General features: G+C 61.0%; 59 protein-coding genes, 1 tRNA gene and 1 other RNA gene (2 of these 61 cut by a window edge). 34 read left to right on the forward strand and 27 right to left on the reverse strand.

Annotated elements, in window-relative coordinates; all coding sequences use genetic code 11:
- Positions 1-618, reverse strand: partial view of a ParA family protein gene (locus KYK83_RS05570; protein WP_103022487.1) — the 5' portion only. Its footprint begins 99 nt before the window's first position; only the first 618 of its 717 coding nucleotides appear in the window; the start codon lies at positions 616-618; its stop codon lies beyond the left edge, outside the window.
- A 239-nt stretch (positions 619-857) separates the two neighbouring features.
- Between KYK83_RS05570 and KYK83_RS05575 the strand changes: the two genes are divergently transcribed.
- From KYK83_RS05575 to bfr, 3 genes are all read left to right on the forward strand, one after another.
- Complete coding sequence (locus KYK83_RS05575; RefSeq protein WP_222827522.1) at positions 858-1,904, forward strand: SPOR domain-containing protein; 1,047 nt, start codon at positions 858-860, stop codon at positions 1,902-1,904.
- A gap of 59 nt (positions 1,905-1,963) precedes the next feature.
- On the forward strand, positions 1,964-3,253 hold the full coding sequence (locus KYK83_RS05580; RefSeq protein WP_248284285.1) for a DUF418 domain-containing protein: 1,290 nt from the start codon (positions 1,964-1,966) through the stop codon (positions 3,251-3,253).
- A gap of 380 nt (positions 3,254-3,633) precedes the next feature.
- Positions 3,634-4,125 (forward strand): bacterioferritin, encoded by a 492-nt coding sequence (gene bfr / locus KYK83_RS05585; protein WP_103022490.1) that lies wholly within the window; start codon positions 3,634-3,636, stop codon positions 4,123-4,125.
- A 17-nt stretch (positions 4,126-4,142) separates the two neighbouring features.
- Here bfr and KYK83_RS05590 read toward each other — a convergent pair whose 3' ends face one another.
- The 3 genes from KYK83_RS05590 to der form a co-directional block, all read right to left on the reverse strand.
- Positions 4,143-4,349: a hypothetical protein gene (locus KYK83_RS05590; RefSeq protein ID WP_196846772.1), complete on the reverse strand. Its 207-nt coding sequence runs from the start codon at positions 4,347-4,349 to the stop codon at positions 4,143-4,145.
- A 118-nt stretch (positions 4,350-4,467) separates the two neighbouring features.
- On the reverse strand, positions 4,468-4,965 hold the full coding sequence (locus KYK83_RS05595; protein WP_234003040.1) for a DUF2721 domain-containing protein: 498 nt from the start codon (positions 4,963-4,965) through the stop codon (positions 4,468-4,470).
- Positions 4,966-4,970: 5 nt separating this feature from the next.
- Positions 4,971-6,371 (reverse strand): ribosome biogenesis GTPase Der, encoded by a 1,401-nt coding sequence (der, locus tag KYK83_RS05600; protein WP_222827523.1) that lies wholly within the window; start codon positions 6,369-6,371, stop codon positions 4,971-4,973.
- A gap of 113 nt (positions 6,372-6,484) precedes the next feature.
- On the opposite strand from der, the gene KYK83_RS05605 reads away from it, so the two are divergent.
- On the forward strand, positions 6,485-7,063 hold the full coding sequence (locus KYK83_RS05605) for a CHAP domain-containing protein (RefSeq protein ID WP_222827524.1): 579 nt from the start codon (positions 6,485-6,487) through the stop codon (positions 7,061-7,063).
- A gap of 1 nt (position 7,064) precedes the next feature.
- Here the strand turns inward: KYK83_RS05605 and KYK83_RS05610 are convergent, their stop codons facing one another.
- From KYK83_RS05610 to KYK83_RS05620, 3 genes are read right to left on the reverse strand one after another with little or no spacing between them, the layout of a single operon-like run.
- The gene (locus tag KYK83_RS05610) at positions 7,065-7,349 is read right to left on the reverse strand and encodes a DUF3297 family protein (RefSeq protein ID WP_103022494.1); all 285 of its coding nucleotides are present in this window, start codon (positions 7,347-7,349) and stop codon (positions 7,065-7,067) included.
- A gap of 39 nt (positions 7,350-7,388) precedes the next feature.
- Entirely contained in the window at positions 7,389-7,568 is a 180-nt protein-coding gene (locus tag KYK83_RS05615) for a hypothetical protein (RefSeq protein ID WP_222827525.1), read from the reverse strand.
- A 23-nt stretch (positions 7,569-7,591) separates the two neighbouring features.
- Positions 7,592-7,825, reverse strand: coding sequence for a hypothetical protein (locus KYK83_RS05620; protein WP_222827526.1), 234 nt, complete (start codon positions 7,823-7,825; stop codon positions 7,592-7,594).
- A gap of 94 nt (positions 7,826-7,919) precedes the next feature.
- Here KYK83_RS05620 and KYK83_RS05625 point away from each other — a divergent pair.
- Together KYK83_RS05625 and tig are read left to right on the forward strand one after the other, a co-directional pair.
- A tRNA-Leu gene (locus KYK83_RS05625) sits at positions 7,920-8,004 on the forward strand.
- A 60-nt stretch (positions 8,005-8,064) separates the two neighbouring features.
- Positions 8,065-9,630 (forward strand): trigger factor, encoded by a 1,566-nt coding sequence (tig, locus tag KYK83_RS05630; protein WP_222827527.1) that lies wholly within the window; start codon positions 8,065-8,067, stop codon positions 9,628-9,630.
- A 74-nt stretch (positions 9,631-9,704) separates the two neighbouring features.
- Here the strand turns inward: tig and KYK83_RS05635 are convergent, their stop codons facing one another.
- Both KYK83_RS05635 and KYK83_RS05640 read right to left on the reverse strand, forming a co-directional pair.
- Positions 9,705-11,195 carry an amidase gene (locus KYK83_RS05635; RefSeq protein WP_222827528.1) on the reverse strand — a complete coding sequence of 497 codons (1,491 nt, stop codon included), beginning with the start codon at positions 11,193-11,195 and terminating at the stop codon, positions 9,705-9,707.
- A 42-nt stretch (positions 11,196-11,237) separates the two neighbouring features.
- Positions 11,238-13,334 carry a TonB-dependent receptor plug domain-containing protein gene (locus KYK83_RS05640; RefSeq protein WP_248284286.1) on the reverse strand — a complete coding sequence of 699 codons (2,097 nt, stop codon included), beginning with the start codon at positions 13,332-13,334 and terminating at the stop codon, positions 11,238-11,240.
- 233 nt (positions 13,335-13,567) lie between these two features.
- Here KYK83_RS05640 and KYK83_RS05645 point away from each other — a divergent pair, with 233 nt between their 5' ends.
- The gene (locus tag KYK83_RS05645; protein WP_222827529.1) at positions 13,568-14,275 is read left to right on the forward strand and encodes an ATP-dependent Clp protease proteolytic subunit; all 708 of its coding nucleotides are present in this window, start codon (positions 13,568-13,570) and stop codon (positions 14,273-14,275) included.
- A 190-nt stretch (positions 14,276-14,465) separates the two neighbouring features.
- Positions 14,466-15,737, forward strand: coding sequence for an ATP-dependent Clp protease ATP-binding subunit ClpX (gene clpX / locus KYK83_RS05650; RefSeq protein ID WP_103022500.1), 1,272 nt, complete (start codon positions 14,466-14,468; stop codon positions 15,735-15,737).
- A 71-nt stretch (positions 15,738-15,808) separates the two neighbouring features.
- Here the strand turns inward: clpX and KYK83_RS05655 are convergent, their stop codons facing one another.
- The 3 genes from KYK83_RS05655 to KYK83_RS05665 all read right to left on the reverse strand — a co-directional run bounded on the left by KYK83_RS05655 (position 15,809) and on the right by KYK83_RS05665 (position 17,992).
- Positions 15,809-16,720 carry a cation diffusion facilitator family transporter gene (locus tag KYK83_RS05655; protein ID WP_222827530.1) on the reverse strand — a complete coding sequence of 304 codons (912 nt, stop codon included), beginning with the start codon at positions 16,718-16,720 and terminating at the stop codon, positions 15,809-15,811.
- 183 nt (positions 16,721-16,903) lie between these two features.
- On the reverse strand, positions 16,904-17,566 hold the full coding sequence (mtgA, locus tag KYK83_RS05660; RefSeq protein WP_222827531.1) for a monofunctional biosynthetic peptidoglycan transglycosylase: 663 nt from the start codon (positions 17,564-17,566) through the stop codon (positions 16,904-16,906).
- A gap of 45 nt (positions 17,567-17,611) precedes the next feature.
- Complete coding sequence (locus KYK83_RS05665; protein ID WP_222827532.1) at positions 17,612-17,992, reverse strand: winged helix-turn-helix transcriptional regulator; 381 nt, start codon at positions 17,990-17,992, stop codon at positions 17,612-17,614.
- A gap of 99 nt (positions 17,993-18,091) precedes the next feature.
- Here KYK83_RS05665 and KYK83_RS05670 point away from each other — a divergent pair, with 99 nt between their 5' ends.
- Positions 18,092-18,835 carry an SDR family oxidoreductase gene (locus tag KYK83_RS05670; protein ID WP_222827533.1) on the forward strand — a complete coding sequence of 248 codons (744 nt, stop codon included), beginning with the start codon at positions 18,092-18,094 and terminating at the stop codon, positions 18,833-18,835.
- A 73-nt stretch (positions 18,836-18,908) separates the two neighbouring features.
- Here the strand turns inward: KYK83_RS05670 and rpoH are convergent, their stop codons facing one another.
- Positions 18,909-19,814, reverse strand: a complete 906-nt coding sequence (gene rpoH / locus KYK83_RS05675) for an RNA polymerase sigma factor RpoH (protein WP_222827534.1) — start codon at positions 19,812-19,814, stop codon at positions 18,909-18,911.
- Between the two features lie 122 nt (positions 19,815-19,936).
- On the reverse strand, positions 19,937-20,881 hold the full coding sequence (locus tag KYK83_RS05680) for an RluA family pseudouridine synthase (RefSeq protein WP_222827535.1): 945 nt from the start codon (positions 20,879-20,881) through the stop codon (positions 19,937-19,939).
- Between the two features lie 16 nt (positions 20,882-20,897).
- Between KYK83_RS05680 and KYK83_RS05685 the strand changes: the two genes are divergently transcribed.
- From KYK83_RS05685 to KYK83_RS05720, 8 genes are all read left to right on the forward strand, one after another.
- Positions 20,898-21,293 carry a M67 family metallopeptidase gene (locus KYK83_RS05685; protein WP_222827536.1) on the forward strand — a complete coding sequence of 132 codons (396 nt, stop codon included), beginning with the start codon at positions 20,898-20,900 and terminating at the stop codon, positions 21,291-21,293.
- A gap of 34 nt (positions 21,294-21,327) precedes the next feature.
- Positions 21,328-21,987 carry a histidine phosphotransferase family protein gene (locus KYK83_RS05690; RefSeq protein WP_103022507.1) on the forward strand — a complete coding sequence of 220 codons (660 nt, stop codon included), beginning with the start codon at positions 21,328-21,330 and terminating at the stop codon, positions 21,985-21,987.
- Positions 21,988-22,094: 107 nt separating this feature from the next.
- Positions 22,095-22,733: an N-acetylmuramoyl-L-alanine amidase gene (locus tag KYK83_RS05695; protein ID WP_103022718.1), complete on the forward strand. Its 639-nt coding sequence runs from the start codon at positions 22,095-22,097 to the stop codon at positions 22,731-22,733.
- A gap of 118 nt (positions 22,734-22,851) precedes the next feature.
- The gene (locus tag KYK83_RS05700; RefSeq protein ID WP_196846757.1) at positions 22,852-23,355 is read left to right on the forward strand and encodes a helix-turn-helix domain-containing protein; all 504 of its coding nucleotides are present in this window, start codon (positions 22,852-22,854) and stop codon (positions 23,353-23,355) included.
- Between the two features lie 41 nt (positions 23,356-23,396).
- A complete protein-coding gene (locus tag KYK83_RS05705; protein WP_196846756.1) occupies positions 23,397-23,732 on the forward strand; it encodes a hypothetical protein in 336 nt (111 codons plus the stop codon).
- Positions 23,733-23,770: 38 nt separating this feature from the next.
- Positions 23,771-24,205 carry a hypothetical protein gene (locus KYK83_RS05710; protein WP_222827537.1) on the forward strand — a complete coding sequence of 145 codons (435 nt, stop codon included), beginning with the start codon at positions 23,771-23,773 and terminating at the stop codon, positions 24,203-24,205.
- 8 nt (positions 24,206-24,213) lie between these two features.
- Positions 24,214-24,783, forward strand: a complete 570-nt coding sequence (locus KYK83_RS05715) for a JAB domain-containing protein (protein WP_222827538.1) — start codon at positions 24,214-24,216, stop codon at positions 24,781-24,783.
- The gene (locus KYK83_RS05720) at positions 24,780-25,313 is read left to right on the forward strand and encodes a hypothetical protein (protein WP_222827539.1); all 534 of its coding nucleotides are present in this window, start codon (positions 24,780-24,782) and stop codon (positions 25,311-25,313) included. The genes KYK83_RS05715 and KYK83_RS05720 overlap by 4 nt, the downstream gene beginning before the upstream one ends.
- A 31-nt stretch (positions 25,314-25,344) precedes the next feature.
- Here the strand turns inward: KYK83_RS05720 and KYK83_RS05725 are convergent, their stop codons facing one another.
- Positions 25,345-25,773 carry a hypothetical protein gene (locus KYK83_RS05725; RefSeq protein ID WP_146029785.1) on the reverse strand — a complete coding sequence of 143 codons (429 nt, stop codon included), beginning with the start codon at positions 25,771-25,773 and terminating at the stop codon, positions 25,345-25,347.
- A gap of 177 nt (positions 25,774-25,950) precedes the next feature.
- Here KYK83_RS05725 and rnpB point away from each other — a divergent pair.
- Positions 25,951-26,361: RNase P RNA component class A (gene rnpB, locus KYK83_RS05730), an RNA gene on the forward strand.
- A gap of 559 nt (positions 26,362-26,920) precedes the next feature.
- Here rnpB and KYK83_RS05735 read toward each other — a convergent pair.
- Positions 26,921-27,682, reverse strand: a complete 762-nt coding sequence (locus KYK83_RS05735) for a metallophosphoesterase family protein (RefSeq protein WP_248284288.1) — start codon at positions 27,680-27,682, stop codon at positions 26,921-26,923.
- A 311-nt stretch (positions 27,683-27,993) separates the two neighbouring features.
- On the opposite strand from KYK83_RS05735, the gene KYK83_RS05740 reads away from it, so the two are divergent.
- On the forward strand, positions 27,994-28,749 hold the full coding sequence (locus KYK83_RS05740; RefSeq protein WP_222827541.1) for a TorF family putative porin: 756 nt from the start codon (positions 27,994-27,996) through the stop codon (positions 28,747-28,749).
- A gap of 55 nt (positions 28,750-28,804) precedes the next feature.
- Here the strand turns inward: KYK83_RS05740 and KYK83_RS05745 are convergent, their stop codons facing one another.
- Entirely contained in the window at positions 28,805-29,557 is a 753-nt protein-coding gene (locus tag KYK83_RS05745) for an SIMPL domain-containing protein (RefSeq protein WP_222827542.1), read from the reverse strand.
- An 89-nt stretch (positions 29,558-29,646) separates the two neighbouring features.
- Here KYK83_RS05745 and KYK83_RS05750 point away from each other — a divergent pair, with 89 nt between their 5' ends.
- Positions 29,647-30,084 (forward strand): VOC family protein, encoded by a 438-nt coding sequence (locus KYK83_RS05750; protein WP_222827543.1) that lies wholly within the window; start codon positions 29,647-29,649, stop codon positions 30,082-30,084.
- Between the two features lie 6 nt (positions 30,085-30,090).
- Here the strand turns inward: KYK83_RS05750 and nhaA are convergent, their stop codons facing one another.
- Positions 30,091-31,302, reverse strand: coding sequence for a Na+/H+ antiporter NhaA (nhaA, locus tag KYK83_RS05755; protein WP_103022721.1), 1,212 nt, complete (start codon positions 31,300-31,302; stop codon positions 30,091-30,093).
- A gap of 82 nt (positions 31,303-31,384) precedes the next feature.
- Between nhaA and KYK83_RS05760 the strand changes: the two genes are divergently transcribed.
- The 5 genes from KYK83_RS05760 to KYK83_RS05780 all read left to right on the forward strand — a co-directional run bounded on the left by KYK83_RS05760 (position 31,385) and on the right by KYK83_RS05780 (position 37,636).
- Positions 31,385-32,791 carry a glycosyl transferase family protein gene (locus KYK83_RS05760; protein WP_222827544.1) on the forward strand — a complete coding sequence of 469 codons (1,407 nt, stop codon included), beginning with the start codon at positions 31,385-31,387 and terminating at the stop codon, positions 32,789-32,791.
- A complete protein-coding gene (locus tag KYK83_RS05765; protein WP_222827545.1) occupies positions 32,784-33,905 on the forward strand; it encodes a hypothetical protein in 1,122 nt (373 codons plus the stop codon). The genes KYK83_RS05760 and KYK83_RS05765 overlap by 8 nt, the downstream gene beginning before the upstream one ends.
- A 46-nt stretch (positions 33,906-33,951) precedes the next feature.
- Positions 33,952-34,857 carry a sulfite exporter TauE/SafE family protein gene (locus KYK83_RS05770; RefSeq protein WP_103022516.1) on the forward strand — a complete coding sequence of 302 codons (906 nt, stop codon included), beginning with the start codon at positions 33,952-33,954 and terminating at the stop codon, positions 34,855-34,857.
- A gap of 35 nt (positions 34,858-34,892) precedes the next feature.
- Complete coding sequence (locus tag KYK83_RS05775; RefSeq protein ID WP_103022722.1) at positions 34,893-35,606, forward strand: TIGR02186 family protein; 714 nt, start codon at positions 34,893-34,895, stop codon at positions 35,604-35,606.
- Between the two features lie 98 nt (positions 35,607-35,704).
- On the forward strand, positions 35,705-37,636 hold the full coding sequence (locus KYK83_RS05780; RefSeq protein WP_248284289.1) for an ATP-binding protein: 1,932 nt from the start codon (positions 35,705-35,707) through the stop codon (positions 37,634-37,636).
- Between the two features lie 15 nt (positions 37,637-37,651).
- Here the strand turns inward: KYK83_RS05780 and KYK83_RS05785 are convergent, their stop codons facing one another.
- The 3 genes from KYK83_RS05785 to KYK83_RS05795 all read right to left on the reverse strand — a co-directional run bounded on the left by KYK83_RS05785 (position 37,652) and on the right by KYK83_RS05795 (position 42,787).
- Positions 37,652-39,100: an MATE family efflux transporter gene (locus tag KYK83_RS05785; protein WP_248284290.1), complete on the reverse strand. Its 1,449-nt coding sequence runs from the start codon at positions 39,098-39,100 to the stop codon at positions 37,652-37,654.
- Entirely contained in the window at positions 39,097-39,831 is a 735-nt protein-coding gene (locus tag KYK83_RS05790) for a 7-carboxy-7-deazaguanine synthase QueE (RefSeq protein WP_222827547.1), read from the reverse strand. The genes KYK83_RS05785 and KYK83_RS05790 overlap by 4 nt, the downstream gene beginning before the upstream one ends.
- A gap of 238 nt (positions 39,832-40,069) precedes the next feature.
- Positions 40,070-42,787: a valine--tRNA ligase gene (locus KYK83_RS05795; RefSeq protein ID WP_222827726.1), complete on the reverse strand. Its 2,718-nt coding sequence runs from the start codon at positions 42,785-42,787 to the stop codon at positions 40,070-40,072.
- A 102-nt stretch (positions 42,788-42,889) separates the two neighbouring features.
- Here KYK83_RS05795 and KYK83_RS05800 point away from each other — a divergent pair, with 102 nt between their 5' ends.
- Genes KYK83_RS05800 through KYK83_RS05815 form a run of 4 tightly spaced genes read left to right on the forward strand, consistent with a single transcriptional unit; the run spans position 42,890 to position 46,470 of the window.
- Positions 42,890-44,002, forward strand: coding sequence for an MlaE family ABC transporter permease (locus tag KYK83_RS05800; protein ID WP_103022519.1), 1,113 nt, complete (start codon positions 42,890-42,892; stop codon positions 44,000-44,002).
- Positions 44,002-44,904, forward strand: a complete 903-nt coding sequence (locus KYK83_RS05805; RefSeq protein ID WP_103022725.1) for an ABC transporter ATP-binding protein — start codon at positions 44,002-44,004, stop codon at positions 44,902-44,904. The genes KYK83_RS05800 and KYK83_RS05805 overlap by 1 nt, the downstream gene beginning before the upstream one ends.
- A 10-nt stretch (positions 44,905-44,914) precedes the next feature.
- Entirely contained in the window at positions 44,915-45,865 is a 951-nt protein-coding gene (locus KYK83_RS05810) for an MlaD family protein (protein WP_103022520.1), read from the forward strand.
- Between the two features lie 11 nt (positions 45,866-45,876).
- Entirely contained in the window at positions 45,877-46,470 is a 594-nt protein-coding gene (locus tag KYK83_RS05815; protein ID WP_222827548.1) for an ABC-type transport auxiliary lipoprotein family protein, read from the forward strand.
- Here the strand turns inward: KYK83_RS05815 and KYK83_RS05820 are convergent.
- From KYK83_RS05820 to crcB, 6 genes are read right to left on the reverse strand one after another with little or no spacing between them, the layout of a single operon-like run.
- Positions 46,467-47,171, reverse strand: coding sequence for an ATP12 family chaperone protein (locus tag KYK83_RS05820; RefSeq protein ID WP_222827549.1), 705 nt, complete (start codon positions 47,169-47,171; stop codon positions 46,467-46,469). The two genes, KYK83_RS05815 and KYK83_RS05820, sit on opposite strands and share 4 nt — an antisense overlap.
- Positions 47,168-47,377: a hypothetical protein gene (locus KYK83_RS05825; RefSeq protein ID WP_103022523.1), complete on the reverse strand. Its 210-nt coding sequence runs from the start codon at positions 47,375-47,377 to the stop codon at positions 47,168-47,170. The genes KYK83_RS05820 and KYK83_RS05825 overlap by 4 nt, the downstream gene beginning before the upstream one ends.
- Positions 47,364-48,023 (reverse strand): HAD-IA family hydrolase, encoded by a 660-nt coding sequence (locus tag KYK83_RS05830; protein ID WP_221597884.1) that lies wholly within the window; start codon positions 48,021-48,023, stop codon positions 47,364-47,366. Before KYK83_RS05830 ends, KYK83_RS05825 begins: the two co-directional genes overlap by 14 nt.
- A complete protein-coding gene (locus KYK83_RS05835; RefSeq protein WP_222827550.1) occupies positions 48,020-48,619 on the reverse strand; it encodes an FMN-binding negative transcriptional regulator in 600 nt (199 codons plus the stop codon). Before KYK83_RS05835 ends, KYK83_RS05830 begins: the two co-directional genes overlap by 4 nt.
- Complete coding sequence (locus KYK83_RS05840) at positions 48,619-49,740, reverse strand: RluA family pseudouridine synthase (protein ID WP_103022526.1); 1,122 nt, start codon at positions 49,738-49,740, stop codon at positions 48,619-48,621. Before KYK83_RS05840 ends, KYK83_RS05835 begins: the two co-directional genes overlap by 1 nt.
- Entirely contained in the window at positions 49,737-50,147 is a 411-nt protein-coding gene (gene crcB, locus KYK83_RS05845) for a fluoride efflux transporter CrcB (RefSeq protein ID WP_103022527.1), read from the reverse strand. The genes KYK83_RS05840 and crcB overlap by 4 nt, the downstream gene beginning before the upstream one ends.
- Before the next feature lie 227 nt (positions 50,148-50,374).
- Between crcB and rpsU the strand changes: the two genes are divergently transcribed.
- The 5 genes from rpsU to gatA all read left to right on the forward strand — a co-directional run.
- Complete coding sequence (gene rpsU, locus KYK83_RS05850; protein WP_011413239.1) at positions 50,375-50,581, forward strand: 30S ribosomal protein S21; 207 nt, start codon at positions 50,375-50,377, stop codon at positions 50,579-50,581.
- Between the two features lie 80 nt (positions 50,582-50,661).
- Complete coding sequence (locus tag KYK83_RS05855; protein ID WP_222827551.1) at positions 50,662-51,237, forward strand: FKBP-type peptidyl-prolyl cis-trans isomerase; 576 nt, start codon at positions 50,662-50,664, stop codon at positions 51,235-51,237.
- Positions 51,238-51,256: 19 nt separating this feature from the next.
- Positions 51,257-52,927 (forward strand): DUF4153 domain-containing protein, encoded by a 1,671-nt coding sequence (locus KYK83_RS05860; protein WP_222827552.1) that lies wholly within the window; start codon positions 51,257-51,259, stop codon positions 52,925-52,927.
- 49 nt (positions 52,928-52,976) lie between these two features.
- Positions 52,977-53,279: an Asp-tRNA(Asn)/Glu-tRNA(Gln) amidotransferase subunit GatC gene (gene gatC / locus KYK83_RS05865; RefSeq protein WP_196846737.1), complete on the forward strand. Its 303-nt coding sequence runs from the start codon at positions 52,977-52,979 to the stop codon at positions 53,277-53,279.
- Positions 53,279-54,706, forward strand: the 5' portion of a protein-coding gene (gene gatA, locus KYK83_RS05870) for an Asp-tRNA(Asn)/Glu-tRNA(Gln) amidotransferase subunit GatA (protein ID WP_222827553.1). 54 nt of this gene lie beyond the right edge of the window; the window shows 1,428 of its 1,482 coding nt (coding positions 1-1,428); its start codon is at positions 53,279-53,281; its stop codon lies off the right edge, out of view. The genes gatC and gatA overlap by 1 nt, the downstream gene beginning before the upstream one ends.

A 54,706-nucleotide genomic window follows, 5' to 3' on the forward strand; every position in this document is an offset into this window, starting at 1 on the left:
CTTTTCCAGACGGTCGGCGATATACTTCCACAGGGCGGTAACTTCGGCCGCCGAACGGCTTTCCGGATCGACTTCCATCACTGTACGGCCGTCGATCATCGAGGCGGCGAAATCCGTGCGATGGTGCAAGGTTATCGGCGCGACCGTGCCGTGCTGCGACAAGGCGACAGCGGCTTCGGAAGTGATCTTGGCCTTGGGCGTCGCGGCGTTGACGACGAATACCAGAGGCTTTCCGGCCCGTTCGCACAGATCGACCGTGGCGCCAACGGCGCGTAGATCGTGCGGGCTGGGGCGGGTCGGCACGACGATAAGTTCGGCAACGGATATGACCGACTGGATAGCCATGGTGATGGCTGGCGGCGTATCGAGCACGGCCAGTTTGAAGCCCTGCTGCCGCAAGATGGCAAGATCAGTGGCAAGCCGTGCAACCGTGGTCTGGGCGAAAGCGGGATATTCATCCTCACGCTCGTTCCACCAGTCTGCCAGCGAACCCTGGGGGTCGATATCGATCAGAACGACCGGCCCTGCTCCGGCGCGTTGGGCCTGAACGGCCAGATGTCCCGAGAGTGTGGTCTTCCCCGATCCACCCTTCTGCGATGCCAATGCCAGTACACGCAAGACTTGGTCCCCCTGGTTTGCGCCTGTATCCAATTTACCTTTGCCGCAAACATCTGCAGCGGCCTTGGCATGGCAATCGCAGACCAGCCCTAATTTTAAGTTAACCGGGCGACATCAATGCCGGCTGGGAACTGGATGTTTGCCTGGCAACACTTTGCTAATAGGTGATTTACTATAGGATGCCTCGGATAAGGTGTGCTCCGGCGCGCCGACGACTATCGAGAGGCTTCATAGTGCATATGGCAAAGACGATATGGTTCGCCGGCGTGGCAGCCGCTGCAATCGGATTTTCCGTAGCAGCAAACGCCGATGTCAAAGCGGGCGTCGATGCCTGGACCGATGGCAATTTCGCCAATGCCGTACGCGAATGGGCGGGACCTGCCAAACAAGGTGATCCCGACGCACAGTTCAACATGGCACAGGCCTATCGGCTGGGACGCGGTGTGGATCAGGATGTCGTGCAGGCAGAGGCACTCTACGCAAAGGCGGCGGCGCAAGGACACGTGAGAGCTGCCGATAATTACGGGCTGCTTCTGTTCCAGCGGGGCGCACGCGAGGAAGCAATGCCATATGTGACGGCAGCGGCGCGGCGGGGTGATCCGCGCGCTCAATATCTACTCGGCATTGCACATTTCAACGGCGATCTGGCCGAAAAGGACTGGCGCCGGGCCTATGCCCTGCTGACGCTGGCCAACTCTACCGGCCTGCCACAAGCGCGCGCCGCAATTGCACAGATGGATGAATATATTTCGCTGGAAGAAAGGCAGGAAGCACAGTCGCTTGCCTCCACTCTGAAGGCGGAGGCTGAAGCTGCCCGGGCCCGCGAACTGGCGGCGGTCGATCTCGCGTTGGGAACCGACAATCCGTCGGTAGCGAGCACACCGTCCCGACCCTCAAAGCCCGGCGCGGATTACACCGTAGCGGCGTTGCCGCCTGCAAGTGTACCGGGGCCATCCAAAGATGCGCCTTCTCGTGGAGCAGCGGCGGCATCGGGCAGTACAACTGCCCCCGCTGCTGCTGGACCAGCATCGGCTACGCCCGCTTCGGTAAAGCCGCAGGACGGACCATGGAAGGTGCAATTGGGTGCCTTCGGTGTGCCTGGAAATGCAGAGCGACTGTGGGAAAAACTCTCTGACCGAGCGGAAATCAAGGGCCGATCCCGTCTGCTGGTCAAATCCGGCAGACTTACGGTCCTGACGGCTGGAGGATATCAATCCCGAAGCGAAGCTGAGGCAGCTTGTAGCGCTCTCAAGCGTGCCGGACAGGATTGCCTCGTTGCGCGCTAAGCCGCGCAGCTTGGCAACGAAACTGGCACTGTTAATGCGGTCCTGAACAGGGAGCCGTGATGCAGGATAATCAGGAATTGGCGCCGGATATGGGCGGAGATGCGCGCGCGGCGCCGGCGGCAGATGGCGGATCGGGCAGGATCGCCAGTCTGGATTTCATTCGCGGCATCGCGGTCATGGGAATTCTCGCAGCGAATATCGTGGCTTTCGGCCAGCCGATGACTGCCTACATGTTCCCCGGCGCGTTCACCGTTCCGCATAGCGAGGCGGAAAACTGGATGTGGGTGGCGCAGTTCGTTCTGATCGACGGGAAGATGCGCGGCCTGTTTTCCCTGCTATTCGGGGCGGGAATATATCTGTTCCTGGAAAAGGCCTGGGCGCGCGGGGCGGGCATCTGGCTGCAGATACAAAGGCTTTTCTGGCTCGGCCTTTTCGGGCTGATCCATTTCTTCTTCATATGGCGCGGGGACATCCTGTTCCTCTACGCCTGTGCGGGGCTGGCTGCGTTGCTGTTTGTCGGCCTTTCGCGCCGCAAGCAATTGGTCTTCGGTCTGCTCGGTTATCTCGGCGGCGCGCTACTGTATACAGCTTCGGTGGGGTTTCTGCCGCTTGTCGCCGACACGGACATGGGCGCTCAAGCAGGGTACGCCCAATTGGCGAATGAACTCGAACAATCCAAGCAGGACGAGCTTGCCGATGGCCGACTTGAGACAGACCTCATCTCAGGTGGCCGTTACGCAGAATGGGTGCATCATAATCTGACTGCCCACGCCGACGGGCTACCTTCTTCCCTCTTTCTGTTCTGGTTTGAAACGTTGCCGCTGATGCTGATCGGTATGGCGGCGTACCGCTACGGACTTTTCGATGGTCGGATTGCAAGTCGACAGCAGCGCAGATGGGGATGGGGGCTGCTGTTGACCGGCGCTGTATTCACCTTTCCAGTAGCGTTGTGGGCGAAAAGCGCCGGACTGACGTATTACGGGACGTTGGCGGCTATGGTTGGCTGGTCCATGGGCCCGCGCCTGCTGTGCGTACTGGGCCTGGTCGCCTTGCTCGCACTCTGGGGCCGGAGCGCCGGAGGCTGGCTGGCAGCACGTGTTTCGGCTGCCGGGCGCGCCGCTTTTAGCAATTATCTCGGCACTTCGATCGTGATGCTGTTTGTGTTTCACGGGTGGGCCGGCGGTTTGTTCGGAAGACTGGGCCGCAGCGAACTTTATCTGGTCATGTTTGCAGGCTGGGTGCTGATGCTCTTGTGGTCGAAGCCGTGGCTCGATCGCTATCGGTTCGGCCCGCTCGAGTGGTTATGGCGATGCTTAACCTATCGGCGGCTTTTTCCGATGAGACGATGAATGCCCTTGCTAATGCGAACGACTCTCACTAGAGATGAGTTTGCGAGTCAGTCGCAGGAGCCTTCTAGTGTACATTTGCATCTGCAATGCCATCCGGGAAAGCGAACTAAGACGCGCCGCTCGTCATGTGTCTGGCGACGCCGAAGCCTGTTATGCTGCCATGGGAAAGTCACCATGCTGCGGCTGCTGCCTCGATGAGGCGGACTGCATTCTCGAAGATGAGCGCGAACTCGGCTACGTGCCGGCAGCAGCCTGAATCTCCGCTAACGCAAATCGCTCGCAAGTGGCAGAATTCTGCCATTTTTTTGGCTTTTCACTTGCTAATCGGCTGTTGGCGTGGGCATAGGCCCGCAACACGTTAATGCAATGGAGCCACCGCGATGAAGGGCGATGAAAAGGTCATCGAGTTCCTGAACAAGGCACTCACTAACGAATTGACCGCGATCAATCAGTATTGGCTCCATTATCGCGTCCTGGCAGATTGGGGCGTGAGCAAACTTGCCGAGTATGAGCGGCACGAATCAATCGACGAGATGAAGCACGCGGATGTGCTGGCGGAACGGATCCTGTTTCTTAACGGCCTTCCCAACTTTCAGGCGATCCACAAGCTGAAGGTCGGCGAAACGGTCGAGGAAATCCTCAAGGCCGATCTGGCGGTCGAAATGGAAGCCATCCCGCTTCTCAAGGACGCCATCGCGCACTGCGAGGAAGTTCGCGATTTTACGACGCGCGAAATTTTCGAACGCATCCTCGAAAGCGAAGAAGAGCACGTCGACTTCCTGGAAACCCAGTTCGACATGATTGCGCGGATGGGCCTCGAAAACTACGTCCAGCTCAACAGCAAGCCGGCAGGGGAAGGCGAAGAAGGCTGAGTGGAAGCCCCGGTGGGTTAGTTCACGCGCCAGAAGGTTGCGTAGACGCCGCCATGTTTGGACAGCTTCGCAAGACGCTGCTCTCCATCCCAGATTTCGGCGTCCCCATTTCCGACATTGATATCGGCGATCGTGAGAGCGGTCGCGATATCAGGAGCTTCGAGGGCAAAGTCCTCGTTACGGAAATCAGTCTTCGCATGGATAGCTACACGGAGCTTGGTCATATCTTGTCTCCTGCCCACCAAGGGCAGCTATGCCATACGCATATGAACACTGGCAGACGGTTTTCTACCGATTGTCGCAGAATCGGCTTCGGTTGGTCGCAACCTCAAGAAAAAAGCGTCAGGACGCTACGGAATCGCGCCGTTCCCGCATGCGCTCCAGGTTGCGACGGGCGGCCGTGCGCGTCTCCATCAGAAAAGATCCAAGGCCGGCGACCAGCAACCCCATTGAAATAATCCAGGTCATCGCAACGAGTGTACCGAGCGGCGCATAAACGAAGGCACTGATGAACAGCAAGACGATGACGACGCTGATTGCCAGCGCCGATGCCGTGCTGAACATCACGGCGCGCTGGGCGAATACACGCCGTTTTTCCAGTGCGGGCAGTTCCCTGCGCATTGCGGTGACATCTCCATCCTCGCCTGCATCGAGGATGCGTTCAATCTTGTTCGCGACCCAGATCAGTCGATTGGTCATGACATTCATGACGGCGCCGATGCCTGCAAGCAGGAAGGCCGGTGCCAAGCTGAGCTGGACGACCTGCTGGACGCGCAGGCTCGAACTGGTCCGTTCGAGCAGTTCGCTACCAGGAAGAGTAATCAAGACGTCCAGCAGCACTGCATTCAGTCCTTTTGATACGGATTCTTGGGACTTTTCAGCACCACACGCACAGGCACGGCATCGAAACCGAGCTTGTCACGAATTCCGTTCACCAGATACCGCTCATAACTTTTGGGAAGCATGTCGAGCCGCGTGCCGAACACGACGAAACGCGGAGGGCGGATGCTTGCCTGAGTAATGTAGCGCAGTTTGATGCGCTTGCCCTTGGGGGCTGGAGGCGGATTGGCTTCAAGCGCGTCGTCGAACCAACGGTTGAGCGCTGCTGTTGGAACCCGGCGGCTCCATATCTCCCGCAACTCGAATGCCGCGCCGATCATCTGGTCAAGGCCCTTGCCGGTCTTGGCGCTCACTGCGATCAGCGGCACCCCGCGGACCTGTGCAAGACCTTCGTTCAACGCAGCCCGAATGCCGTTGAAAAGCGCGCTGGCATCTTCCGCAACATCCCATTTGTTGATGGCGATCATCAGCGCACGCCCTTCCTCGAGCACCATACTGGCAATCTTGAGATCCTGTGCCTCAAGCCCGCGCGTCGCGTCCAACAGCAGCACGACGACTTCCGCAAAATCCACGGCGCGACGGGCATCTGCCACCGACAGCCGTTCGAGCTTGTCGACGACTTGCGCCTTCTTGCGCATGCCGGCGGTATCGATCAGCCGTATCTCGCGGCTCTCACCGTCCCGGGGATCGGTCCAGTCCCAGTCGATCGCAATGGAATCGCGAGTAATGCCCGCTTCGGGACCGGTAAGCAGGCGGTCCTCGCCAAGCAGGCGATTTATCAGCGTCGATTTGCCGGCGTTTGGGCGCCCGACGATTGCCAACTTCAGCGGACCGGCGAGCAGAGCCTCTTCGTCTTTTTCATTGATCTCGGCCTCAATCTCGTTCGCTTCGGACTTTGCTCCTATGATTGGCCACAGCCGATCAAATAGGTCCGCAATGCCCTCGCCGTGTTCGGCGCTGATTCCGGCCGGTTCACCAAAACCGAGGGAGAAGCTTTCATAGATCCCGGCATCGCCTTGGCTGCCTTCAGCCTTGTTGGCGACCAACACAACAGGCACTCTCTGTCCGCGCAACCAGCGCGCGATTTCTTCGTCCAGCGGCGTCAGCCCGACACGCGAATCGAATACGAAAAGCGCTGCATCCGCACCTTCCAGGCTCACTTCGGTTTGCTTGCGCATGCGACCGGGCAAGGTGTCGGGATCATCATCTTCCCACCCGGCTGTATCGACGATCTGGAAATCCAGTCCCGCAATCGTCGCATCGCCGAACCGGCGATCGCGCGTAACGCCGGGTTGATCGTCGACCAGCGCCAGCCGCTTACCTACAAGGCGGTTGAACAGCGTCGACTTACCGACATTGGGCCGGCCAATGATGATCACTGTCGGTTTGGAAGATGAGGGGTGCATGATGGCTCGGCAAGTGGCGCTTTGCGCGTCGCATTGCAAGCGGATGCGGTTTGCCGCGTAAGCAGGCATGCGCGTTTGTAAAAAATTAACCCTCTCTTTTTAGCGTGGAACGTATGAAGACAGCACTCGCCATGCTGATACTTGCAGCGTCCGTTCCGGCGGCAGCCGATAGTGGCCAAGCCCTTGATCGTCCCGGAAACGAAGAACTCGCACCATATATTCAGTGTGCGCCTTATGCGCGGCAGGTTTCCGGTATTCAGTTATTCGGGGAAGCGCGCACATGGTGGGAGCAGGCCCAGGGCCGCTATGCGACCGGTTCGCGGCCCAAACCGGGCGCGGTCATGGCCTTTCACCCACATAGGGGAATGCAATCCGGTCACGTAGCCACTGTCAGTCGAGTGCTCGATTCGCGGCGAGTGTTGTTAGACCATGCCAATTGGTCGCCGGTTGATGGACGCCGCGGACAGGTCGAGCGACACGTGCTTGCTATCGATGCATCGCCGTCGAACGATTGGAGCGAAGTGCAGGTCTGGTATGCCCCCTTGGGCAAGGTGGGCACCACCCGCTGGCCCATCGACGGTTTCATTTACGCGGACGGATCACCTCAGATAGCGGCGCAAACAGCCGTTGCTCCGCAGCGCGCAAAGGCATCGAAGCGCTTCGCACGTGCATTTGCGGATCTTGCGGAATAGCTCAGTCAGCTTTGGCAATGGGCGGATTGTCGCCAAGGTCCTCAAACCAGGCTTCGACTGGCCCGTTAAGCTTGAGCGTTAGCGGGTTGCCGCGGCGATCCACGGTTTTGCCTGCCTGCACACGCACCCAGCCTTCCGAAATCGAATACTCTTCGATGTCTGTACGCTGCTTCCCCTTGAAACGGATGCCGACCCCGCGCTGAAGCACCTCCATCTGGAAATGCTCGCTCTTCGGGTTGACCGAGAGGTGATCGGGCGGCGTCTGACTTTTTGTTTCTTCGCTCATGCCGCGCGCCGATAATGCGGTGGATGGGCGCGGGCAAGTTCAATCGGGCGGTGGGGGAGTTTCCATGGGCCCGCGATCGGGCTCGTCATAATCCGGCTGGGGCGGTTCGAACCCTGGCGGCTCCTGCATCGGCGCTTCGTCCGGCAGGCTGTCGGGCGGCATTTCATCGGGTGACCCGGGATTGATGGTGTCGGGATTGATATCTGGTTGAGTGGCCATGTTGTGAATTCCTCTTGGTTCGATCAGGATTTATCCAGCGCTGCTTCGCCGGCACCTTGTTCGCCGCCGTCCTGAGCGGCGCTCAATGATTGTTCGACCTTCTCGTCGTCCTCATCCGAAGGACGGTTCTGGCCTTTCTTAACGCCCTTTGCCGTCGCCTTCGGATCGATGACGGGCGGGGTGTCGGCCGGAGTGGCTGGTTCATCATAATCACGCATGGCAAAAGAACGGTTCGCACCGCGAAGCTGTTCCTTCACCTGTCGCCGCGCTTGCGCATTTGATCGCATCCTACTAGAGGCACGCGCCTACACGCGGAGGACTAGCGCCTTTCGCGCAGCTTCGTTCGGGTTTGCGGGCGTGGCGGAACTGGTAGACGCGCTGGTTTTAGGTACCAGTATCGCAAGATGTGGGGGTTCGAGTCCCTTCGCCCGCACCAGTTTCGCCCGGCGTAAGGCCCAATCGCATATATCGCTTTTGGAAAGTCACGAGTTCATCCATGCAGATCAAAGAGACCACCAACGAGGGCCTCAAGCGCGCCTACACCGTCACCATTCCGGCCAAGGAAATTGACGAGCGCGTCAACAGCGAAGTCAAGAAGATCGCACCGCAGGTGAAGATGCCGGGCTTCCGCCCTGGCAAGGTTCCTGCCAACCTCGTCCGCAAGATGCATGGCGAACAGCTGCATGCGCAGACCCTGAACGACATGATCCGCGAATCGGTCGACAAGGTGATGGCCGACAACAAGCTGCGCCCTGCAATGCAGCCCAGCGTCGAGCTCGATGAGGGATATGAGGAAGGCAAGGACGCAGCACTGTCCGTCGAACTCGAAATCCTGCCGGAAATCGATGCACCGGAAGTAGACGGTCTGGCACTTGAACGGCTGACCGTTCCTGTGACCGACGAGCAGGTCGACGAAGCTGTTGAGCGCATTGCGTCGAACAACAAGAGCTACAAGGATGCCGCCAAGACCAAGAAGGCTGCCGATGGTGATCAGCTGATCATCGATTTCGTGGGCCGGGTCGATGGAACCGAATTCGAGGGCGGCAAAGCGGAAAACACTCCGCTTACGATCGGTTCGGGCCAGTTCATCCCAGGGTTCGAAGAACAGCTTACCGGCGTGAAGACGGGCGACAAGAAGACGATCACCGTCACATTCCCCGAAGATTATCCCGCTGAAAACCTCAAGGGGAAGGAAGCGGAGTTCGACGTCACTGTTCAGCAGGTCAAGGTCCCGACCGACACCAAGATCGACGACGAGTTCGCGAAGAACCTCGGCCTCGAAGGCCTCGACAAGCTGAAGGAACTCCTGCGCGGACAGCTTGAACAGGAAACGTCGGGCCTTACCCGTACGCAGATGAAGCGTCAGCTTCTCGACACGCTCGCCGCCGGACACGATTTCGCAGTGCCGCAGGGTATGGTCGATGCCGAATTCGAACAGATCTGGGCCCAGCTCCAGCAGGAAGCAGCGCGTTCGGACGATGCCGAAACCATGCTCAAGGAAATGGAAGACGAAAAGGACGATTATCGCAAGATCGCCGAACGTCGCGTTCGCCTTGGACTGCTGCTGTCGGAAATCGGACAGAAGAACGGTGTCGAAGTGAATGCCAATGAGATGAACATGCTCATCCAGCAGGCTGCACAGCAATATCGCGCCGAAGACCGTGAGCGGTTCATTCAGTACGTGCAGCAGGAACCGATGGCCGCTGCCCAGCTGCGCGCACCGCTGTACGAAGACAAGGTTGTCGATTTCCTCTTCGACAAGGCCGAAATTACCGACCGCGAAGTAACGCGCGAGGAACTCGAAGCTGCAATCGAGGCGGAAGAGACGACCGAGGAGAAGCCGAAGAAGAAGGCCGCGGCCAAGAAAAAGCCTGCTGCCAAGAAAGCTCCGGCGAAGAAGACCGACGATAAGGACATTGACGAAAAGCCGGCTGCGAAAAAGGCTCCCGCCAAAAAGACGGCTGCGAAGAAGCCTGCTGCGGAGAAGGCCGACGACAAGCCGGCCGCTAAAAAGCCCGCCGCCAAGAAGGCTCCGGCCAAGAAAGCCGCACCGAAAAAGTAACGCTCGCTGGACGAGTAGCGAAAAGGGGCGGCGAACTCAGGTTCGCCGCCCCTTTTTCGATTTCGGCAGACGCATCAGTCGCCAGGTGACCATGGTTGGAGCGACGGCTCTGGGATCGTCGCAGTACGAGCGCTTTCGTATGCTGCCCCTGCTTTCAGCACTAGGTGGTCCGACCATTTCGGTCCCATAAAGCTTATCCCCACAGGCAGGCGCTCCACCGAGCCCATTGGCACGGTCAGGTGAGGGTAACCAGCGATGGCAGCGAGCGAGCCCGCGCCAATGCTGCCGTCGAAGTTATCGCCGTTCACAAGGTCGCTTGTCCATGCCGGCCCACGGGTAGGGACCACCAATAGAGCGACCTGGTTTTCTTCTAGCAGGCGATCGATGCCGCGATCTGCGGCGAGATGCAGCGCGTTGTCGCGCGCTGCGCGGTAAGCCTGCTCGTCGGTACGCTCGACTGCCATTTCAAACAGGCCCTGGTCGAACCAGCGCATTTCTTCAGCCGCGTTCGCTTTGTTGAAGGCGATAAGATCAGCCAGGCTGCGCGGCATATCCTTTCCCGGAAGTGTGGCGAGATAGGCATTCATGTCGGTGCGCAATTCGTAAAGCAGCGTAGCGAACTCGTCGCGACCCATCTCGTCGTTCGGCTCGAATGCGATTTCGACCAAATCGGCTCCTGCACGGCGCAGATCGTCAAGCGCGGTCTCGAAAATCGCGCGCACATCTTCGCGATCGCCAACCTGGTTGACGAGCACGCCTATACGTACGCCCTCAAGAGATGCATCCGCCAAGCCCGTAGTGAAATCCGTGATATGAGCATCGGCGTCGGCCGTGGCGGGATCGGCAGGATCGCTGCCGGCTATCGCGTTGAGCAACAAGGCCGCATCGGCCACGCTTCGCGCCATGGGGCCCGCGGTATCCTGCGAATGGCTGATCGGGACGACATGCGTTCGGCTTATCAAGCCGACCGTGGGCTTGAACCCGACGACACCATTGATGCTGGCGGGACACGTGATCGATCCGTCGGTTTCGGTGCCGATGGCCGCCCAGGCGAGGTGCGCTGCGACAGCTGCACCACTGCCGGCGGATGACCCACAGCTATTGCGGTCGGTGGCGTGCGGATTGCGGGTCAACCCGCCGACCGCGCTCCACCCGCTGGTCGAATTGTTCGAGCGGATATTGGCCCATTCGGAAAGGTTGGCCTTACCCAGCACCACGCCGCCTGCCGCGCGAAGATTGGCGATCAGCGGAGCGTCCCTCCCGGTGTTATTGCCGGCCAGTGCGAGGCTACCTGCCGTGGTAGGCAATTCGCGGGTTTCGATATTGTCCTTCACCAGGACGGTCCGGCCCGCCAGTGGCAGTCCGGCCGCTTCCGCCACTCTCGCTTCGTCCGGCGCATTGCGATTGACCGCAATGACTGCATTCAGTTCGGGCCCTGCATCGTCGATCGCGGCTATCCGGTCGAGATAGGTGCGCGCGTCGTTCTGCGCTTCCTGTGCCGAAAGCGTCGTTGCGGGGGTTGCCCCCAAGGCGATGGCCGCGAAGGCGAGGCTGGGCTTGTTCATCGACGCAGCGTGCCAGCTTCAGGCCGCATTACAAGTCCCCGTTCAGAAATCTCCGCTGATCGTCAGGCGAAAGATCGGTCCGATGCGGCGGTCCGCAAACTCGTGGAACGACACCTCGCCATCCGGGCGCGGACCGTCGTATACCGTTCTTCGAAAGTAATTACGTGCGCCCAGCAATGTGTTGACGGCCTGTGCCCTGACAGTGAGACCGAAGATATCCTTGTGTTCGATGAAGAAGGCATCGAAGAACGGTCCTTCCCATTCACGCCCCTCCTCGTAGCGCCGGGCGTAGGGCGCATTGTCGAAATGCTCCACGGTTGCGCCCCAGGCCCAATCGGTCGAGGGAATATCGTGGCGAAAGTCGATTTGCAGGGCGCCCTCCTGATCGTAGGAAAAGCCGCGCGTGATACCGGTGAAGGGATCATCGACATACATGTAACGCTTGACCGCGACGATGTCGAAACGTGCGCCCTTCCATCCAATCGGGTCCATTTTCAATGTGGCGTTGGCTTCCAGATGAAGGCGCCGTGCATCGCCGATATTTCCGCGGGCTTCTCCGCCGTCAGGTAGCGGGAAGAAATCGATGAAATCCTCGAACCATGCCTGTCTGGCTTCCAGCTTCAGCGACCCCCAGGGCCCGAACGTCTTGTTCGCTTCCAGCTCGACGTTCCAGCTCTGATAGGGCACCAGTTCATTGTTGCCGCCATTTTCGTTATCGTTGTTGAGCGAGACGCTGGCGAGAAAATCGCCGAACGACAACTGGCTGACGCGCCGGGCCACAGTCAGCGAGACATCGAAGTCGCTCGTGGGTTTCCACGTCGCCGCCAACGATCCCTTGGGGCGCTTGAAGCTTCGCGAATTGGGCATCGCACCGGTTTGCTCGATCTTCGAAAATTCCATCGTCCCGATGGCCTGGACCGATAAGGTGGGCGATACGGCACGCGAAAAGCTCAGACTCGTTTCATAGCGATCTTCGCGCACCCCGCCCGTTCCTCCCGGAAAAGGCAGCGAGACAAATTCCCCGTCGGGTGCAAGATCGAACAGGGCCGAACTGCGATCCAGCCGGTTGAACGCAGCTTCCCCGGACAATTGCCAGTCGGCCTGCCACAGTTTCCAGCTATACTCCGCTCTCCCGATGCGTTCGCCGTAGCCGTTGGTTTGGTCAAAACGAACTCCGGTGGCGGCGCTGCCGTCGTCGAAGCGATCGATCAGCGTCTGGGTGAAATTGTCCCGTTCGTAATTTTCCAGGCCGATCAGCTTCAGCGTTCCGGGGCCAAGCGGAAACTCAATATCGCCCCCAATTTCGTATTGCGGGCCGTCTTCATGGGTGCGCACCTGGCGTGTGCGGATAGGACCAACGACGGGAATGCCGATTTCCGGCTCCCTGCGATAATAGAAATCTTCTGCATAATTCAGGTTGAGGTTGGCCTGTACGCCGCCGAAATCATAGGCGAGGGTGGTAGCGAGCTTGGGTTCGTCCGATTTGCCGGAGAAGACCGAATATTGCGTTTCGATCAGTTCTCCAGCGCCATCGGTGATCGTTATGGGGCCGTCGGCTCCGAAGCGATTGTTGGGATTGGACAGCGCGACGGTGTAATTCAGCTTGCCGGTCTTCCCGGTGACCGAGATTTCGCCGCCGAAGAGTTCAGCTGCCGTGTTGTGAGGCCTGAAGCCGGTCGTCCAGCGGAACTGGCCGGAAGCGGCATCGCTTTCGTAAACGACATTGGCGACCACCCCGGTCAACCCGGGAATATCGAGCGTGTTGCCGTCGACCAGCTCGATACGCACGACGTCGCTTGCCGGGATGCGACGAAGCTGGTCCGCTACGCTGTCAGATTTGCTGGAGAGGCGCTCGCCGTTCACAACGACGTTCTGCGTTGCCTGGCCGAGACCTCGCTGGCCCTGATCATTGCCGCCCGATATTATGAAGCCCGGAATACGCGTAACCATGTCCAGGGCATTGCGCGGGGCGAACTGTGCGAAATATGCAGGATCGAAGGTCCGCGCGGAGCCGCCAGGAGCGTTCGCGACAGGCGTCGCATCCTCTGCCGTAGCCGCATCCTGGGCGAGGGCGGGCGATGCGATGCTGCCGGCGATGACGATGGTGGCAGTAGTAAGCAGCAGTCCGTGCAAACGCATGAAGATTGTCCAATCCCTCTAAAGTTGGACTTTGCGTTTACATCTGTAGGCGAAACGGCCTACGCCGGTTCGACAGACGTCGTTTAACTGCCGATCAACGAATTTCATCGACAACCCGACCGGACGAACGACTGTTGCCGAAAGTATCCCCCGCATTACCGAGCGATGCCTCTTGAACATCGCTCGTTCCATGGCGACATAGGCGGCCAACCGATCCGACGAGAGGACTTTTCATGATCGACCTGTTCGGCAGCGATGCGCCAGAGACCCGCTTTGGTGCCCAGGGCCAGTTCACCACCGATCCCATAACCGGCGCGCTCGTGCCGGTGGTCGTAGAACAGACCAGCCGCGGTGAGCGTAGCTTCGACATCTTCAGCCGCTTGCTGCGTGAACGCATTGTGTTCGTCACCGGTCAGGTGGAAGATGGCATGGCTTCGCTTATCACTGCGCAGCTGCTGTTTCTGGAAAGCGAAAATCCCAGCAAGCCGATCAGTATGTACATCAATTCGCCCGGTGGCGTGGTGACAGCCGGTATGGCGATCCACGATACGATGCAGTACATCAAGCCGCGCGTTTCGACCGTCTGCATGGGCCAGGCTGCAAGCATGGGTTCCTTCCTGCTCGCAGCGGGCGAGCCCGGAATGCGTATTGCTCTGCCCAACGCTCGCATCATGGTTCACCAACCATCCGGCGGTGCGCGCGGCATGGCCAGCGACATCGAAATCCAGGCGCGTGAAATCCTGCGGATCAAGAAGCGGATGAACGATCTGTATGTGAAATATACCGGTCAGAGCCTCGATGAGATCGAGAAGGCGATGGACCGCGACACATTCCTTGAAGCGGACGAAGCGATGAAATTCGGTATCGTCGACAAGGTTTTCGAGACGCGTCCCGAAGCCGATGGCAGTGAGGCCGAAGGCAGCGGTGGTGCGCCAGAGTAAGTAGAACGGCAGCTGCCCGCGCCGGAAAGTGTTCCTGCGCGGGACTGTTGCAAGAATGTCGTAGGATTTGAGCAACCTTGCCGCTTCAGCTTATGGCAAGGGCAGCTCGCTACCTAGGATATTGACCCAAACCACGTGTCCCCTAGAGTCGGAATTCTCCCAAGGGGCGCGCGGGGAAGACGTTTAGGATATGACCAAGTTGAGCGGAACCGACAGCAAATCGACCCTATATTGCAGTTTCTGTGGCAAGTCGCAGCACGAGGTGAGGAAGCTCATCGCGGGCCCCACCGTGTTCATCTGCGACGAATGTGTCGAGCTGTGCAATGACATCATTCGGGAAGAAACTAAGGCGGGTCTGACCGGCAAGAAGGAAGGCGACGTCCCGACGCCGGCCGAGATTTGCGCCACTCTTGCGGATTATGTCATCGGCCAGGAGCGTGCCAAGCGCGTTCTTTCCGTTGCGGTTCACAACCACTACAAACGGCTCAAGCACGGGGCGAAGGCCGGCGATGTCGAACTCGCCAAGTCGAACATCCTGCTTGTCGGGCCCACCGGCTCGGGCAAGACGCTGCTGGCTCAGACGCTCGCCCGCACCTTCGATGTTCCTTTCACCATGGCCGATGCGACCACGCTGACCGAAGCCGGTTATGTGGGCGAGGACGTTGAGAACATCATTCTCAAGCTGCTTCAGGCTTCCGACTACAATGTCGAGAAGGCGCAGCACGGCATCGTCTACATCGACGAGATCGACAAGATCACGCGCAAGGCGGAAAACCCGTCGATCACGCGCGATGTGAGCGGCGAAGGTGTGCAACAGGCTCTCCTCAAGCTCATGGAAGGCACCACTGCCAGCGTCCCGCCCCAGGGCGGCCGCAAGCATCCGCAACAGGAATTCCTCCAGGTCGATACGACCAATATCCTGTTTATCTGCGGCGGCGCCTTTGCCGGCCTCGACAAGATCATTGCCGATCGTTTGCAAAAGCGCTCCATCGGCTTTGGCGCGCATGTCGCCGATCCGGACAAGCGCCGCGTTGGCGAACTGCTGGAAAAGAGCGAACCGGAAGATCTTCTGAAATTCGGCCTCATTCCGGAATTCGTTGGCCGATTGCCGGTCATAGCCACGTTGCACGATCTCGATGTCGATGCACTCGTGACAATCCTGCAGGAACCGAAGAACGCGATCGCCAAACAGTACCATAAGCTGTTCGAGCTCGAAGACGTTGAGCTGACCTTCACCGACGAAGCGCTGCGGGCGATTGCCGAGCGCGCGATCAAGCGCAAGACCGGTGCACGTGGTCTGCGTTCGATCGTCGAAGCGATCCTGCTCGACACGATGTTCGACCTGCCCGACATGGACGGGGTGACGGAAATCGTGATCGACAAGGATGTGGTCGAAGGTAAGAAAGAACCCATCCAGGTCCACGGCGGGAAGAAGGCCGAGGACAAGGAAGAAGCTGCCTGATGCGCGAGTTTCTTCGGTAACGGATTAAGAGATCAAGCCCGCCGTCACCGGCGGGCTTTTTCGTTCCGCGATCAGCAGCCTGCAGCGCATGCCGAAAAGGTGAGTTCTATCTGCAGTGTCGTGTGACCGATGCGATGATGGTGTTCAAGATCGTGAGCGACATCGCGCAGGAACTGGTCGCCGGGATGACCGGTGGGGATTATCAGGTGCGCAGTAAGCGCCGTTTCGGTGGTGCTCATCGGCCAGATGTGAAGGTCGTGGACCGCTTCGACGCCGGACAGGCTTTCGAGATATTCGCGAACGCCGCTTTCAGAAATCCCCTTGGGCACCGCGAGCATGCTCATTGCCACGCTGTCTTTCAAAAGGCCCCACGTCCCCCAAGCGATGACCAAAACGATGGCGAAGCTGACAGCCGGGTCGATCCAGCTTTCCCCAGTCCACATGATTGCCAATCCGGCAATAACCACTCCGGCACTGACAAGCGCGTCTGCAGCCATGTGCAGGAAAGCGCCACGGATGTTGATATCGTGCTGCCCCCGCATGAACAGCGCGGCGGTCCCCGCGTTAATGACGATGCCGATCCCTGCGACGATGGCCATCGTTTCGCCCTGCACCGCGGGGGGCTCGGCCATACGATTAAGCGTTTCGAACAGGATCGCGCCGATGGCTATCAACAGGAGGCCGGCATTGAGCAGGGCTGCAAGAATCGTTGAGCTCTTAAAGCCATAGGTGAAGCGTACCGATGCCGGGCGCTTGGCAGCAACGCTCGCCCCCCAGGCCAAAAGCAGAGCAAGGATATCGGAAAGATTGTGGCCTGCATCCGCGATCAGCGCCATCGATCCGGACATCCAGCCATAGACCGCCTCGACAACCACGAACCCGGTATTGAGCAAGATGCCGATCAGAAACGCATTGCCGAAATCGGCTGGAGCATGGCTGTGCCCATGACCGCCATCATGACTGTGCTTGTGACTTATGCTCATGTCTTCGCTCGTTGCCCTGAGTCAGGTCCCTATGCGAAGCAGAGTACCGTACAGATCTGCCAAAACACAAGAAAAACGATGAAAAACAGCGGGATATGCAATATCATAGCGTGCATCGTTCACCTGCCGGATCGTCAGTGGTCGGCGCCTCGTTGCAGGATATGTAGCGCCAGGCGCTGCGGGTCAGATACAGCTATCTAGCCCATCGCGACGGACGGCGCCGATACGCGCCGCGATCGTATTGCCGTGCCGGGCCAGCCACCCGCGAGGATTCTTGACTGATCTTTCTTTGGGTAAAGGAAGAGCCGCCGCCATGCGCGCGGCTTCGATCGGGCTGAGGGATGCCGCCGACGTGCCGAAATAGCGCTGCACTCCGGCTTCCACGCCATACGTGCCAATGCCCGTTTCGGCGACATTGAGGTAGACTTCCATGATCCGCCGCTTGCCCCAGATCTTTTCGATCAGGAAAGTGAACCAGGCTTCAAAGCCTTTCCGGACGTAACCGCCGCCTTGCCACAGAAAAACGTTCTTGGCGGTCTGCTGGCTTATGGTCGAACCACCACGAATACGTCCGCCGCGGGCGTTGCTTTCGATCGCCTTCTCGATGGCTTCCCGGTCGAAGCCATCGTGTGTGCAGAATTTTCCATCCTCCGCGGCAATAACTGCACGAACCATGCTGCGATCGATGTTCGAAAGCGAAGTCCAGTCCTTGGTGATTCCATTGGCATCCATCACCATGGTCGCCGTCACCGGAACCGGCACGAACTTGAACAGCACCACGAGTGCGAGACTAAGGCCGATAAAGCCCACTACTGCCTTCAGCAAAAACATGATCAATCGTTGCATGACGGACGCCTCTACGGATGGAAGGAGCCGTTCGCAATCGGTGGGTCAGCGTCGGGCATCATAACTCGCTCGCGCTTCTTCGATCTTGTCGATATTCGCTTCTGCCCAATGCCATACGCCGCAAAATGCCTCGCCCAACTCGAAGCCGAGGTCGGACAAGGCATATTCGACGCGTGGCGGGACTTCCGGGAAGACAGTTCTCAGCACCAGACCTTCACGCTCCATACGGCGAAGGGTCTGGGTCAGCATCTTCTGGCTGATCCCAGGCACGTCGCGGGAGAGCTGACTGAACCGTTTCGGGGCGCGGTCTTCGAGTGCTTCGATCAGGAGGAACGTCCACTTGTCCGCCACCCGCGCGATGGTTTGGTTGACCAATTGGTCGATTTTTTCGTCGTCCGCATAACTGGTGACTGCAGGATTCGCCATTTCTAACCTTAGGGTAAGTACCGCACGAAAAAGTGCCTTCTTCCGAAATGAAAGCAAGCCACTAACTGGATTGCATGTCCAGCCAGAAGGAGACACGACATGCAAACGAGCGGAAACACGATCCTCATCACCGGTGGTGGAAGCGGCATCGGGCGCGAACTGGCGCATAAATGGCATGACCTTGGCAATACAGTCATCGTAGCAGGGCGGACACAGGCCTCGCTGGATGAAACTGCTGCGGGACATGACAATATCCACACGATGATCGTCGATGTCGGTGATGCCAAGGATCTTGCTCGCTTCGCCAAGAAAGTTGTTGAAGTACATCCGGCGATCAATGTGTTGGTGAACAACGCCGGGATCATGCGCTTCGAGGATATTACCGAGGAGCGTGAGCTAGGTGACGCGGAGGCAACGATAGCCACAAATCTGCTGGGACCCATCCGGCTGATCGACGGGCTTATCGAGCATCTGAAGGCACAGAAGAACGCGGCGATCATCAATGTGACTTCGGGACTTGCCTTCGTGCCGATGCCGCGCACGGCGACATATTCGGCAACAAAGGCCGCCATGCACAGCTATACGGTGTCGCTGCGCGCCAAGCTTGAGGGTAAGGTCGAGGTAATCGAGCTTGCGCCGCCTGCGGTTCAGACCGAACTGACGCCCGGCCAGTCCACGCGTGAAGGCTATATGCCGCTCGACGAGTTCACCGAAGAGACGATGCTCGGTTTCACCGCAGAAGAAACGCCTCAGGAGGTGCTGACCCAGAATGTCCTCTTCCTACGTAACGCCGAGGCTGAAGGGCGTTTCGACAAGGCGCTGGAAATGACCAGCAAGTTCTGATCGAAGCTGCCGCAATGAAGAAGGGGCGCATCCAGTTAAGGATGCGCCCCTTTTCTTCGTTCAGAGCTTAGGCTCAGGCGACGCTTGGCAGCAGCTTTTCCCCGGCGATGGTTTTCATCGCCTTTTGCAGCTTTTCGAATGCGCGCACTTCGATCTGGCGGATGCGTTCGCGGCTGACATCGTAGACCTGCGAAAGTTCTTCCAGGGTCTGCGGATTTTCCGTCAGGCGGCGTTCGGTCAGAATATGCTTTTCACGGTCATTGAGGCTATCCATCGCCTCGACCAGCATATCGTGACGCACTTCCGATTCCTGCGCATCGGCGACCAGTTCGTCCTGCAACGGACCGTCATCGCTAAGCCAGTCCTGCCATTCGCCGGAGCCTTCTTCGCCATTGCGCATCGGAGTGTTCAGCGAACCGTCGCCGCCCATGATCATGCGGCGGTTCATGTTGATCACTTCCTGCTCGGGCACGCCGAGATCGGTGGCGATCTTCGTCACATCGTCAGGATGAAGGTCGGTATCCTCGTAGGCATCGAGGTTTTTCTTCATCCGGCGCAGATTGAAGAACAGCTTCTTCTGTGCCGCAGTGGTACCCATTTTCACGAGGCTCCACGAGCGAAGGATATATTCCTGGATGCTCGCCTTGATCCACCACATGGCATAGGTCGCGAGGCGGAAGCCGCGGTCGGCTTCGAACTTCTTCACGCCCTGCATGAGACCGACATTGCCTTCGGAGATAAGGTCAGACACCGGCAGGCCGTAACCGCGGTAGCCCATGGCAATCTTGGCCACGAGCCGCAGGTGCGACGTCACAAGCTGCGCGGCAGCTTCGGTATCGTCATGTTCCTCGTAGCGCTTGGCGAGCATATATTCCTGCTCTTGCGTCAGTACGGGAAACTTCTTTATTTCGGAAAGATAGCGGTTGAGGCTTTGCTCCCCGCCGAGCGCTGGAACGCTCAAAGTTTTGGTATTGCTCACTTGTACCCTGACCTTTCTAGCGTCGACCACACATGGCGGACCCCTGCTGGGCATCCGACTCTCGGGCCACGTCGGTTACGTATAGCTGACGCCGGCGAAAATGCACACGCGTTTCATCGATTTCAACGTGCGGTTTCGTCGATCAGTTCCCGCATATCGGAGGGCAGTTCGGCGCAGAAATCCAAGGTTTCAGCGCTGATAGGATGTCTGAATCCCAACCGTGCCGCATGCAGTGCCTGACGCCGAAAACCGAGGTCCTCGAGAAGGGTCCGGAGGCCCTTCGGAGTGCGTCCGTAGACAGGGTCTCCCAATAGCGCATGACCGATTGACGCGCAGTGAACGCGCACCTGGTGCGTGCGCCCGGTTTCCAGGCGGCATTCGATGAGCGAGGCGTGGTTCAGGCGTTGGCGAACCTCGTAATGCGTGACGGCATGCTTGCCGCGCGTCGCATCGTCGGGAAGCACCGCCATTTTCTTGCGATCGCGATCGGACCGGCCGATGCGGCCCGTAATCGTGCCGGACGCCGGGATGGGATGTCCGGCGCATACGGCGAGGTAGCGACGGATGATCGAATGGTCGGCAAACTGCTTCGCCAATCCTTCGTGGGCTGCGTCCGACTTGGCGACGACGAGGAGGCCGGACGTATCCTTGTCGATCCGGTGAACGATCCCGGGGCGCGCCACGCCATTGATGCCGGACAATTGCCCTTTGCAGTGAAACAGCAGGGCGTTGACCAGCGTACCGTCCCGATTGCCCGCCGCAGGATGGACTACCATCCCCGCAGGCTTGTTTATGACGATGAGGTGCTGATCTTCGAAGACGACATTCAGCGGAATGTCTTGCGGTTCGGCTGCCAGCATCTCGGGAGGGGGAAGGCTGATGGAATAAGCGGCCCCTTCCTTCACCTTTGCCGAACCGTTTCGTGCGGTCGTACCGTCGATCTGGACGGCCCCGGCGGCAATCAAACCCTTTACCCGCTCCCGCGATAGATCTGCTGCACCTGCCAACGCCTTATCTAGGCGCCCGGCGATCGCGACTGTTCCAGTGATGATTTCACCATCGGGCATGCTAGAGCCATGCGCGATGGCAACCGAAGTCTCAAGCAATGTAATCGAGCGCCTGTTATCCGAAGCGAGGCGCGCCCATCCGCTGGAATGTTGCGGCATACTCCTGGGACATGGCGAAGTGATAATGCAGGCCAAGGCTGCGGCGAACGTCCACCCGGATCCGCGACAGCATTTCGAGATCGATCCGCAGGCGCTGATCGATGCGCACCGTGCCGCGCGCGATGGCGATCTGCAGGTTTTGGGCTATTACCATTCGCACCCCAATGGTCTGGCCGAGCCATCTGCGACCGATCGCGCCATTGCAGCACCGGATGGGTCGGTCTGGGCGATAATCGCGGCGGAGCGAATCAGCTTCTGGCGTTCGGGGGATGCAGGGTTCGAAGCGCTTCCCTATGAGGTCGCCCCTCGCTAAGACACAAAACCAATCTTCACTATCCGGGACCCAAATGGACGACCGCCAATCGATCGATCTTGCCGCGATGCTTTGTTCGCGCCTGTGCCACGACATGCTCAGCCCAGTAGGGGCCCTGTCAAACGGGCTCGAGCTGTTGGCCATGGAAACCGATCCCGAAATGCGTGCCAATGTGATGGAGTTGCTCGAACAAAGTGCGCTCATCAGCACGAACAAGCTGAAGTTCTTTCGCCTCGCTTTCGGCGCAGCGGGCGGCTTCGGCGAGCAGGTGGAAATCACCGAACCGAAGACGCTGATCGAAGCACTGGTTGCCGACAAACCCAGCGTGTCGATCAACTGGGCGCTCGCCGAACGGACCCTCGCTAAGCCGGCGGTCAAGGTGCTGCTGAATTTTGCGCAACTGGCCATCGATGCGCTGGTGCGTGGAGGGACGCTCGATATCGGTGCGGAAGTGCGCGATGGCGCGTGCGAAATCGTGGTTCGTGCCGCGGGTCCCAAGATCGCCTTCGACGAGACGATCGGCAAGGCGCTGGACGGTTCGCTCGACCGGTCGGATCTGACCAGCCGCACGGCGGCAGCGCATATGATACATCTTCTGGCGTCGGAAAACGGCGGCGGTTTGCAGTATCATAAAGGCGCCGACGCATTGGTGCTTGGCGCGGTTCTGCCGCAGGGTGAAGGAATGATCGGTTGAACTCCGATTTCGGCAAGGTCGGCGACGGGCTGCCAGCCAGCAAGGACGAACTCGTCGACCGGGAGGTCCTTTCGCCGAACCATGACGAACGCAGCTCGCCGATTTCCATGCTGGTCATCCATTACACCGAAATGGAGGACAAAGGGTTCGCAATCGAACGGTTGTGCGATCCGGAAGCCAAGGTTTCGGCGCATTATCTGATCGGCGAACAGGGTGAGGTCGTACGGCTGGTACCCGAGGAAAAACGCGCCTGGCATGCAGGCGTATCCTACTGGCGCGGACACAAGGATGTGAATTCGGCCAGCATCGGTATCGAGCTCGACCATCCCGGCCACAGATATGGCTATCGCGAATTCAACGATGCGCAGTTCGAAGCGCTCGTGCCCCTGGTTGCGCGCATCGTGAAGGAATATGACATCCCGCGCGCAAATGTCGTCGGACATTCGGATGTGGCACCTGCGCGCAAGATTGATCCGGGTGAGCTTTTCCCCTGGGACCGGCTGGCCGAATACGGCCTGTGCCTGCCGCGCCCGGAAAAGCTCGAACGCGGCGATCCGTTCGACAACGATGCCGCCTTCTACCTCGCGCTCGAACGTTTCGGTTACGACATTACCGACGGTCGCAAAGCGGTCGAGGCGTTCCAGCGCCGCTGGCGTCCGGAGAAGATCAACGGCGAGATCGACGGTGAGGTTCGCGCCATCCTGTTCCAGTTACTCCTGGATCGCGATCGCGGACACACGCGGTAAGTCGCACCGGTCGCAAGTCGAAGCAGCGTACCGATCCGGAAGCCCGCAGTTGGATGCAGCCGACCCCGGGAAGGCGGTTGGAATTGCCCCTGCCACTTTGATGGCGTACAGATCAGCTATGGATCAGTACGACATCCATACCGTGTTCGGCCGTTTAACCGATAAGCAGGACGAGGTCTTGCGGCTGGCTTGCCAGCACCTGACGTCCAAGGAAATTGCAAAAGAACTGGGCCTTGCGCCAGTCACGATCGACAAGCGCATCGATGCGGTGCGAGCAAAACTTGGCCACATGCCCCGCGTCGAAGTGCTACGCCATTATCGGGCATGGGCAGAACAGTATGATCAAATCATAGACGATCCGGCCATACTAACCAATTTTCCACCCAATGCTGCACCAACGATCCCGCAGCCACCCGGGCAATCCTACACGTTCGAAGATTCGCTCACATTCGATGGAAGAGCGGCTTGGGACCGGATGCCTCAGGGGCTGCAGCCGGGGATCAAACCTTCGGATCTTGGAATCGGTGGCAAATTGCTGCTGATACTCGTCGGTGCGGTGGCAATCATGATGGTCGCCGTGCTGTCGATGGCCTTCGCAAACGCGCTGGGCACCATGGTCTAGGTTGCAACCTCTCCTCGGCTGAAACGCCTGAGGAGAAATCAATGTCGCTTGATCTTACTACTGCTACTGCCCGTATTGCTCGCGAACTGGGCGAATCCGAAGTCGCCATCGCCGATGCGTTGGCGAAAACAACTGCTCTCCTTCATAGTGCGGCGATGGCCGGCCGCGATGTGCCCGGCGCTCCTGAACTGGAAAGCCAGCGCGCATTGCTTCGCCTTCAAAAGATTGTCGGCGGGCTAATCGAAGCTCGCGGCGAAGCCGCTAGGGTCCACGATCAGCTTCGCAAGATTGCCGTTGAAACGGGCGCCGGAGAAGAGCCAACCTGCCCGGATAAATCGTTTACCTCTGCCGAGCATGTAGCGACGATCGCTGCCTGACTTGCCTAAGCAAGAGCGAGGGCGCAATTGCATGAGCGATGACCCGGTTTTTGATCCAGGTAGCGCTCACGCTCGCAGTCCTCGCTTTTGCTTGGAGCAGGGGCGGAAAGCCTGAGAAATATGTCGCTACAGTCTATTTCGTGCTGGTCTTTGCCGGGATTGCCCGGTGGCTGGCCACGGGTACGTGGAGTCAGGACGGCTACGATTCACTGCAAACCTTTCGCTTCCTTATTGACGTCTGTGCTCTGGTTGCGGTTACAGCCGTGGCGCTTTCATCCGATCGTTGGTGGACCTTATGGGTGAGCTCGGCGCAAACCATCGCCGTGGTTTCCCATCTGCTGCGCGCAGCGCACGCGCCCCTAGAGCCGCTCGTCTATGCCATAATGGAGCGGTGGCCGGTCTGGCTGGCGCTAATTATTACAGGCATCGGCACAATGGCCCATTCCCGACGGATGCAGCGCACCACCACCTGACCGCGCTCATGACTCCGCTATCTGCGGAGCCGAACGAACTTGCGGGTCGGCTATTGCATCGCTTCGGTTCGATCAGCGCCATTTCCAATGCCGATGAAGCGGACCTGCGCGAATGTGCCGTGCATGGTGAGCACTGGGTCGAAGCTCTTCTGGCGGTTCGCCAACTGCTTCATGACGGGAGCCGCGAAGAGATCTTACGGACACGTCTCGGTGACGATCGCTCCTCACTCGATCGCTACCTGATCCAAAGCATCGGCGGGCTGCGGCACGAGCGGATGATCGCGATATTGGCGGACGAGGCGGGGTTCGTGATCTCAGAAGAGACTATTGCCGAAGGTCAGGAAGGGCAGGTTGTGCTGTCGGCGCGTCGGTTGTTCGGACGCGCGCTCGCACTGGATGCCCGACAGATGCTGATCGCCCACAATCACCCTTCTGGGGATGCTACACCTAGTAATTCCGACATACGGCAAACCAAGGAGCTTCTGGCACAAGCAAAATGCCTTGGCGTTACTCTCATCGATCATCTGGTCGTAGGGCGCAGGCGCGTGACCAGCATGCGGGAAAGCCGCCTGATATGACGCCGATCGAAGACGCTGTGCGGCGCAGTATTGCGGGGCATGTAATCTCCATAGCCGATTGGCAGCGTGCCCTCCTTTTTCTAGGCGATAGGGGGAACGCCCCACACGGTGACGAGTCGTTCGCAAATTACCAATTCAGTGGAGCAATGAACGAGGAGATTTGGGATATTCTCACTTACCTCTTCGTCATGAGGGCGAACGACAGGTCAATTTTTTTTCCCGAATGTTGTCAGTCCGCCCGTGTGCCGCGCGAGCGCTTCCTGGAGCATTTGAATGGATTGTTCGAACAGGGGCTTGTGCTCTGCACACTCGAACGATCCGATTCCGATGACTTTACTCTGCAGCTATCGCCGCGAGGCAGGGAGATTGTCGAGGAGGCAATATGGGCAGCCGATAGCGAAAAACCTGGTGGCATCCTTGCCGCCTCTGCGTGGCACTTGCCGGATGAATTTATCAAGAATGACATCGCACGCAGTCTGAATGTCAGCTCAAGCGCAGTTGAGCGGCATCTGGCCAATTTCAGGGAGTAGCCCCTCTAGACATCCGCCAATTTGCGACAGTCTAAGCTTCTTTCAGTCCTTCGCCGGGTTGGGCCAGGATCGCTGCGTGTGCGCCAGCCGCAATTGCACCGGCCATGGCCACGGCGAGGCAGGTGGGGCTGGCAAACGTCCGCTCGATGCCGAGTTCAGGCAAAGCGACGGTGGCGATGGAATTGCCCGATTGGGACCGTGAGGTCAAAATACCGGCCTGTCGCGTCGTCAGCAAAAGTATCTGCTCGAGAGCATCCGCATTGAACAAGGGATCGGCAACGGACTCGATAGGCGGTGTGAAATAGCGCTTGAGAAATTGCGGTGCTTTTTGAAGCAGTTCGCATAACTGCTGCACCAGTGCCCGCGATATGTCGCGGGTAGGAGCAGTCACCATTGCGCAGGCGCGCAGGAATTCATCGAGATCTTCCTGCCGCAGCGTCGGGGGTAGTGGCGTGTCCAAGCTCTATCTCCTTGACGACAGGAGAGGGTGGCGCGCGGCTGGTGTCAAGTAATACGCAGGTCAAAGCCGAGCAGATGAATCGGTTTCGGATCAAACAATCTGTCACAGTAAGGGGAAATCTAGCCTTCTCGATTGTCGGCTTGGCAATGTGCGGCGCCTGATCTATCGCGACAGGCGCCAGGGGGCTGGGCAGCCGCGTGCCGCAAGGTACGAGGAAAGTCCGGGCTCCACGAAACAAGGGTGGCGGGTAACGCCCGCCGTGGGCAACCACAGGGAAAGTGCCACAGAGAGCATACCGCCGATGGCCTGCCGAGGTTCGCCCTTGGACAGGATCAGGCAAGGGTGAAAGGGTGCGGTAAGAGCGCACCGGGGCTTCGGTAACGCGGCCCGCATGGCAAACCCCACCCGGAGCAAGGCCGAATAGGGGCGGCGCGCTGGAAACAGCAGGTGCGTTTCGCATCGACCGCCCGGGTTGGCTGCTCGAGCTGCGGAGCAATCCGTAGCCTAGACGAATGGCTGCCCCCGCGCGGCAGGTGTGCAAGCATACCGCGGGCGGGACAGAACCCGGCTTACAGGCCCCCTGGCAAACCTGTCGCACCCGGTAACAGCGAAGGCTGGGGCGCCTTCTCCGGAACGAGCTGCCCGTCGACTTCGAGCCCTTCGAACGGCCGGCAGGCTTCGTTCATTTCGTCGGAATGAAGATGAACCTTCATCATGGGGTCGGCCGTGCTCCAATCGGTGTGGGGATCATCGCGGACCACGCACAGGGCGCGCCAGGCGATCGGCAGTTCCTGTAGCTGTTCGATGGTGGGCAAGCCTTCGATCAGAACCTCGTGTCCCGAATAGCTGCCTGTCGCGTGGCCGATGAACTTGGTTTCCGTGCCGCGTATATGGATGCGCTCTGATCCTTCGTCGATACGAGCGAAGGTGTCGAGCCGGATGGAGAAGGCCGCCCAGATCGAAATGCCGATCAACAGGACCAGCGCCACCATGGTAACGACCACGGTCCACTTTGCGGCCGGGTTATCCAAACCTTCAGAATGATCGAGCGACAAAGGTCATACTCCTAGGGAAAAACAGGTTGGGAAACGCTCGCTGGGGCATGATCGGTCCCGATCCGATCGCTTCGAGTGTCGAAAAGGGTTCTTCACCAGGAAAATTCCGAGTGCACGGTAGTCATATCTCCATTCACGTCCCGCGCCTGAATGACACGGCGGGTGTCGCCTTCCAGAACCAGTGCGGTCAGGTTGCCGGTGCGAAAGGCGCCCGTGTCTATGCCGATCCGGTAATCGGTATGTTCGATCTCTTCGAAGATCGTATGCCCGTGGACAATTACATGGCTGAAGGGTTCGTCATGCTTGAGAAACCGTTCGCGGATCCAGCGCAGATCCGACTGCTTCTGATCGTCGATCGCGCGTTTGGGATTGATGCCCGCATGGACAAAAACATAGTCGCCGGCGACGACAATATTCTCCATGCGTTCCAGAAACTTGCGGTGCTTTTTGGGGACCAGCTCGTTCAGTTCGACCTGAAGTTCCTTCATGGTGAGTTCGTTATAGCGTCTACGTTTGATACCGTAACTCAGCACTGTCTCGCGCCCACCATGCTTGAGGAAATGGCGGAGCATCTCGCGGTCCGTGAAACTCTCGAGAAACATCTCTTCGTGGTTTCCGGCGATGCAATGCACGCGTCGGCGCTTTCCCCATTTGCGCGCCGTTTCGACCACCCGTGCACTTTCCGGACCGCGGTCGATAAGATCTCCCAACAGGATCACCGTACTGTCGGCAGCTCCCGATGCAGCGTCATCCCGCTCGATAGCCTCGATCAACTGGTCCAGCAGGTCGCAGCGCCCGTGTATGTCGCCAATAACGTAATAGCGTTCGCCGTCGGGGACGCTCGGCCGACGCATGGGCTCGCCACGCCGACCAAAAAGCTTCGCAAGATTGAACATGGTACCTGAAAGAGACCCGGGTAGCGCAAATTGAGTGTTCGGGAGATACGCCCTTGTCTCGCAAGGAGCAACTGACGGCGCGGGGCGCTCATCTTCGCAGTTGCGGAAAAAGCACACCTATTGCTGCGTATGCGAAACGTTTTTGACTCGATCTTGCGCAATGCTTCGCTTTTGGGCAGGTTTATGAGCGTATCTGGACGAGAAGCCTAATAAAATGGCTCCGCCGGATTCGCAGGTGGGACGAAGCGACACTCGTACAGGAGTTTGTGATGCTAACGTCCTTTCGCGGCCTAATGGCCGCATCGCTCGCTATGGCGAGCATTTCTCTCGCAACGCCGGTCATGGCTCAATCGGAAGATGAAGCTGCGAGCAGTTCGATTACCGCGTCGGCCAATGTTGCGCTGACGACCGACTACCGGTTCCGCGGCATTTCCCAGTCCGGGGGAGACCCGGCTCTTCAGGGCGGGTTCGATGTCGCCCACGACAGCGGGTTTTATGTCGGAACCTGGGCATCTTCGATCAAGGGCGGGCCATCCTATGGCGATCTTGAACTGGACATCTATGCCGGGTGGAGCGGCAATCTGACCGAAGCGGTGAGTGTTGATCTGGGGGTCTTGTACTATATCTATCCCACGGAAGATCTCGGCCTTGATACGGACTATTGGGAACCTTACGCGTCGCTCAGCACCACGCTTGGGCCTGCTGCGGCGACCTTTGGAGTGGCCTACGCGCCCAAGCAGGATTCGCTGAGCGGACAGGACAACCTGTATCTCTACACCGATCTCGGCTTCGGCATTCCGAACACGCCGATCAGCATAAACGGCCATCTTGGATATACCGATGGCGTGCTGGCACCTCCCTTCGTGGCGGGTACTCTGGACGATACGGGCTTCGACTGGTCGCTTGGCGCGAGCGTGGCGAAAGGCAATTTCGAACTCGGCGTGGCCTATGTGGGCGTGGAGGGTCCTTCGATCGACGGCTATACCGATGATGCTATCGTAGCGACCCTGTCGGCCAGCTTCTAACGGGGGCACCAAGGAAGTGCGGGGCGCATCGGTTGGTGCGCCCCCTTTTTCGCGCCTAATCGAGGGCGAAGTCTACAGTCGTCACGACGCGCACTTTCTTGAACGGCGTGTCGCCCACGCCCCAGCCGCCCGCTTCGCCATCGCGCGCCTCGATTGAAAAATATCCCTGCGTTGCTTTGCGAATGCCCCCAACATCTGCACCGCTGTCTTGGGCAAACTGTTCGGCAGAAGCGCGAGCATCTTTCGTCGCTTCGGCGACCATCGCGGGCTTGATCGAATTGAGGCCCGTGAAGGTGTAACTGATACCCGACCCGTCTTCGAGAACGACCCCGTTACGAACCAGTTCGGCCTGATTTCGCACGGCGCGCTGAGCGCGATCGATATCTTCGGTCCGAAGAACGATACGTTGCCGCACGGTGTAAAAGACCGTCCCGTTGTCGGTGTAGTTCGAGACATTTATCCCGGCAGGCGTGAGCGCTTCTGCAGGAAAACCCATGCGTTCGAAGAATTCGCGCACCGCCACGGCGTCATTGTCGGTGCTTGCCTGCGCACTCTGCAAGTTTGTGGCGGTCGACGCGAAGGACAAAGTCCATGTTGCCAGGTCCGCGGTCACTTCGCGTTCGGCAAGTCCGCGAACAGTCACTGTACGCTCGGCCGCCTTCATGCGCACGAGCCCATCGCCGAGGACGAATCCTCCGATGATCAGACCGGCCGAAATTATGCCGGCGCTCGCAATCCAGCGTTTGAAAGTTGCATCCCCGCGCCTGTGCGTGGCACTTGGCGCTACCGTTTCGGGTTCGTCGGACATGATCGCGTTCCTCTCTGGCCAGTCTGGCGGAGCGCAATCTAAAACGTGCTCGGTGAACCGTGCTTTAATATAGATGAATGGAGTGCAAATTGACCAAATATCTTCACACGATGATCCGCGTGACCGACCCGGAGGCCACTGTCGCGTTTTTCAAGCTGATCGGGGTGGAAGAAACGCGCCGTTTCGATAACGAAGCGGGTCGCTTCACGCTCATTTTTCTAGCGGCCCCGGGTCAGGAAGGCGTCGCGGAAGTGGAACTTACCTACAACTGGCCCCCACAGGACGGCAGCGATCCGGATACCTATTCGGGCGGCCGCAATTTCGGCCATCTCGCCTATCGGGTCGAGAATATTTACGAGACCTGCCAGGCCATCATGGATGCCGGCCATACCATCAACCGCCCCCCGCGTGACGGGCACATGGCCTTTGTCAGGACGCCCGACGGCATTTCGATCGAGCTGCTGCAGGAGGGATCTCTCGAGCCATGCGAGCCTTGGGCAAGCATGGAAAATACCGGGAGCTGGTAAGCCGCGTCAGTCGATATATGGGGAGCGCATATCGTCGGGATGCTGCGCGGACATGCGCAGGATGGTGTAGCCGACTATTGCCGAGATCAGCGAGCCGAGGAGGATGCCGATCTTCGCCTCGTTGATCAGCAATTGCTGGCCGGTAAAGGCAAGCCCGCTGATGAACAGCGACATGGTGAAGCCGATCCCGCACAGGATGGAAACTCCCCATATTTCGGGCCAGCTGGCCTGATCCGGCCGTGGCGCGAAGCCGATCTTGTCGGCAACGAAAATCGCCGAGAATATCCCGATCTGCTTGCCGACGAACAGGCCGGCCGCGATCGCAAGCGGGAGCGGGGCGAAGACCTGTTCCAGACCCATGCCGGCGAGCGGGACCCCGGCGTTGGCAAAACCGAATACCGGAACGATCAGGTAGGCGCTCCACGGGGCAAGCCCGTGTTCCATACGCTCGACCATGGTCTGGTCGTCGGGGCCGACCATGGGAATGCACAGCGCCGCGACGACGCCCGCGATGGTGGCGTGAATCCCCGAATTGAGGACGAAGTACCACAGGACCAGCGCGAGCAGGATGTACGGCCAATATCGCGCCACGCGCATCTTGTTCAGGACCATCATGGCCACGACTACCGCGCCGGCAGCAGCGAGCCAGCCGAGTTTGATCTGCGCGGTATAGAACAGCGCAATGACCATCACGGCGCCGATATCGTCGACGATCGCAACGGTCAGGAGGAACAGGCGCAACGATGCCGGGCAGCGATTCCCCAGCAGACCCAGTACGCCCATGGCAAAGGCAATGTCCGTCGCCGCCGGAATTGCCCAGCCGCGCATCAGTTCGGCATCGCCGCCGACCACGCCGACATAGACCAGGGCAGGGACTGCCATGCCCGCAACCGCTGCAAGAATTGGCAGGCGGCGGGATTCTGCGGTCGATAGCTGTCCTTCTATCCATTCGCGCTTAACTTCGAGTCCGACGACGAAGAAGAACAGCGCCATGAGCCCGTCGTTGATCCACAAATGCATGTCGTAGAGCTTTGGGATCGGCGTCCAGGGCAATTCGCCGTAGAAAAGCTGCTCGTATTCGCCTGCAAGCGGCGAGTTGGCCGCCAGCATCGCGGCGATCGCCACGAGGATGAGCAGGATGCCGGCCGATGCGTCGCTGACGAAAAGCGCGCGAACGGGGGCAAATACGAGGCGGATTCCTGAAGGACGTTGGTTCATCTTGGCGACGCTCTCTCCCGTAAAGCGTCCCATGTTGCAAGTCTTGAAAGCGGAGGTTAACGAAATAGGCAGGGGGTGCCGTATGGTACTGGGGTCGTTTACTTTCGCGGAATGGTTCGTGCTCGTGCAGCACGAATTACTGCTGTTCGCGGCAGCATTCTTTGCACTCGGCATGATCGACGAGTTCGCTCTCGACTGTACTTATGTCTGGATGCGTCTCACCGGACGTATCGCGACACCTCGCCTGGAAGAAGGCGATCCAGAGACCATTACAAGCCTGGCCGGTCCTGCTGCCGTGTTCATTCCGACCTGGCTTGAAGAAGCCGTCATTGGCCCTACGCTCGTGCATATGCTGGACGTCTGGCCGCAGCCGGAAGTGACCATCTACGTCGGCTGTTATCGCAACGATCCTTGTACCATGGCGGCCGTTATCGCCGCGACGCGGGGCGATCCGCGCGTACGGCTGGTAATCCACGGCGAAGATGGACCGACGTCGAAGGCTGACTGTCTCAACCGCTTGTATCGGGCGCTGGAAGAGGATGAGGCGCGATCGGAACAGAAGGCATCCATGGTCGTGCTGCATGACGCGGAAGACATGGTCGATCCCGCTGCGCTTTCTCTTCTGGATCAGGCGTTATGGCACGCACAGTTCGTCCAGCTTCCGGTGCTCGCTCTCCCGCAGCATCGTTCGCCGTGGATCGGCTCGCATTATTCGGATGAATTCGCAGAATCGCATGGCAAGGCTCTGGTTGTCAGGGACGCATTGGGGGCAGCCATCCCAGGTGCCGGTGTCGGCTGCGGGATCGCGCGCAATGCTTTGGCAGCCTTGGCGGCGCGGGAAGGCGGCAGCCCCTTTGCCCGAGAATCCCTTACCGAAGACTACGAACTCGGTCTCAAGATCGCCCAGGCTGGAGGACGAGGTCGGTTCATTCGCGTACGCGGCTGCGATGGCCGCTTGATTGCGACGCGGGCATTTTTCCCAACCGGCCGCGACGAATCGGTGCGTCAGAAGACGCGCTGGATGCACGGCATCGCCTTGCAGGGATGGGACCGGCTGGGTTGGGACCGGAAGCCGGTCGATCTCTGGATGCAGCTTCGCGACCGGCGCGGACCGCTCGCCGCCATACTTCTGGTGCTAGCCTATTCGCTGCTGGTGTGTGCCGCGATATCCATGATGCTGAGTGAACTGCATATTGTAGCACTTCCTGCCATTTCACCGCTACTTTCAGCATTGCTCTGGCTCAATCTCTTCGGGGTGGCGATGCGCTTTTTGATGCGTGCCTGCTTCACTGCGCGCGAATATGGCTGGCGTCAGGGATTGATCGCCATCCCGCGAACTTTCGTATCGAACATCATTGCGATCATGGCTGGGCGGCGCGCTTTGATAGCCTACATCAAGACCCTTCGCGGTGCCCCGGTGATATGGGACAAAACGGAGCATTGGGATCACCCTGCGCTGCTGAAAACGATCGATAAAGCCGGTGCATAATCTGATCGCGCAACGTCAGGGACAACCGGTTCTGTTCCTGTGCCTGCTGACGGCCGGATGGCTTTTACTGCGCGCGGCGACGTGGGAAAATCCGTTGCTGCCACCAGCCATTACGCCTGACCTGGTAATGATGGGGCTCGACAAGATCGAGAGCGCACCCGGACACACGGATCATCGAACCGGCAATTTCGGTCCGCCGAGTATTCGAGCGGGAAATGATGGCACCGGCGCTCCCCACGGGGTTCGTGAAACCGCGCGCTTCAAGCCGATTGGATTTGCCGCACTGGTGCGCAGCGGGAAAGCTGAATCTGGGGCCGGTAGCCTTCATCTTGAGCAGGCGGTGGCTCCGCGACTTGCAGAATCGCCTGGCGAGTTGGCGGTCGCCAGCACTCGAGACCAATCGCCCGAGTCAACCAATCGAACAGTTTCTTCTGTGCGAGAGGATACTCGACCGGGGGGCTCGGCGTGGCGGATCGACGCCTGGCTGGTCGTGCGAGAGGGTAGGTCCTTGCCGACGGAAGGCGGATCGCGGCCGGCCAGTTATGGAGGCAGTCAGGTCGGCGCTGTACTGGCGTATAGTCTCGATCGATCCAGCGCCCGCCGACCGGCGGCATATTTCCGCGCCAACCGGGATCTCGGCAGCGACGGACAGACGGATACAGCCCTTGGCCTGCGTGTCCGGCCTCTCGCGAAGATACCGATCGATTTTCATGCCGAAGCGCGGGCGACGCATCGAGATGGATCAACCGAATTGAGGCCTGCAGCCTTTGTGGCGGGGGGATTCGAGCAGGGCAGGCTGCCGATGGAAGCGACGGCGCGAGCTTATGGGCAGGCTGGCTATGTCGGCGGCGATTTCGCAACCCCGTTCGCAGATGGCGCTCTGGTCGCGGAACGCCGGGCGGTGACTTTCGATTCGGGTGGTCTGTCGCTTGGAGCGGGGGCCTGGGGCGGCGCCCAGAAAGGGGCGTCCCGGGTCGATGTGGGACCCGCAGTGACCCTCAATCTCTCCGCCGGGGGCGCGCCCGTGCGTCTGGAAGCAGGCTACCGCGTGCGTGTTGCTGGCAATGCAGCGCCGGGAAATGGTGGCGTGCTGACGCTTTCGACCGGGTTCTGACATAGTCCGGCTTCCAACCGTCCGCCCGCTGCGATAGGGCGAAGCCATGGATGTCTATCTCCCAATCGCGAACCTGTCCGTAAATGGACTGTGGATCGTCGCGTTGGGAGCTTTGACGGGCATTCTTTCCGGATTGTTCGGTGTGGGCGGCGGGTTCCTGACCACTCCGTTGCTAATTTTCTATGGCATCCCACCGACCGTGGCGGCCGCATCGGCATCGACGCAGGTCACCGGCGCGAGTGTCACCGGCGTGCTGGCGCACGGCGGTCGCGGCGGTGTCGATTACCGCATGGGGATGGTCATGGTGGCGGGGGGTATCGTCGGATCCGGATTCGGCGCGCTCCTGTTCCGGTTTCTGCGCTCGATCGGCCAGATCGACGTGGTCATCAGTGCGCTCTACGTCATCCTGCTCGGCACGATCGGCATGTTGATGGCCCGCGAAGCGGTGCAGACGCTGCGTGGCACCGGCAGTTCGCAGGCGGCTCGAAGGCGGCACCACCCCCTTATCGCGAGCCTGCCCATGCGCTGGCGTTTTTACCGTTCAGGCCTCTACATTTCCCCGATCGCGCCACTGGTTGTGGGCGTGGCGGTCGGTGTCCTGACCATGCTGATGGGCGTGGGTGGCGGGTTCATCCTTGTTCCTGCCATGCTCTATATTCTGGGCATGAGCGCAAATGTCGTCGTCGGCACTTCGCTCTACAATATTCTGTTCGTGACCATGGCCACAACTCTCATGCACTCTCTGACCACCAAGGCGGTCGATATCGTGCTGGTGTTCCTGCTGCTGGTAGGTTCGGTGACGGGCGCGCAGATCGGCTCTCAAATCGCGGTCAAGGCAAAGCCCGAGATATTGCGCCTCATCCTCGCTGCGATCGTCCTGCTCGTGGCGTTCCGCATGTTCCTCGGCCTGTTCTATCAGCCGGACGAAATCTACACGCTGTATCCGTTGTGAGGGCGGTTCTTCTCATTCTCTTCGCTTTTGCGCTGATGGGGCAGCGGGATCCCATCCTCGTGCCCGAAGTGAGTCAGCATGAAGTGCGCGTACGGCAAGGCTTTACCGGAACCGAGCTGCTGCTTTTCGGCGCGGTGCTCGATCCGCTGGGCAGGGCGGCCGGCAGCGACTACGATATCGTAGTCGTTCTCAAGGGCCCGTCCGAACCGGTTCGACTGCGCGAGAAGGAGCGTTTCGTCGGCGTGTGGGTCAATGCGGCGAGCAGCGATTTCCGCTCTGTCCCGTCCTTCTTCGCCGTCGCCTCTTCGCGCCCTGTATCGGAGATCGTCGATGAGAAGACCGCAGCGATCTACGAGTTCGGAACCGACTACATCCAGTTGTCACCGAGCGGCGTGATCGATCCGGAAGAACAGGCGCGCTTCAAGGCCGGGCTTGTCGATCTCAAAACGCGCCAGCAGCTCTACAAGCAGGATTTCGAAGGCGTTCAGATCAGCGAACAAGTGCTTTACCAGTCGCGCATATCGCTGCCGTCCAGCGTCTCTACCGGCACATATACGGCGGAAACATTCGCTGTTCGCGATGGGCGGGTCATTGCATCGGCTCAGGCGGAAGTCGAAGTGAAGAAGGTCGGCTTCGAACGGCTCGTAGCGGAATATTCTCAGGAATGGTCGCTGGCCTACGGCCTGATGGCGGTCGCTCTTGCCGTGGGGATGGGCTGGGCAGCAGGCCGGTTGTTCGCGTTGATGTGATCCTTTCCGGCGCGGCGGCGTTGACCACATCTTAAGCAGTTTCGGGCAGGCGATACGCTGGCGCAAATGGGGCGTCATACGTGGGGCACAGCTGACCGATGACCGAAATGGGCAATCCCAACTACCGTACCTTCGACCCGGCGATGGAAGATGGCGCAGAGCCGCCGCAGCCGCGCAGCAATTCGCTACGTGACCGGATCAGGCGCAGCGCCGAACAATCCGCTCCATATGTGTCCCCATCGGGGTATGTTCACCAGCCGCAGCCTTGCGCGGATGTGACATCTGACCAACCGGTGTCTGTCGAACCGATTGCGCCTGCCGAACGCTTTACACCAACGCTGGGAGACGCACCGCCGCGCCCGTCGGGCCTTGCACCGCAGCGCGAGCCCGCGAATGCGGTTGAAGCTCCCGCAGAAGAAGAACCGGTCAGCGAGAATGCCACCCAACCCATTGGCGTGGTGCTGGAGATCGCCGGCTCGGGTTCGATGATTGCCATCGACCTGCAACGCCTCAACGAGTGCACCGAAGATGACGATCCATCGATCGCGATGGCCGGACAGGTCGGTTCGCAGGTCAAGATACGCGTCGGCAACAGCTGGCTTCTCGCCAGCGTGCGCAATCAGCGCCAGGATCGCAAGGCAGGGTCCATCCTCGCCAATATCGATTTTCTCGGCGAAGGGATCGAAGAGAAGCTGACCGGAAAGCTCCATGGCTTCCGCCGCGGTGTGACGCGCTATCCCGTTCCGGGCGGAATGGTCTATCCCGCGTCGACGCAGGACCTCAAGCAGGTCTATGCGAGCGACGGGCGCAGCGCGGTAACGATCGGCAAGGTCTATCCTACGAAGGACATCCGTGCGGGCATCTACATCGATGCCATGCTCGGAAAGCACTTTGCGCTGCTGGGTTCGACCGGCACCGGTAAATCGACCAGCGCGGCCCTGTTGCTGCACCGCATCTGCGAGGCGGCGCCCGAGGGGCATATCGTCATGATCGATCCGCATGGCGAATATTCGGCGGCGTTCCGCCATACCGGCGTTATCCTCGACGTCTCGAACCTCCAGATGCCGTACTGGATCATGAATTTCGAGGAGCATTGCGAAGTGCTGCTCACCAGCAACGGCAATGAGCGCCAGGTCGATGCCGACATTCTGGCGCGCTGTCTGCTCAAGGCCCGCCAGAAAAGCCGCCTTGCCGAAAGCATGGGCAAGATCACGGTCGATTCCCCCATTCCCTATCTCTTGTCCGACCTGTCGAACGAGATTCAGGACGGGATGGGCAAGCTCGACAAATCGACCAACTCCGCCCCTTACATGCGGATCAAGAACAAGCTCGACGAGATCAAGGGCGACCCGCGGTACCAGTTCATGTTCTCCGGCATGCTGGTGGCCGACACGATGGCCGATTTCATCGCCAAGATCTTCCGCATGCCATCCAACGGCAAGCCGATTTCGATCATCGACGTGTCGGGCGTCCCCTCGGACATTACCGCGACGGTGGTTGCCGTGCTCAGCCGACTGGTCTTCGACTTCGCCATCTGGGGCCGCGAGGAGCGTACATCGCCGATCCTGCTCGTGTGCGAGGAAGCCCATCGCTACGTTCCGAACGAGAAGAATGCCGATGGCAATTCGGTCGGAACCATCCTTAGCCGCATCGCCAAGGAGGGCCGCAAATACGGCATCTCGCTCGGCCTGATCACGCAGCGCCCGTCCGACCTTGCCGAAGGCGTGCTGTCGCAATGCGGCACGATCATTTCGATGCGCCTCAACAACGACCGCGACCAGGAATTCGTGCGGGCCGCCATGCCGGAAGGCGCGCGCGGGTTCCTCGATGCGATCCCGGCCCTGCGCAATCGCGAATGCATCATCTGCGGCGAGGGCGTGGCCATCCCGATGCGCGTCAGCTTCGACAATCTCGAGGAATCGCGGCGCCCGGCATCGGAAGACCCGAGCTTCGTCGAGCTGTGGAACAAGACCGGCGGCGAAGAGGAAACCGTCCAGCGCACCGTGTTACGCTGGCGTTCTCAGGGCTGATCCGATCTCGCGGCGTTACATGTCGGGCTTGAACCGCCCGACCGCTTCGCCATTCGTATTGACCTCCTCCGCCGCGCGTTCGGGCGAGATGGCGCGTGCCTTGAGGCGCCAGCCCTTGCGGCGATAGGCGACGATCGCGAGCGCAACGCCGACGAAGGAGCCGAAGGGGAAGCTCAGCCACAGGGCATCCTGTCCCAGCGTGCCGACCAGAGCGTAATAGAAGCCGAGCCGCGCCGGGAACAGCGCGATCCCCAGCACGATCAGCGGTGCATAAACGACGCCGCCCGCGCGCATGGTGCCGAACAGCACGATCGTCACCCCGAAGATGATGAAGCTCCAGCTCGCCAGGAACTGGATGTGGCGGGCCAGCGCCACGGCAGGACTTTCGGGACCCAGGAACAGAACCAGCGCCGCGCGGTCGAACAGCAGCAGCAGCGCGGTCATGACGCCGGTCAGTACCAAGTTCGTGCTCACCCCGGCGCGGCTGATCTGGTCCAGCCGGTCCAGCTTGCCCGCCCCGATGGCCTGCGCCGCCATGGCACTGGCCCCGGCACCGATCGCCATCGCGGGCATCTGGAGATAGGTCCATAATTGCAGCGACGCGCTGTAGGCGGCCGCCGCAAGCAGCCCTTCGCGGTTGACGAGGCCGATGAAGACGATCCCCGCCGAAGACACCAGCAACATCTGTGCCCCCATCGGCAGACCCTTGCCGAGGATGTAGCCCATTTCGGCCCGCCGCGGGATGAGATAGCCGATTTCCCTGCCACGCAGCCGCAGCGGCAGATCGCGCCAGTAAACATAGGCGACCAGCCCGGCCAGCGAGACATAACCCGCGATCGCGGTGGACAGCGCCGACCCGGCAATGCCAAGCTGCGGGAAGGGGCCGATCCCGGCAATCAGCAGCGGGTTGAGCACGATATCGAGCACGACCGTCAGCGCCATGAAGATGAAGGGCGTTCGCGCATCCCCCGAGCCGCGCAGGCCCATGGCGATCATCACCGTGGCCATGGAACCGGGGATCGCGATGAAGATGACGCGTAGATATGACAAAGCGAGCGTGTAGGCCTGTTCCGGTGTGCCCAGCGCCTGCAGCAGGGCGGGCGATGCCAGCCAGCCTGCAATCGCCACGATCAGCGCGAGCGTAAGGCAGAACCCCATGGCGGTGCCGAATGTCCGCCGCGCCTGATCGGTATCGGATGCACCGAACGCCTGCCCCATCTTGACCGTCGCCGCCATGCCGAAACCGAAGACGGCGGCGAAGGTGAGGAACATGATGATATTGGCATTGGCGGTTGCAGCCAGTGCCGCTTCACCCAGCAGCCGCCCGACCCAGATCGAATTGACCGAGCCGTTGAGCGACTGGAGCAGATTGGATGCGAGCGTGGGCAGGCTGAACAGGACCAGTGTCTTGAGCACCGGTCCGCTGGTCAGATCGCGCGGCTTGGCTGGCGTCGGCGGTCTCATGTGGCCCGTGTGTCTCCGAACAGGTGGATGTGCAGGCGGTCGCTCAACCGGAAGCCATGGCGCACGCAGAGCGGCGCGAGCCATTTCTCGCGCTCGCGCAAGGTCTCGCTATCGGTGCCTTCGGCCATCAGGAACACATGGCCGGGCCTGAAGCGGTACCGGTCGCGGAGCGCCAGGACCTCGTCGACGTCTGCGGGTTCCGCGATCACGAATTTGAACCATGCGCGCGGATCGGTGGCATAGGCATCGAGCCGTTCGGGCAGCAGCGCCAGTTCGGCGGGATTGCCGCTATGCGCCAGCTTGGGGCTGACGTTGAACTGGTCGATGCGGATATCGAGCGGGGCGGGGGCCCCGGTGGTTCCGTTGGTTTCGATCTCGACCGACACATCGGGCAGCAGCTCGAGCAGGCGAGCAAGGGCAGGGGCCTGCAGCAAGGGTTCGCCCCCGGTTATGACGAGCCGGCTTTGCCCCAGCGCCATGATACGCGCGGCGACTTCATCTTCCGGCAGCGAGAGCTGGTTGGCCTTGCGGTCGTATTCCACGCCGTCGCGATGCGGGCGTTCGTCGCCTTGGAAATGCCAGGTATAGGCGGTGTCGCACCACACACAGGCAAGGTTGCAGCGTGACAGGCGCATGAAGGCGACCGGCATGCCCATGCTCGGCCCTTCGCCCTGAACCGACGCGAAAATTTCCGGCCCGCCTTCATCGTCGGTCGCGAGTATCAGCGCCATGCCAGTCCTGACGGGTTTACACCGACCCCATGCAAAATAAAAACTCCGGCAGGCCGCGACGCTGCGCTCAAATTATTGTGAGAAAACAGGAAAGGTGGCTTTCCCCAATTCGAAGGTGTCACCTTTCGCGCAGGCCCTGTCACGATGATTTCCCACATGCGTTTCGCGCAGATACGGATGGGCCGGGGATTCATATCCCCGGCATAGGCAAAATGTCCCCGTGTAGGAAAGAGCTACCTTACCCCAGCCGCGCCAGCGCGGCAGTCAGGCGTTCGACCTCTGCGGTGTGATGGGCGTGATCGGCGCGGGCCTTTTCGACCGCTTCGGGCTTGGCGCGATCGACGAAGTTGGCGTTGGACAGACGCCCTTCGAGCGACTTGGCTTCCTTGGTGGACGCTTCGAGCGCCTTGGAAAGGCGGGCTTTCTCGGACGCGATGTCGATCACACCTTCGAGCGGGATCACGAAGGCATCCTCGCCGGCTGCGATCTGCATGGCGGCACCGGCGGGGGCATCGGCCATGTGGATCGGGGTCAGGCGGGCAAGCCGCTCGATCGCGGCGGCATTGGCCTCGACTACCGATTTCGCCAGCGCGCTGGGCGCCGGGCAGAAAGCTTCGAGCTTGGCGCCCGGAGGAATGCCCAGTTCGTTCTTGGCGGTACGAACCGCGCTGGTCAGCGCGATCAGCCAGTCGATCTCCGCCTTGGCCGCCGCATCGATCTCGGCCTGCGGATCAGGCCATTGCGCAGTGATCAGCGGGTAATCGGCGCGCGCGGCCTGCTTGGACCACAGCTCTTCGGTGATGAAGGGCATGAAGGGGTGCAGCATGACCAGGATCTGATCAAGCGCCCAGCCGGCGACGGCCTTCGTCTCGTCATCGAAATTGCCCTTGATCAGTTCGATATACCAGTCGCAGAAGCGGTCCCACACGAAGTGATAGATGGTATTCGCGGCCGCATCGAAGCGCAGTTCGGCCAGCGCCTTGTCGAGCGCGTCTCTGGTTTCGATGACCTCGCCGATGATCCAGCGATTGACCGCCAACCTGGGGGATAGCCCCGGGCCGGTATGATCGCCGATGCCGCCGACGATCCCGTTGGACTGGCAGAAGCGCGTGGCATTCCACAGCTTGGTCGCGAAATTGCGGTATCCCTCGATCCGCTTGTCATCCATCTTGATGTCGCGGCCCTGGCTTTCCATCGCCGCCATGAAGAAGCGCAGCGCATCGGCGCCGTACTGGTCGATCAGGCCCAGCGGATCGACGACATTGCCCTTGGACTTGGACATTTTCTGCCCGTCGGCAGCGCGGACAAGGCCGTGGAGGTAGAGCCTGGGCCAGGGGTTCTGGCCGGTGTTGTACTGGCCCATCATCATCATGCGGGCATCCCAGAAGAACAGGATGTCGAAGCCGGAAATCAGCAGGCTGTTGGGGTAATGTTTTTCGACGAGATCGGTCTTATCCGGCCAGCCGAGGGTGGCGGACGGCCACAGCGCGGACGAGAACCAGGTGTCCAGCACGTCTTCGTCGCGGGTCAGCGTTACGCCGTCGCCAGCCTGTGCCTGCGCCTCCTCTTGCGTCATCGCGACATAGGCTTTGCCGTCGGCGTCATACCACGCCGGGATCCGGTGACCCCACCAGAGCTGGCGGCTGACACACCACGGCTGGATGTTTTCCATCCAGTTGAAGAAGGTCTTTTCCCAAGATTTCGGGACGATTTCGACTGCGCCGCTCTTCACGGCTTCGATCGGCTTCTTCGCCAGCGTTTCGGCATCGACATACCACTGGTCTGTCAGCCAGGGTTCGATCACCACGCCGCCGCGGTCGCCGAACGGCGTCGCGATGGTGCGCGGTTCGGCATCGTGCTCGACTGCGTTGCCTTCCTTGTCCTTCGTGACATGCGGAATTAGGCAATCCAGTTCCTTCAGTCGCCGCACGACCAGTTCGCGGGCGCCGTCCACGCCGTCGCGCTTGAAGCGGTGAAGGCCGAGGAATTCTTCCGGCACCAGCCCGTCCGCTGTCTGGCAGACATTGGCTTCGCCATCGAGCATGTTGAGCATGTCGGCCGGCTTGAACCCGGCGCGCTTGCCGACTTCGAAATCGTTGAAGTCGTGGCCCGGCGTGATCTTGACCGCGCCCGACCCGAGTTCGGGATCGGCATGTTCGTCCGCGACGATGGGCACGCGGCGGCCGGTGATGGGCAGCACGACATGCTTGCCCACGACGGATGCGTAACGCGCATCATCGGGATGCACGGCAACCGCCATATCGGCCAGCATGGTTTCCGGCCGCGTGGTGGCGACTTCGATGTAATCGCGACCGTCGGCCAGCGTCACACCGTCTTCGAGCGGATATCTGAAGTGCCAGAAACTGCCCTTCACATCCTGCGTCTCGACCTCGAGATCGGAAATCGCGGTCTTCAGCTTGGGATCCCAGTTCACCAGCCGCTTGTCGCGATAGATGAGCCCGTCATTATGCAGGTCGACGAAGGTCTTGAGCACGGCCTGCGAAAAATGATCGTCCATCGTGAACTGTTCGCGCGACCAGTCCATCGAACAACCCAGACGGCGTAGCTGGCGGGTGATCGTACCGCCGCTTTCTTCCTTCCATTCCCACACCTTCGCGATGAAATCCTCGCGCGAATAATTGGTGCGTTTGTCCTGACTGGCCTCGAGTTGGCGTTCCACCACCATCTGCGTGGCAATGCCTGCGTGATCGGTGCCGACCACCCACAGCGCATCCTTGCCGCGCAGCCGTTCGTACCGGATCATCACGTCCTGCAGCGTATTGTCGAGCGCGTGGCCGATATGCAGGCTGCCGGTCACATTGGGCGGCGGGTTTACGATGGTATAGGGTTCGGCCTGCGGGCGGTCGGGGCGGAACAGGCCCTCTCCTTCCCAATGCGCGTACCAGCGCGCCTCGATTTCGGCGGGATCGAATGTTTTCGGTAGCTCGGTGCTCATGGCGTCGCCTTTGCCAGCGCCCTTGTTGCGATGCAACGCTGCAGGTGATGTGCGGCGATAGTCGCTTGGCAAGCGACTCATTTCCCCTCATACCCGCCCGCAATGGGTGGTATTGCCGAATATGAGCTGGTCGAAGGGGATGACGGGGGCAATGTGCTCGTCCTGTCGGGACCCTTCCTGGTGTCCACGATCGGTCAGGTCGATCACGATCTGCGCGCGCTGGACGGCCAGATAACCAAGGTCGACCTGTCCGCAATCAGCGAAATCGACACGGTCGGCGCTTGGGTCGCCTGCAGTATTTCCAGAGAATTCAACGCCGACCTGACCGGGGCCAGCCCGCGGGCGGAACGTCTGATCGAAGCGCTGAAAGACACCGGCTCGAAGGAAGAAATCGGCGCCCCGCGCCTGCCGGTATTCGAACGCGTGCCCGAAGCCATCGGCCAGAAAATGCTCAATGCCCGCAAGGGCGTTTACGGCGTGGTCGGCTTTCTGGGCGCGCTGCTGCTGTCCATCGGCAGCCTGATCCGCCATCCCAAGCGGTTCCGCTGGCTGGCGCTGGTCCGCCAGCTGGAACTGGTGGGTATTTCGGCCCTGCCGATCGTGGGCCTGATGAGCTTCCTGATCGGGATCGTCATCGCGCAGCAGGGGGCAGTGCAGCTGGCGCAGTTCGGGGCGGAAACGCTGACCGTGAACCTCGTCGGCAGGATTACCCTGCGCGAACTGGGCGTGCTGATGACCGCGATCATGGTCGCGGGCCGTTCGGGCAGCGCCTTTGCCGCGCAGATCGGCACCATGCGCCTGACCGAGGAAGTCGACGCCATGCAGACCATCGGCATATCCCCGATGGAAGCGCTGGTCGTGCCGCGAATCATGGCCGCGGTGCTGATGATGCCGCTGCTGGGCTTCTACGCCGCAGCCGTCGCCATCATCGGCGGCGCCGTGGTCGGCCAGTTCATGCTGGGCATACCGTTCTGGACCTTCCTGAGCCGCATTCAGGATGTCGTCCCGATCTACGATTTGTGGGTCGGCCTGCTCAAGGCGCCGGTCTTCGGCCTGATCGTGGCGCTGGCCGGTTGCTATCACGGCATGCAGGTGAAGGGGAATTCCGAAGACGTCGGCCTGCGCACCACCATGGCGGTGGTTACCGGCATCTTTGCCGTGATCGTGATCGACGCCTTCTTCGCGGTGTTCTTCACCAAGGTCGGGTGGGCCTGATGGCACAGGACGAAACCGGCCGGCAGCTTGAGCGCCACGAGCGTTTTCGCGGCGAATATCCGATCGAAGTGGAAGGGCTGACCAACCGCTTCGGCGATCAGGTCATTCACCAGGATCTCGATCTCAAGGTCAGGCGGGGAGAAATCCTCGGCGTGGTCGGCGGCTCGGGCACGGGCAAGTCGGTGCTGATGCGCTCCATCATCGGGTTGCAGCACCCCGCGGAAGGGGACATCCGTGTGTTCGGCCGTTCCGTCGTCGGCACTGATCCCGAACAGGATATCGGCATCCGCAACCGCTGGGGCGTGCTGTTCCAGGGCGGGGCGCTGTTCAGCACGCTGACCGTGGGCGAAAACGTCGAAGTGCCGCTGAAGCAGTTCTATCCCGAAATCGATGCCGAGCTGCGCCATGAAATCGCGCGCTACAAGACGATCCTTTCGGGCCTGCCGGAAGAAGCGGTGAGCAAATATCCCAGCGAACTGTCGGGCGGGATGAAGAAGCGCGCCGGTCTGGCCCGCGCGCTGGCGCTCGATCCCGAACTGCTGTTCCTGGACGAACCGACCGCGGGGCTCGACCCCATCGGCGCGGCGGCGTTCGACAACCTTACGCGCGAACTGAAGGAAACGCTGGGTCTCACCGTGTTCCTCATCACGCACGATCTCGATACGCTGCACGAAATCTGCGACCGCGTGGCGGTGCTGGCGGACAAGAAGGTGATCGCGGTCGATACGGTTCCCAATCTGATGGAACTGGACCACCCTTGGATACAGGAATATTTCAACGGGCCACGCGGCCGCGCGGCGCTGACGGCGCAGGCGCTCGACGAACTGCGCAGTCACATGGACAAGCCGCTCGCGGCGAACGTGGTCAAAGCGTTGGACAAACCGCCTGCGGGCAAGGCATAGGGCGAAACCAATGGAAACGCGGGCAAATCACGTTTGGGTGGGGGCGGTGTCGCTGCTGATCCTCGGCGCGCTCGCGCTGTTCATCGTCTGGCTCGCCAGGCTGGGCGGCGGCGCGCAGGACGAATACGACATCTTCTTCAAGCAGTCGGTATCGGGGCTGGCCAATGGCAGCGGCGTCGATTTTTCGGGCGTGCCGGTCGGCCAGGTCACCCAGATCGAACTGTGGGACAAGGACCCCGAATTCGTCCGCGTCCGCATCAAGGTGAAGGACACCGTGCCCATTCTCGTGGGCACCACCGCCACGATCCAGGGCAGCTTCACCGGCGTATCGACCATCACGCTCGACGGCGCGCGCACCGGTGCGCCGCCGATTTCGTGCGAGACGACCGCCTGCACCGAAGGCGTGCCGATCATTCCGCCCACGGCCGGCGGCGGCTTCGGCGCCGTGCTTGCCAGCGCGCCGCTGCTGCTGGAACGGCTGGCCACGCTGACCGAGCGGCTGACCGTCCTGCTCAGCGATCGCAACCAGGAACAGATTTCGCAGATTCTCGCCAATGCCAATGCCGCCAGCGCCGGTTTCGCCGATGCGGCCCCGCAGATGGAACGCACGATGGCGGAACTCCAAGTGACGCTGCGCGAAGCGGCGGAAGCGCTCGACCAGTTCGAAACGGTCACCCGGTCGACCGATCGCATCATCAACCAGGAAGGCGAAGCCATCGCCCGCGATCTTCGCTCGACGCTGGAATCCGCCAGCGGTGCGGCCAAGGCGCTGGAAGACACGTTGAACGATGCCCGCCCCGCGACCAAGCAGCTGACCGAAAGCACGCTGCCCGCGGCAGAGGCGACGCTGCGCGACCTGCGCGCCACCAGCAAGGCGCTGCGCGACGTGACCGAGAAGATCGACGAAAAGGGTGCAGGTTCGCTGCTGTCGAGCCAGCCATTGCCTGATTACAAGCCGTGAGGGGCCTGAGCATGAGAAGCACCATTAAACTTGCCGCGCTGGCTCCGGCGCTGCTGCTGGGCGGCTGCCTCAGCTTCGGCGGCGAAGCGCCCGACAGCCTGCTGACGCTGACGCCCACCGCAACGGTTCCGGCCGGTGCAGGCGCGCCCATGTCGCAAAGCAACGCCATCGCGCTGGTCGAATTCGGATCGACCAAGGCGATCGATGTTACCCGCGTTCCGGTCCAGGTGACCGACACCGAACTGGCCTATCTGCAGGATGCCGTCTGGGTCGATCGGCCCGCGCGCCTGTTCGGTCAGCTGGTTGCCGAAACCATCCGTTCGCGTACCGGCCGCATGGTCGTCGATGGCGACGATCCCGGCGTCGGCGCAATCGACCGGCTGCACGGCACGCTGCGCAGCTTCGGCTATGACGCGCGCAGCAGGGATGTGGTGGTCGTGTTCGATGCGGTCCGCAACGGCGCTTCGTCCAATGTGACGACGCGGCGGTTCGAATCGCGCGTTCCCGTTGCAGCGCCGGAAACGGCCTTCGTCGGTCCGGCGCTCAATCAGGCGGCCAACGATGTTGCCGGGCAGATCGCCGACTGGGTCGGCCAGGGCGCTTAACGCGTCGCGGCCAGCGTCGTAAAAACCTGCGCGGCCGAGAAATCGTCGGCCCGGCGTTTACGGACGGCTTCCGCTTCCTCGTCCCGGCCCCACCTGTCGGCCTGCCATTCTTCCTCGAGGTTGGCGTCCCGCCACAATGCCATGGGATCTTTGACGGCTTCCTCGCTCGCCAGCAGCGCAATGCACAGCGACGCGGCAAGCGATGCCATGGCCGTCACGCCTGCCAGCGCGAAATCGTCTAGCGTTTCCAGATGATGGCGCAGCGCCGCCAGCGTTTCTTCCGCCTGCGGGCGATGGACGATCCCGCTCACGCGCTGGAACCGCATGCCGAACCGGTTTTCCAGATGTTCGACCAGCGGCTCCCACCGGTCCTGCTGATGGCGAAACAGCGCATCTTCGGGATCGGCGCGGTAACACAGCGTGTCGGTCTCGGCATAACCGATCAGCTTGTCGATCGCCGCGTCCCGGTCCGCGCGGACGATGTCGATCGCGAAATCCGCGTGGTCGCGAAACAGGAACAGCCCGGGGTCGATCTCTTCGTCCTGATCCTGCCATTCGCTCGCCAGCGCATCCGCCAGAACGCGGCTCGGCACGATCTGCGGCTGCTTGCTGCCCTGCGTCCGGATGGCCCGGCCATCCAGCGAAACCTGCCAGCCGCCATCCACTTCGTCGACGGAAACGTCCTTGTAAAACCGCTTCACTTGCGGCTGCTCCACCGCTTTGCGAGCGTGGTCGGCACGATGAAAACGCCGACCAGCCCCAGCGCCATGAACAGGTAACCGAGCATTTCAGGGAACGGCAGGACTTCGCCCAGGATCAAGGCCCCGACCACGCCCAGCAACAGGCCGGACAGGCGCATGGCCTGAATCGCAAGGAACCGGGTTTTGGCGGGATCATGCTGGTCCACGGATCATCTCTCCTAATTGCGCTGCCGTATCGGCCACCGCGCTGGCCCCGGTGTCGAGCAGTTCCTGCGCTTCGTGATAGCCCCACGAAACGCCGATCGCCCGCACGCCCGCGGCCACTGCCATTTCCATGTCGAAACTCGTATCGCCGATCATCACGGCCTCGCCGGGTGCCACTCCCGCTTCGACCAGGGCGGCTTCCAGCATCGCCGGGTGGGGCTTGGATGGATGGCGGTCGGCCGTCTGCAATGAAATGAAGCGATGGCGGATGCCATGCGTGTCGAGGCATGAATGCAGGCCGCGATCGCTCTTGCCCGTCGCCACGGCCAGCAGCCAGTCTTCGGCCGCCAGTTCCTCGATCAGTTCAGCAATTCCGGCAAACAGCGGCTCGCGCAGTCCGCCCGACTGGCGCAGGTCGCGAAAGCCGGTCTTGTATGCTTCCACCACCGCATGGCGCTGTTCGTCGCTGACATTCGGCGCCAGTTCGCGCAGCGCATAGGGCAGGCTCAGCCCGACCATCCGGCGCACATGGTGCCGGTCGGGTGCGGCCAGTCCATTGCTGGTAAAGGCTAGTTCCATCGTCTCGCAGATCGCGGCCTGCCCATCCACCAGCGTCCCGTCGCAATCGAACACCACCAGCCTGCTCATGCGTCATTCCCGCCAATGGCAGCGGCCAGCGCGTCGTTACCGTTCCCGGCAAGACCGGCGACGATCGTCTTGCGCTCTGCCGGGGTGCGCTTCTGCGATAGCTTGAAGGTCGGGCGCCAGTCGCGCACATCCAGTTCGAAACCGACGATGGCCTTGAACAACCCGTTCCACGTCGGTTCGCTCGCCTCCCCGGCGCTCCAGCGTTCGCCCTCGATGCGGTGTTCGTGCGTGTCGATCAGATCGTAAAGCAGCGTGTCGAGTTCGCCATCCGCGATGCGCCGCACGGGGCCTTCCATCTCGATCGCGACATAATCCCACGTCGGCACCGTATCGCGGTTGTCGTACCACCGCGGCGAAACATACCCGTCTGGCCCGTTGACCACGGCGAGGGCGGTTGCTCCTTCCAGCGAACGCGTCAGGGCATTGCCCCGGGCAAGGTGGAACTGCAGCCGGTTCTCGTCGCGCAGGATAAAGGGGGTATGGGCAACCCGCGGCCCTTCGGGCGTGGTCAGAAACACCATGCCGAACGCCGCCCGGCCGATCCATTCGCGCATCAGCGCATGATCCTCGCTTCTGAAAAGCGGGTTGGGATGCATCAGCGCTTGCCCTTGGGCTTCGGCTTGCCGCTGGCTGCACCACGTGCGCGCCGCGGCGAACGTTGCGACTTGCGGAAGTTCTTCGCGTGCTGGCGCGCCTGCTGTTTCTTTTCCTCGCGGCTCTTGGGCGGCGGATCGTCGCGCATGGGGGTGGCGTCGCTGGCGTTCACATCGAAACCCAACTGTTCGAGCGATGCGGCGAAATGTTCGGGCAGTTCTGCCGTTACGTCCAGCTTGCCGCCATCGGGACTGTCGATGATCAGGCGCCGCGCATGCAGGTGCATCTTGCGGCTGATGGTCCCGGTGAGGAACGCATCCTTGCCGCCGTATTTTCCGTCGCCCACGATCGGATGGCCCATGGCCGCGCAATGGACGCGCAACTGGTGGGTTCGCCCGGTCATCGGCTGCAGTTCCAGCCAGGCGGCTTTCTTGCCCGCGCTGTCGACCACGCGATATTTGGTCTTCGCAGCCTGCCCGTCTTCATGGTCGACATGCATCTTCTCGCCGCCCGAACCGGGCTGCTTGGCCAGCGGGGCCTCGATCACGCCTTCGCGGATATCGGGCACGCCGATCACCAGCGCCCAATAGACCTTCTTGGCAGAACGGCCCGAAAACCGCTTGGAAAAGAAGGATGCGCTGCCCGGCGTGCGCGCCACCAGCAGCACGCCGCTGGTATCCTTGTCCAGCCGGTGGACCAGCCGCGGGCGCACCTCGTCCTCACCCGGCGCATAGGCATCGAGCAGGCCATCGACGTGGTTGAACGTGTTGGTTCCGCCCTGCGTTGCAAGGCCCGGCGGCTTGTTCAGTACCAGCGCGCCCTTGGTCTTGGTGATGACCATGCCTTCGGCCTGCTCGATTTCGGCAGGCTTCAGCTCGCGCTTGGTCTTTTCCTTCTTGTGCGGCGCATCGCCGCCCGGAGGCACGCGGATCTGCTGGCCCTGTTCAAGCCGGTCGTCAGGCTTCACCCGTTTGCCGTCGACACGCACCTGACCGGTGCGGGCCCATTTGCTGACCGTCCCGAAGCCGACCTGCGGCAGGTGGCGCTTGAACCAGCGGTCCACCCGGATGCCATCGTCATCGGCCTCGACCGTGAAACTGCGCACTTCGTCGGAAGTCTTCATCCTGCCATCCTCATTACACCAAGGCCTACCATCAGTCCGGTGATGCCAAGCGCGATCGACAGGAAGGCGTAAAGCAGGGCGAACAGGTACTGACCGCGTTCGATCAGCAGCACCATTTCAAGGCTGAAGGCGCTGAAAGTCGTGAAGCCGCCCAGCAGGCCCACGCCCAGCAGCAGGCGCAGCTGTTCGCTCCCGCCCGATCCGTGACGCGCCAGCCATCCGGCCAGCAGGCCCATGAACAGGCTGCCCGCGGCATTGGCGGCAAGCGTTGCGAATGGGAAAACGCTGATGATCGGGGCGCCCAGCCAGCTGGTCATGGCACGGCCAAGCTGCCAGCGGAGCACCGCACCGACCCCGCCGCCCAGAAAGACGTGCAGCGCTGCGACGAAGGGAGAAAAGGAGGACATCGCCGGTGCCCTTAGCCGCCATTTGCGCGTTCGTCATCCCGATGCACACGCCTGCATCTGCGATTGCTACAAACACTTGCCATTTACGGAGCGAATCCGTATGTGCGCACCCGTTCGAGCCGATCCGGAACGGATTCGGCGCGTATTTCGTTCTATTGGCGAAACCGTTTCAAGGAGGCAAAACCCGCTGCGCGGGCTCTGGCCCGCAAGTTGAGGTATTGAAGTTTATGCAGATCATGGTTCGCGATAACAATGTCGACCAAGCTCTCCGTGCGCTCAAGAAGAAGCTGCAGCGTGAAGGCGTATATCGCGAAATGAAGCTGCGCCGCCACTACGAAAAGCCCAGCGAAAAGCGCGCCCGTGAAAAGGCTGCTGCCGTTCGCCGCGCCCGCAAGATGGAACGTAAGCGCATGGAACGCGACGGCATCAAGTAAGTCGCTATTGCGGCTGCCACGAAGCTAAGCCATGAGGGCGCGGAGAAATCCGCGCCCTTTGCGTATCAGGACACTTTTTCATGACCGAGATTACCCGCGTTCCTCTCCAGCCCATCAAGAAAGGCTCGCTGACCAAGCTCTGGCTCGGCGTCGCGGTGGCAGTATTGCTGGGTGCCGGCCTTGCCTGGGCTGCCATTCCCAAGGGGCTGGATGTCGAAACGGTAAGCGCTGGCACGGGCGATTCGCCGAAAATGGGCGACGTGGTGTTCGTGAAATATGTCGGCAAGCTTGCCGACGGGACCGAATTCGATCGCTCGCAGCCGCTGCCGATCCCGCCCGGCCTGTTTCCGGAAGGTAATCCGCTGCTGCTCGAAGAAGGGGCGATCATCGATGGCTTCATCGAAGGGCTGACGCAGATGCAGAAGGGTGGCAGCTACGTCCTCACCATTCCGGCGGAACAGGCCTATGGCGCCGAACCGCCTCCCGGTTCGCCGATCCCGCCCAACGCCGATCTGACCTTCGATGTCGAAGTCGTCGATTTCATGAGTAGGGACGATTTCCAAGCCCGTGCCAATGCGCTCCAGCAGATGATGGGCCAGCAGCAGCAGGGCCAGCCGGGCGAACCCGGCCAGCCGGTGCCGCCGCCTGCCGAATAACCGATACGGGGGAGGTCGCATGAGCCAGCCCGGCGATCCGAATACGTCCTCCCTCCATTCCGACTGGCCGCTTCGCCCGTGGGGCCTTGCCGCCCTCCTGGGGCTGGCGGGCCTCGGCGTGTATTTCCTTGCCGAATGGAATGCGGATGTGTGGGCGCCGTGGCGTGCCGCGCTGACCGCTGCTTTGGCCTTCGGGTCGCTCGCTCTCGCTTTCACCGTCGATCGCGGCCGCTGGAAACAGCCGCTCGCCTTTGCCGCCGTCGTGGCGCTGATCATGGGCGGGATCGCCTGGCGCGTCGCACTGGCCAGCAAAACCCATGTCGATGCGCCGTTCTGGTTCGCTGCCGGGATCGTCGCCATCGCGCTTGCGCTGCCGCTGTTCCAGGCCGGTTTCCATCGCCGGCGCTGGCGCACCTCCTACGATGAAACGCATTTCCACGTCTGGACCGATGCCATTTGCGTGGCAGGGGCGCTCGCCTTCGTCGGCCTATCGTGGCTGCTGCTGTTTCTCCTCGCGCAGCTTTTTGCCGCCATCAAGATCGATGTCCTGAAGACGCTCGTTGATCAGGGCTGGTTCGGCTGGACCTTTTCGGGCGCTGCCTTCGGCGCCGCGCTCGGCGTATTGCGCAACCAGCTCAGGATCATCGGCACGCTGCAATCGGTCGTGATGCTGGTCTTCTCGATCATCGCCGTGCCGCTGGCGGTCGCGCTCGTCATATTCCTGCTGGCCGTCGTGGCCAGCGGCATTTCGGTGCTGTGGAACGCGACCGAAAGCCCCACGCCGCTTCTGCTCTCATTCGCCGCGGCCTGCTTCGTGCTGGTCAATGCCGTGGTCCGCAACGGCGATGCCGAAGCGAGCGGTAACCGTGTGCTGCGCTGGGCGGCGCTGGTCCTCGCGCTGGCGATCCTTCCGCTGGCGCTGCTCGCCGCGATCTCCACCGGCACGCGTATTTCCGAATACGGCCTCAGCCCGGAACGGCTGTGGGGCGTCGTCGCGGTGGCGGTGGCGGTGGCTTACGGTGTCGCCTATTTCATCGCTCCGATCCGCTGCCGGATGGCCGGGGCCCTGGCTGGCTGGATGGACGGCGTGCGAACCGCCAATATGCACCTTGCGGTCGGCACCTGCGTGCTCGCCTTCCTCCTTGCCCTGCCGCTGTTCGATTTCGGGGCGATCTCCACGCGCAACCAGCTCGCTCGGCTCGAATCGGGGGCGGTCGCCGTAGAAGACTTCGATTTCGCTGCCTTGCGCTGGGATTTCGGTGACGCTGGCCGGCAGGCGCTGGCTCGCCTTGCCAAACGCAGCGGGCAGGTGGGGGAACTGGCGCAGGCCGCTGCCGCTCGGACGACCCGTTATTACGGGCGGACCGATCCCGATCCGGAACTTCGCATGACGTTCGACGATCCAGCGCTTGAGTCGCGCCTCCAAGCGTATGTTCGGGACCATTCATACAGTTGTTTTGACATGTGTATCGGTGTCGATTTGGGCGAAATCGGCGGAACGCGGCAGGTCGCCCTACTGCAGGGCTCCACCTATACCCGCCTCATCGTGCCCGCTTCCGGCCCCCTCACCGAAGCGCCGCCTCCCGCGCCAACGCCCCCGATTTCCGCCGATTCCGCGGTGGAAGTGCGCACGGTCGAGCGCCGCTACATCGTCGTCGACGGCCAGCCTTTCGGCCCGCCGCTGAACTGATGCGCGATGCCGCTTGAAGCAGGCCCCCCGCACCGCTAACGCGCGCGGTATGTCAGTTACACGCGAAGAAGTGGCGAAGATCGCCTCGCTCGCCCGCATCAAGATGGGCGAGGATGAACTCGAACGCATGGTGCCCGAACTCAACGGCATCCTTGCCTGGGTCGAACAGCTGGGCGAGGTCGATTGCTCCGGCGTCGAACCGATGACCGCGGTCATCCCCAATACGTTGCGCCTGCGCGACGATGTGGTCGATGCCGACCCGAAGACCGCCGGCGGGCGCCGCGACGATGTGCTCGCCAACGCCCCTGCTGCGGAACACGGCTTCTTCGGCGTGCCCAAGGTGATCGAATAATGAGCGATATTCTCGACTTAGGCGTCAAGGACATCCGCGACGGGGTGGCCAAGGGCGACTTCACCGCGCGCGAAGTGGCAGATGCTTTCAATACCGCCGTCGCCGCCGCGAGCGAACTCAACGCATTCATCGTGACGACGCCCGACCACGCCACGGCGGCCGCCGACGCGGTGGATGCGCGGCGCGAAAAGGGCGAAGATCTCGGCAAGATGGGCGGCGTGCCGATCGGCATGAAGGACCTGTTCGCCACCAAGGGCGTACAGACCACCGCGGCAAGCCACATCCTCGAAGGCTTCACCCCGCAATATGAAAGCACCGTGTCGCAGAACCTCTGGGATGCAGGCGCGGGCATGCTGGGCAAGCTCAATCTCGACCAGTTCGCCATGGGCAGCTCGAACGAGACCTCCTATTTCGGCAATGTCTCGTCTCCTTGGAAGAAAGACGGTACGAATGCCGCGATGAGCCCGGGCGGGTCATCCGGCGGTTCGTCCAGCGCCGTCTCCGCACGCATCGCACCGGCGGCGACCGGCACTGACACCGGCGGATCCATCCGACAGCCTGCTGCCTTTACCGGCATCTGCGGCATCAAGCCGACCTATGGCAGATGCAGTCGCTGGGGCGTAGTGGCCTTCGCCAGTAGCCTCGACCAGGCCGGCCCCATGGCGCGCAGCGTCGAAGATTGCGCAATCATGCTCGAGGCGATGGCCGGTTTCGATCCGAAGGATTCGACCAGCCTGCAAATGGACGTGCCAGCCTGGGAAGCGAGCCTCGATGCCGACCTGAAGGGCAAGAAGATCGGTATTCCCAGAGAATACCGCATGGACGGCACCGACGAGGAAATCCTCAAGAGCTGGGAGCAGGGCAAGGAATGGCTGCGCGATGCGGGCGCCGAGATCGTCGATATCTCTTTGCCGCATACCAAATATGCGCTGCCTGCCTATTACATCGTCGCACCTGCCGAAGCGTCGAGCAATCTCGCGCGCTATGACGGCGTCCGTTATGGCCTGCGCGATCTCCCCGACGGGGCGGGGTTGCAGGATATGTACGCCGCCACCCGCGCCGCCGGTTTCGGAGATGAGGTCAAGCGCCGCATCCTGATCGGCACTTATGTGCTGAGCGCCGGCTTCTACGATGCCTATTACACGCAGGCGCAGAAGATCCGCACGCTCATCAGCCAGGATTTCTCGGCAGCGTTCGGCGAATGCGACGCGATCCTTGCACCGACCACGCCGACGGCCAGTTTTCCGCTGGGCGAAAATCAGGACGATCCGCTGGCGATGTATCTGAACGATGTGTTCGCGGTCCCGGCCAGTCTCGCCGGTCTGCCCGCGATGAGCGTGCCGGCCATGCTCAACGCCGACGGTCTTCCGCTTGGCCTGCAGATCGTTGGCAAGCCCTTCGACGAACAGGGCGTGCTGAATGCCGGG

This window comes from Qipengyuania pacifica (assembly GCF_019857205.1).
Classification (GTDB): Bacteria; Pseudomonadota; Alphaproteobacteria; order Sphingomonadales; family Sphingomonadaceae; genus Qipengyuania; species Qipengyuania pacifica.

Coding starts and splice junctions, on each gene's coding strand:
- KYK83_RS05575 (WP_222827522.1), top strand. CDS start 858: ATGGCAAAGACGATATGGTTCGCCGGCGTGGCAGCCGCTGCAATCGGA.
- KYK83_RS05580 (WP_248284285.1), top strand. CDS start 1,964: ATGCAGGATAATCAGGAATTGGCGCCGGATATGGGCGGAGATGCGCGC.
- bfr (WP_103022490.1), top strand. CDS start 3,634: ATGAAGGGCGATGAAAAGGTCATCGAGTTCCTGAACAAGGCACTCACT.
- KYK83_RS05590 (WP_196846772.1), bottom strand. CDS start 4,349: ATGACCAAGCTCCGTGTAGCTATCCATGCGAAGACTGATTTCCGTAAC.
- der (WP_222827523.1), bottom strand. CDS start 6,371: ATGCACCCCTCATCTTCCAAACCGACAGTGATCATCATTGGCCGGCCC.
- KYK83_RS05605 (WP_222827524.1), top strand. CDS start 6,485: ATGAAGACAGCACTCGCCATGCTGATACTTGCAGCGTCCGTTCCGGCG.
- KYK83_RS05610 (WP_103022494.1), bottom strand. CDS start 7,349: ATGAGCGAAGAAACAAAAAGTCAGACGCCGCCCGATCACCTCTCGGTC.
- KYK83_RS05615 (WP_222827525.1), bottom strand. CDS start 7,568: ATGGCCACTCAACCAGATATCAATCCCGACACCATCAATCCCGGGTCA.
- tig (WP_222827527.1), top strand. CDS start 8,065: ATGCAGATCAAAGAGACCACCAACGAGGGCCTCAAGCGCGCCTACACC.
- KYK83_RS05635 (WP_222827528.1), bottom strand. CDS start 11,195: ATGAACAAGCCCAGCCTCGCCTTCGCGGCCATCGCCTTGGGGGCAACC.
- KYK83_RS05640 (WP_248284286.1), bottom strand. CDS start 13,334: ATGCGTTTGCACGGACTGCTGCTTACTACTGCCACCATCGTCATCGCC.
- KYK83_RS05645 (WP_222827529.1), top strand. CDS start 13,568: ATGATCGACCTGTTCGGCAGCGATGCGCCAGAGACCCGCTTTGGTGCC.
- clpX (WP_103022500.1), top strand. CDS start 14,466: ATGACCAAGTTGAGCGGAACCGACAGCAAATCGACCCTATATTGCAGT.
- KYK83_RS05655 (WP_222827530.1), bottom strand. CDS start 16,720: ATGAGCATAAGTCACAAGCACAGTCATGATGGCGGTCATGGGCACAGC.
- mtgA (WP_222827531.1), bottom strand. CDS start 17,566: ATGCAACGATTGATCATGTTTTTGCTGAAGGCAGTAGTGGGCTTTATC.
- KYK83_RS05665 (WP_222827532.1), bottom strand. CDS start 17,992: ATGGCGAATCCTGCAGTCACCAGTTATGCGGACGACGAAAAAATCGAC.
- KYK83_RS05670 (WP_222827533.1), top strand. CDS start 18,092: ATGCAAACGAGCGGAAACACGATCCTCATCACCGGTGGTGGAAGCGGC.
- KYK83_RS05680 (WP_222827535.1), bottom strand. CDS start 20,881: ATGCCCGATGGTGAAATCATCACTGGAACAGTCGCGATCGCCGGGCGC.
- KYK83_RS05685 (WP_222827536.1), top strand. CDS start 20,898: ATGGCAACCGAAGTCTCAAGCAATGTAATCGAGCGCCTGTTATCCGAA.
- KYK83_RS05690 (WP_103022507.1), top strand. CDS start 21,328: ATGGACGACCGCCAATCGATCGATCTTGCCGCGATGCTTTGTTCGCGC.
- KYK83_RS05695 (WP_103022718.1), top strand. CDS start 22,095: ATGCTGGTCATCCATTACACCGAAATGGAGGACAAAGGGTTCGCAATC.
- KYK83_RS05700 (WP_196846757.1), top strand. CDS start 22,852: ATGGATCAGTACGACATCCATACCGTGTTCGGCCGTTTAACCGATAAG.
- KYK83_RS05705 (WP_196846756.1), top strand. CDS start 23,397: ATGTCGCTTGATCTTACTACTGCTACTGCCCGTATTGCTCGCGAACTG.
- KYK83_RS05710 (WP_222827537.1), top strand. CDS start 23,771: ATGACCCGGTTTTTGATCCAGGTAGCGCTCACGCTCGCAGTCCTCGCT.
- KYK83_RS05715 (WP_222827538.1), top strand. CDS start 24,214: ATGACTCCGCTATCTGCGGAGCCGAACGAACTTGCGGGTCGGCTATTG.
- KYK83_RS05720 (WP_222827539.1), top strand. CDS start 24,780: ATGACGCCGATCGAAGACGCTGTGCGGCGCAGTATTGCGGGGCATGTA.
- KYK83_RS05735 (WP_248284288.1), bottom strand. CDS start 27,682: ATGCGTCGGCCGAGCGTCCCCGACGGCGAACGCTATTACGTTATTGGC.
- KYK83_RS05740 (WP_222827541.1), top strand. CDS start 27,994: ATGCTAACGTCCTTTCGCGGCCTAATGGCCGCATCGCTCGCTATGGCG.
- KYK83_RS05745 (WP_222827542.1), bottom strand. CDS start 29,557: ATGTCCGACGAACCCGAAACGGTAGCGCCAAGTGCCACGCACAGGCGC.
- nhaA (WP_103022721.1), bottom strand. CDS start 31,302: ATGAACCAACGTCCTTCAGGAATCCGCCTCGTATTTGCCCCCGTTCGC.
- KYK83_RS05760 (WP_222827544.1), top strand. CDS start 31,385: ATGGTACTGGGGTCGTTTACTTTCGCGGAATGGTTCGTGCTCGTGCAG.
- KYK83_RS05770 (WP_103022516.1), top strand. CDS start 33,952: ATGGATGTCTATCTCCCAATCGCGAACCTGTCCGTAAATGGACTGTGG.
- KYK83_RS05775 (WP_103022722.1), top strand. CDS start 34,893: ATGGGGCAGCGGGATCCCATCCTCGTGCCCGAAGTGAGTCAGCATGAA.
- KYK83_RS05780 (WP_248284289.1), top strand. CDS start 35,705: ATGACCGAAATGGGCAATCCCAACTACCGTACCTTCGACCCGGCGATG.
- KYK83_RS05785 (WP_248284290.1), bottom strand. CDS start 39,100: ATGAGACCGCCGACGCCAGCCAAGCCGCGCGATCTGACCAGCGGACCG.
- KYK83_RS05790 (WP_222827547.1), bottom strand. CDS start 39,831: ATGGCGCTGATACTCGCGACCGACGATGAAGGCGGGCCGGAAATTTTC.
- KYK83_RS05795 (WP_222827726.1), bottom strand. CDS start 42,787: ATGAGCACCGAGCTACCGAAAACATTCGATCCCGCCGAAATCGAGGCG.
- KYK83_RS05800 (WP_103022519.1), top strand. CDS start 42,890: ATGGGTGGTATTGCCGAATATGAGCTGGTCGAAGGGGATGACGGGGGC.
- KYK83_RS05805 (WP_103022725.1), top strand. CDS start 44,002: ATGGCACAGGACGAAACCGGCCGGCAGCTTGAGCGCCACGAGCGTTTT.
- KYK83_RS05810 (WP_103022520.1), top strand. CDS start 44,915: ATGGAAACGCGGGCAAATCACGTTTGGGTGGGGGCGGTGTCGCTGCTG.
- KYK83_RS05815 (WP_222827548.1), top strand. CDS start 45,877: ATGAGAAGCACCATTAAACTTGCCGCGCTGGCTCCGGCGCTGCTGCTG.
- KYK83_RS05830 (WP_221597884.1), bottom strand. CDS start 48,023: ATGAGCAGGCTGGTGGTGTTCGATTGCGACGGGACGCTGGTGGATGGG.
- KYK83_RS05835 (WP_222827550.1), bottom strand. CDS start 48,619: ATGCATCCCAACCCGCTTTTCAGAAGCGAGGATCATGCGCTGATGCGC.
- KYK83_RS05840 (WP_103022526.1), bottom strand. CDS start 49,740: ATGAAGACTTCCGACGAAGTGCGCAGTTTCACGGTCGAGGCCGATGAC.
- crcB (WP_103022527.1), bottom strand. CDS start 50,147: ATGTCCTCCTTTTCTCCCTTCGTCGCAGCGCTGCACGTCTTTCTGGGC.
- rpsU (WP_011413239.1), top strand. CDS start 50,375: ATGCAGATCATGGTTCGCGATAACAATGTCGACCAAGCTCTCCGTGCG.
- KYK83_RS05855 (WP_222827551.1), top strand. CDS start 50,662: ATGACCGAGATTACCCGCGTTCCTCTCCAGCCCATCAAGAAAGGCTCG.
- KYK83_RS05860 (WP_222827552.1), top strand. CDS start 51,257: ATGAGCCAGCCCGGCGATCCGAATACGTCCTCCCTCCATTCCGACTGG.
- gatC (WP_196846737.1), top strand. CDS start 52,977: ATGTCAGTTACACGCGAAGAAGTGGCGAAGATCGCCTCGCTCGCCCGC.